This is a genomic window from Pseudomonas sp. Sample_23, from assembly GCF_004307595.1.
In the GTDB taxonomy this organism is placed as follows: domain Bacteria; phylum Pseudomonadota; class Gammaproteobacteria; order Pseudomonadales; family Pseudomonadaceae; genus Aquipseudomonas; species Aquipseudomonas atacamensis.
Genome location: NZ_RCNX01000026.1, coordinates 1 through 48,125, shown reverse-complemented (window position 1 = coordinate 48,125; position 48,125 = coordinate 1). Strand labels below are relative to the sequence as shown.

45 protein-coding genes and 1 pseudogene are annotated in these 48,125 nt (G+C 59.6%); 43 read left to right on the top strand and 3 right to left on the bottom strand.

The genetic code is table 11. The annotated features are described in order from the left end of the window. Positions 1-444: 444 nt before the first annotated feature. The 43 genes from rfbF to D8U82_RS05435 all read left to right on the top strand — a co-directional run bounded on the left by rfbF (position 445) and on the right by D8U82_RS05435 (position 42,256). Positions 445-1,218, top strand: a complete 774-nt coding sequence (rfbF, locus tag D8U82_RS05645) for a glucose-1-phosphate cytidylyltransferase (protein WP_041478997.1) — start codon at positions 445-447, stop codon at positions 1,216-1,218. Continuing rightward, the gene (gene rfbG, locus D8U82_RS05640) at positions 1,200-2,282 is read left to right on the top strand and encodes a CDP-glucose 4,6-dehydratase (protein WP_130901816.1); all 1,083 of its coding nucleotides are present in this window, start codon (positions 1,200-1,202) and stop codon (positions 2,280-2,282) included. Before rfbF ends, rfbG begins: the two co-directional genes overlap by 19 nt. Beyond that, complete coding sequence (gene rfbC / locus D8U82_RS05635) at positions 2,279-2,839, top strand: dTDP-4-dehydrorhamnose 3,5-epimerase (protein WP_016771103.1); 561 nt, start codon at positions 2,279-2,281, stop codon at positions 2,837-2,839. Before rfbG ends, rfbC begins: the two co-directional genes overlap by 4 nt. Beyond that, on the top strand, positions 2,836-4,062 hold the full coding sequence (locus D8U82_RS05630) for a class I SAM-dependent methyltransferase (RefSeq protein ID WP_130901815.1): 1,227 nt from the start codon (positions 2,836-2,838) through the stop codon (positions 4,060-4,062). Before rfbC ends, D8U82_RS05630 begins: the two co-directional genes overlap by 4 nt. Next, positions 4,059-4,910 (top strand): NAD(P)-dependent oxidoreductase, encoded by an 852-nt coding sequence (locus tag D8U82_RS05625; RefSeq protein ID WP_130901814.1) that lies wholly within the window; start codon positions 4,059-4,061, stop codon positions 4,908-4,910. The genes D8U82_RS05630 and D8U82_RS05625 overlap by 4 nt, the downstream gene beginning before the upstream one ends. Then, complete coding sequence (locus D8U82_RS05620; protein WP_130901813.1) at positions 4,907-5,977, top strand: class I SAM-dependent methyltransferase; 1,071 nt, start codon at positions 4,907-4,909, stop codon at positions 5,975-5,977. Before D8U82_RS05625 ends, D8U82_RS05620 begins: the two co-directional genes overlap by 4 nt. Positions 5,978-5,994: 17 nt before the next feature. Continuing rightward, entirely contained in the window at positions 5,995-6,732 is a 738-nt protein-coding gene (locus D8U82_RS05615) for a cephalosporin hydroxylase family protein (protein WP_038860482.1), read from the top strand. Between the two features lie 55 nt (positions 6,733-6,787). Next, positions 6,788-9,700, top strand: a complete 2,913-nt coding sequence (locus D8U82_RS05610) for a TIGR00180 family glycosyltransferase (RefSeq protein WP_130901812.1) — start codon at positions 6,788-6,790, stop codon at positions 9,698-9,700. A gap of 28 nt (positions 9,701-9,728) precedes the next feature. Beyond that, entirely contained in the window at positions 9,729-10,730 is a 1,002-nt protein-coding gene (gene pseB / locus D8U82_RS05605; protein WP_130901811.1) for a UDP-N-acetylglucosamine 4,6-dehydratase (inverting), read from the top strand. Then, entirely contained in the window at positions 10,727-11,890 is a 1,164-nt protein-coding gene (pseC, locus tag D8U82_RS05600; protein WP_130901810.1) for a UDP-4-amino-4,6-dideoxy-N-acetyl-beta-L-altrosamine transaminase, read from the top strand. The genes pseB and pseC overlap by 4 nt, the downstream gene beginning before the upstream one ends. 6 nt (positions 11,891-11,896) lie before the next feature. Continuing rightward, entirely contained in the window at positions 11,897-12,592 is a 696-nt protein-coding gene (gene pseF, locus D8U82_RS05595; RefSeq protein WP_130901809.1) for a pseudaminic acid cytidylyltransferase, read from the top strand. Beyond that, positions 12,589-14,094, top strand: a complete 1,506-nt coding sequence (gene pseG / locus D8U82_RS05590; protein ID WP_130901808.1) for a UDP-2,4-diacetamido-2,4,6-trideoxy-beta-L-altropyranose hydrolase — start codon at positions 12,589-12,591, stop codon at positions 14,092-14,094. Before pseF ends, pseG begins: the two co-directional genes overlap by 4 nt. Then, entirely contained in the window at positions 14,087-15,139 is a 1,053-nt protein-coding gene (gene pseI / locus D8U82_RS05585) for a pseudaminic acid synthase (RefSeq protein ID WP_071171429.1), read from the top strand. Before pseG ends, pseI begins: the two co-directional genes overlap by 8 nt. Positions 15,140-15,366: 227 nt before the next feature. Then, on the top strand, positions 15,367-16,293 hold the full coding sequence (locus tag D8U82_RS05580) for a ketoacyl-ACP synthase III (RefSeq protein WP_016771093.1): 927 nt from the start codon (positions 15,367-15,369) through the stop codon (positions 16,291-16,293). 87 nt (positions 16,294-16,380) lie between these two features. Further along, positions 16,381-17,670, top strand: coding sequence for a 6-hydroxymethylpterin diphosphokinase MptE-like protein (locus tag D8U82_RS05575; RefSeq protein WP_130901807.1), 1,290 nt, complete (start codon positions 16,381-16,383; stop codon positions 17,668-17,670). After that, entirely contained in the window at positions 17,667-17,933 is a 267-nt protein-coding gene (locus tag D8U82_RS05570; protein ID WP_110602056.1) for a hypothetical protein, read from the top strand. Before D8U82_RS05575 ends, D8U82_RS05570 begins: the two co-directional genes overlap by 4 nt. A 242-nt stretch (positions 17,934-18,175) precedes the next feature. Continuing rightward, the gene (locus D8U82_RS05565; RefSeq protein WP_016771090.1) at positions 18,176-19,036 is read left to right on the top strand and encodes a flagellin domain-containing protein; all 861 of its coding nucleotides are present in this window, start codon (positions 18,176-18,178) and stop codon (positions 19,034-19,036) included. 73 nt (positions 19,037-19,109) lie between these two features. Further along, positions 19,110-19,466, top strand: a complete 357-nt coding sequence (locus D8U82_RS05560; RefSeq protein WP_130901806.1) for a flagellar protein FlaG — start codon at positions 19,110-19,112, stop codon at positions 19,464-19,466. 82 nt (positions 19,467-19,548) lie between these two features. After that, a complete protein-coding gene (fliD, locus tag D8U82_RS05555) occupies positions 19,549-21,003 on the top strand; it encodes a flagellar filament capping protein FliD (protein ID WP_024012100.1) in 1,455 nt (484 codons plus the stop codon). Between the two features lie 129 nt (positions 21,004-21,132). Beyond that, positions 21,133-21,531, top strand: a complete 399-nt coding sequence (gene fliS, locus D8U82_RS05550) for a flagellar export chaperone FliS (RefSeq protein ID WP_024012101.1) — start codon at positions 21,133-21,135, stop codon at positions 21,529-21,531. Between the two features lie 11 nt (positions 21,532-21,542). Further along, on the top strand, positions 21,543-21,839 hold the full coding sequence (locus tag D8U82_RS05545; protein WP_016771085.1) for a hypothetical protein: 297 nt from the start codon (positions 21,543-21,545) through the stop codon (positions 21,837-21,839). 172 nt (positions 21,840-22,011) lie between these two features. Beyond that, entirely contained in the window at positions 22,012-23,487 is a 1,476-nt protein-coding gene (locus D8U82_RS05540; RefSeq protein WP_016771084.1) for a sigma-54 dependent transcriptional regulator, read from the top strand. A gap of 111 nt (positions 23,488-23,598) precedes the next feature. After that, positions 23,599-24,810 carry an ATP-binding protein gene (locus D8U82_RS05535; RefSeq protein WP_130889176.1) on the top strand — a complete coding sequence of 404 codons (1,212 nt, stop codon included), beginning with the start codon at positions 23,599-23,601 and terminating at the stop codon, positions 24,808-24,810. A 5-nt stretch (positions 24,811-24,815) separates the two neighbouring features. Then, positions 24,816-26,198: a sigma-54 dependent transcriptional regulator gene (locus tag D8U82_RS05530; RefSeq protein ID WP_130901805.1), complete on the top strand. Its 1,383-nt coding sequence runs from the start codon at positions 24,816-24,818 to the stop codon at positions 26,196-26,198. A gap of 128 nt (positions 26,199-26,326) precedes the next feature. Further along, positions 26,327-26,656 (top strand): flagellar hook-basal body complex protein FliE, encoded by a 330-nt coding sequence (fliE, locus tag D8U82_RS05525; protein WP_016771081.1) that lies wholly within the window; start codon positions 26,327-26,329, stop codon positions 26,654-26,656. A 14-nt stretch (positions 26,657-26,670) separates the two neighbouring features. Then, complete coding sequence (gene fliF / locus D8U82_RS05520; RefSeq protein ID WP_071171439.1) at positions 26,671-28,458, top strand: flagellar basal-body MS-ring/collar protein FliF; 1,788 nt, start codon at positions 26,671-26,673, stop codon at positions 28,456-28,458. Then, positions 28,451-29,470 (top strand): flagellar motor switch protein FliG, encoded by a 1,020-nt coding sequence (fliG, locus tag D8U82_RS05515; RefSeq protein WP_016771079.1) that lies wholly within the window; start codon positions 28,451-28,453, stop codon positions 29,468-29,470. The genes fliF and fliG overlap by 8 nt, the downstream gene beginning before the upstream one ends. A 4-nt stretch (positions 29,471-29,474) precedes the next feature. Next, positions 29,475-30,281 carry a flagellar assembly protein FliH gene (gene fliH / locus D8U82_RS05510; RefSeq protein WP_130901804.1) on the top strand — a complete coding sequence of 269 codons (807 nt, stop codon included), beginning with the start codon at positions 29,475-29,477 and terminating at the stop codon, positions 30,279-30,281. Beyond that, positions 30,271-31,629 (top strand): flagellar protein export ATPase FliI, encoded by a 1,359-nt coding sequence (gene fliI, locus D8U82_RS05505; protein ID WP_016771077.1) that lies wholly within the window; start codon positions 30,271-30,273, stop codon positions 31,627-31,629. Before fliH ends, fliI begins: the two co-directional genes overlap by 11 nt. A 6-nt stretch (positions 31,630-31,635) precedes the next feature. Next, positions 31,636-32,085, top strand: a complete 450-nt coding sequence (fliJ, locus tag D8U82_RS05500) for a flagellar export protein FliJ (RefSeq protein ID WP_016771076.1) — start codon at positions 31,636-31,638, stop codon at positions 32,083-32,085. Positions 32,086-32,275: 190 nt separating this feature from the next. Further along, on the top strand, positions 32,276-32,581 hold the full coding sequence (locus D8U82_RS05495) for an STAS domain-containing protein (RefSeq protein WP_016771075.1): 306 nt from the start codon (positions 32,276-32,278) through the stop codon (positions 32,579-32,581). Between the two features lie 5 nt (positions 32,582-32,586). Next, a complete protein-coding gene (locus tag D8U82_RS05490) occupies positions 32,587-34,290 on the top strand; it encodes a fused response regulator/phosphatase (RefSeq protein ID WP_130901803.1) in 1,704 nt (567 codons plus the stop codon). Positions 34,291-34,320: 30 nt separating this feature from the next. Further along, positions 34,321-34,668 carry an Hpt domain-containing protein gene (locus D8U82_RS05485; protein ID WP_130901802.1) on the top strand — a complete coding sequence of 116 codons (348 nt, stop codon included), beginning with the start codon at positions 34,321-34,323 and terminating at the stop codon, positions 34,666-34,668. 103 nt (positions 34,669-34,771) lie between these two features. After that, positions 34,772-36,139, top strand: a complete 1,368-nt coding sequence (locus D8U82_RS05480) for a flagellar hook-length control protein FliK (protein ID WP_130901801.1) — start codon at positions 34,772-34,774, stop codon at positions 36,137-36,139. A gap of 336 nt (positions 36,140-36,475) precedes the next feature. Further along, complete coding sequence (gene fliL, locus D8U82_RS05475) at positions 36,476-36,979, top strand: flagellar basal body-associated protein FliL (protein ID WP_016771071.1); 504 nt, start codon at positions 36,476-36,478, stop codon at positions 36,977-36,979. Positions 36,980-36,988: 9 nt separating this feature from the next. Then, positions 36,989-37,957 (top strand): flagellar motor switch protein FliM, encoded by a 969-nt coding sequence (gene fliM, locus D8U82_RS05470; protein ID WP_003222890.1) that lies wholly within the window; start codon positions 36,989-36,991, stop codon positions 37,955-37,957. 52 nt (positions 37,958-38,009) lie between these two features. Further along, on the top strand, positions 38,010-38,471 hold the full coding sequence (gene fliN / locus D8U82_RS05465; RefSeq protein ID WP_162999812.1) for a flagellar motor switch protein FliN: 462 nt from the start codon (positions 38,010-38,012) through the stop codon (positions 38,469-38,471). Beyond that, positions 38,472-38,924 carry a flagellar biosynthetic protein FliO gene (gene fliO / locus D8U82_RS05460; protein WP_041479025.1) on the top strand — a complete coding sequence of 151 codons (453 nt, stop codon included), beginning with the start codon at positions 38,472-38,474 and terminating at the stop codon, positions 38,922-38,924. It begins immediately after the preceding gene. Further along, on the top strand, positions 38,924-39,682 hold the full coding sequence (gene fliP / locus D8U82_RS05455) for a flagellar type III secretion system pore protein FliP (RefSeq protein ID WP_071171446.1): 759 nt from the start codon (positions 38,924-38,926) through the stop codon (positions 39,680-39,682). Before fliO ends, fliP begins: the two co-directional genes overlap by 1 nt. Next, a complete protein-coding gene (gene fliQ / locus D8U82_RS05450; protein ID WP_016771067.1) occupies positions 39,679-39,948 on the top strand; it encodes a flagellar biosynthesis protein FliQ in 270 nt (89 codons plus the stop codon). Before fliP ends, fliQ begins: the two co-directional genes overlap by 4 nt. 3 nt (positions 39,949-39,951) lie before the next feature. Further along, positions 39,952-40,737 (top strand): flagellar biosynthetic protein FliR, encoded by a 786-nt coding sequence (gene fliR, locus D8U82_RS05445; protein WP_016771066.1) that lies wholly within the window; start codon positions 39,952-39,954, stop codon positions 40,735-40,737. Positions 40,738-40,740: 3 nt separating this feature from the next. Beyond that, a complete protein-coding gene (flhB, locus tag D8U82_RS05440) occupies positions 40,741-41,880 on the top strand; it encodes a flagellar biosynthesis protein FlhB (protein ID WP_024012110.1) in 1,140 nt (379 codons plus the stop codon). A 139-nt stretch (positions 41,881-42,019) separates the two neighbouring features. After that, positions 42,020-42,256: a hypothetical protein gene (locus D8U82_RS05435; RefSeq protein ID WP_122611575.1), complete on the top strand. Its 237-nt coding sequence runs from the start codon at positions 42,020-42,022 to the stop codon at positions 42,254-42,256. A 430-nt stretch (positions 42,257-42,686) separates the two neighbouring features. On the opposite strand, the gene D8U82_RS05425 is transcribed toward D8U82_RS05435, so the two are convergent. The 3 genes and pseudogenes from D8U82_RS05425 to D8U82_RS05415 all read right to left on the bottom strand — a co-directional run bounded on the left by D8U82_RS05425 (position 42,687) and on the right by D8U82_RS05415 (position 47,730). After that, positions 42,687-44,975 (bottom strand): hypothetical protein, encoded by a 2,289-nt coding sequence (locus D8U82_RS05425; protein ID WP_130901799.1) that lies wholly within the window; start codon positions 44,973-44,975, stop codon positions 42,687-42,689. 238 nt (positions 44,976-45,213) lie between these two features. Beyond that, positions 45,214-45,411, bottom strand: a pseudogene (locus D8U82_RS28385) (hypothetical protein); the annotation flags it as partial. A gap of 117 nt (positions 45,412-45,528) precedes the next feature. Beyond that, positions 45,529-47,730, bottom strand: coding sequence for a hypothetical protein (locus D8U82_RS05415; RefSeq protein ID WP_125925366.1), 2,202 nt, complete (start codon positions 47,728-47,730; stop codon positions 45,529-45,531). Positions 47,731-48,125: the final 395 nt, after the last annotated feature.

Below are 48,125 nucleotides of genomic sequence, written 5' to 3'. Positions count from 1 at the left end.
TTGCTCTTGCTCTTGCTCTTGCTCTTGCTCTTGCTCTTGCTCTTGCTCTTGCTCTTGCTCTTGCTGTTCTGTGGGAGCGAGCCTGCTCGCGAAGGCGGTCTGACAGCCGACCCATTTCTTGCTGGATGCACGCGATCCAACTGTAGGAACTGGCGAAGGCTTGGGCCGTGATCGGACGATCTTTTGCTTTGGCTCTTGATCTCTTGCCCCTCCACGCCCTCAGCCCGTCCGTCATTCTGTTACCACTTCCACCGACGCCTCTATCAGCCATTTCCGAAAACCCGAGTCTGAGCTGGCGCGTTTCCTGCAAGTGCCCCGCAAATCGCCATAAAACGAGCGCTCGCGGTGTTTCCTCCTGCGCCCGTAGCGGCAGAAGGTTTAGCCAGAAGGCCTGCAACGCTCAAAAAGCAGTGCGCAGCCCGGTGACGTACGAGAGGGGAGACGATGAAGGCAGTAATTTTGGCGGGTGGCCTCGGCACGCGCATCAGTGAAGAGTCGCACCTCAAGCCCAAGCCGATGATCGAGATCGGCGGCAAGCCAATTCTCTGGCACATCATGAAGCAGTATTCCGCCCACGGGATCCACGACTTCGTCATTTGCCTGGGCTACAAGGGCTACGCGATCAAGGACTTCTTCGCCAACTACTTCCTGCATACATCCGACGTCACTTTCGACATGCGCAACAACCGCATGGACGTCCATCAGAATTACAGCGAGCCGTGGAGTGTGACCCTCATCGACACCGGCGAGGAAACCATGACCGGTGGCCGCCTGTTGCGTGCCGCGCGTTATCTCAAGGATGAAGAGGCGTTCTGCTTCACCTATGGCGATGGCGTTTCCGACATCAATATTGCTGAGCTGGTCGACTATCACAAGGCTCACGGCCGCCTGGCGACCGTCACTGCGGTGCAGCCGCCAGGTCGGTACGGCGCGCTTGAACGCCAAGGTGACCAGGTGCTGGGTTTCACTGAAAAACCCCGTGGTGACGGTGGCTGGATCAATGGCGGTTTCTTCGTGCTGTCGCCAAAAGTGCTGCCCTACATCAGCGATGACAGCACCACTTGGGAAGCCGAGCCGTTGGCCCGTCTGGCTCAGGACGAACAACTGAAGGCCTTCGAGCATGAAGGCTTCTGGCATCCGATGGACACCCTGCGTGACAAGAACCATCTCGAAGCGCTGTGGCAGAGCGGGGAGGCCCCATGGAAGCAATGGGCCTGAGTGCGGATTTCTGGCGTGGCAAACGCGTTCTCGTCACCGGACACACTGGATTCAAAGGCAGTTGGCTGACCCTGTGGCTGCAAAGCCTTGGTGCGCAGGTCAGCGGTTTTTCTCTGGATCCGTCGACCGAGCCGAGCCTGTTCGAACTGGCGCGCGTGCGCGAAGGCATCAATGATCAACGCGGCGATCTGCGTGACCTCGGTGCCTTGCTGGAAATCATCGCCGAGACCGAGCCGGAAATCGTCCTGCATCTGGCGGCCCAGCCTCTGGTGCGCGAGGGCTATCGCGATCCGCTTGGCACCTATTCCAGCAACGTCATGGGTACGCTGAATCTGCTCGAAGCGATTCGTCAGGTCGGCGGCGTGCGGGCCTGCGTGCTGGTGACCACTGACAAGGTCTACGCCAACAAGGAATGGCTGTGGCCATACCGCGAAGACGAAGCCCTTGGTGGACACGATCCTTACAGCAGCAGCAAGGCCTGCTGCGAATTGCTCGCGCAGTCGTACGCGGCGTCGTTCTTCCCGGCGGACAAACATGCCGAACACGGTCTGGCCTTGGCTACCGCACGCGCTGGCAATGTACTGGGCGGTGGTGATTTTGCGCCGGAGCGACTGATTCCCGACGTATTGAAAGCATGGACCGCCGACGAGCCAGTGACCCTGCGTTACCCGCAAGCCGTGCGTCCGTGGCAGCACGCGCTGGAACCGCTGGCCGGATATCTGCAACTGGCTGCTGCTCTCTACGAGTACGGCCCGGAATACGCCGGTGCGTGGAACTTCGGTCCCGGTGAGGCTGACATGTGCAGCGTCGGTGAAGTGGTTGAACTGCTCGCCAACCGTTGGCCGCAGGCCCGTGGTTTGCGCATCGAGCCGAGTGAATTGCACGAAGCCGGTCTGCTGCGTCTGGACAGCAGTCGTGCGCGGCAGGTGCTCGGCTGGCAGCCGCGCTGGTCGTTGCAGGCGTGCCTGGCGCAGACCCTCGATTGGCACTTGGCGTGGCAGAACGGCGATGATATGCGCGCCGTAACTCTGGGCCAATTGAATCTGTACCGAGGCGCGCTGTGAGCGAGTTTTCCCTGCAAGCGTTGCCATTGGCCGGCCTGTTCAGCGTTCAGCATAAACGTTTCGAAGACCAGCGCGGGCACTTCGCCCGGTTGTTCTGCGAGGGCAGCCTGAGTGCGTTCGGCAATGAATTTCATATCCGCCAGATCAACCATTCCTGCACCCGCGAGAAGGGCAGTGTGCGTGGCCTGCATTATCAGAATGCCAACGCCCCGGAAGCCAAACTGATCACGTGCCTGCGCGGTGAGGTCTGGGATGTGGCGGTGGATCTGCGCCCGGACTCGGAGACGTTTTTGCACTGGCACGCCGAGCACTTGAAGGCGGGCGATGGCCGCAGCCTGTTGATTCCGGGCGGTTTCGCTCATGGCTTTCAGACGCTCACCGACGACGCCGAATTGCTCTATCTGCACAGCGCCGATTACGCACCGGAGCACGAGGGCGGCTTGTCGGTGAACGATCCTCGGCTGGCGATTGCCTGGCCGTTGCCTGTCAATAATTTGTCAGCGCGCGATTCCAGCCATCCCGCGCTTGATCAACACTTTGCTGGAGTGCGTCTATGAATTGCCGTGGGTGCGCTGCACCGCTGAGTCTGCCGTTGATCGACCTCGGCACTTCGCCGCCGTCCAACGCCTACGTGCATGCCGATCGCCTGGAGCAGGCCGAGCAATGGGTCCCGCTGAAAGTCGCCGTGTGCGAGCAATGCTGGCTGGTGCAGACCGAGGATTACACCAGTGCCGACAGCCTGTTTGATGCCGAGTACGCCTACTTCAGTTCGTTCTCCAGTACTTGGCTGAATCACGCCGAGCGCTATGTCGCCGAGATGAGCGAGCGCTTCGGGCTGAGTGCCGACAGCCGTGTGGTCGAGGTCGCCGCCAATGACGGGTACCTGCTGCAATACGTCGCCGCGCGCGGCATCCCGTGCCTGGGCGTCGAGCCGACCCGCAGCACCGCACAGGCTGCACGGGAAAAAGGCCTGGAGATTCGTGAGCTGTTCTTCGGCCGCGACACCGCCACGCAATTGCGCAGCGAAGGCTGGAGCGCCGACCTGATGGCGGCCAACAACGTGCTCGCGCATGTGCCGGACATCAATGATTTCCTCGCCGGCTTCGCGACGTTGCTCAAGCCGACCGGCGTCGCCACCTTCGAGTTTCCGCAACTGCTGACGCTGATGGCCGGCGCGCAGTTCGACACGCTGTATCACGAACATTATTCCTACCTGTCGCTGACCGCCGTGCAGACCCTGTGCGAGCGCAACGGCCTGGAAGTGTTCGACGTCAGCCAGTTGAGCACTCACGGCGGCTCGCTGCGCGTATTCGTTCAGCGCAAGGACGGCCAGCGCCGCACTGTTCTCCCGGCAGTTCAGCAACAACTGCAGGCCGAACTCGATGCCGGGGTGAAAACCGCCGAGTACTACGCGACCCTCGCGCCTGCTGCCGAACGCATCAAACATGACCTGCTGCGCTTCCTGTTGCAGGCCAAGGCCGACGGTAAACGTGTGGTCGGATACGGCGCGGCAGCCAAGGGCAATACCTTGCTCAATTACGCCGGGGTCAAGCCGGACTTGCTCGCTTGGGTCGCGGATGCCAACCCGCACAAACAGGGCAAGTTCTTGCCGGGCAGTCGCATCCCGATTGTTGCGCCAGCGCAGATCGACATTGAGAAACCGGACTACGTGCTGGTGCTGCCGTGGAACCTGCTGCACGAAGTCAGTCAGCAACTGGCGCAGGTGCGTCAGTGGGACGGGCGCTTCGTCATCGCCGTGCCTGAGTTGAAAGTGCTGTGAAAGTTCTGGTCACTGGCGCCACAGGCTTTGTCGGTCGGCATCTGGTTGCTGCATTGCTTGCGCGCGGCTGCGAAGTCCGTGCGGTGGCGCGCAACGCAGAACCGGCGCAGGGCATGCCATGGATCAACCACGTCGAATTCGTCGCGGCAGACATTCACGCTGCCGAACTGAATGTCGTCGCGCTGACCGAAGGCATCGACGCGCTGGCGCATCTGGCCTGGCCGGGGTTGCCGAACTATCGGGCGCTGTTTCATTTCGAGCACAACCTGATGGCCGATTACCGCTTTATCAAAAGCGCGGTAGAGGCGGGCGTGTCGCAGGTGCTGGTGGCCGGCACTTGCTTCGAATACGGCATGCAGAGCGGTCCGCTCAGCGAGTCAACCGAGCCACGGCCGAGCAATCCCTACGGTCTGGCCAAACATACGCTGCACCTGTTTCTGCAGAGTTTGCAGCAGGAGCAACCGTTCACCCTGCAATGGGCGCGCTTGTTCTATTTGCACGGCGAAGGGCAGAACCCCAACAGCCTGTTGGCTGCGCTGGACCGGGCAATCGATGCTGGCGAGGCGTCGTTCAACATGTCGGCCGGTGAGCAGTTGCGCGATTTCCTCGCGATTGAAACCGCCGCAAGTCATCTCGCCGCGATCCTCCATCAGCGCGATTTCGACGGCGTGATCAACTGCGCCAGCGGCCATCCGGTGTCGGTGCGTGCGCTGGTCGAACAGCGCTTGCATGAGCGTGGCGCAACACTGGCTCTGAACCTCGGCCATTACCCGTATCCGACCCACGAACCGCTGGCGTTCTGGGCCGTCACCGAGCGCTTGCAACAGTTATTGGGAGAGTCGCCATGAGGCACGAGTTGTACCGGGCCACCGGCCTGCCGGTATTGCAGAACCGCACTTTCGCCGATGCCGAATCGGCGCGGGCCTCGGCCAGCGCCGACATGCTGCTGGTTCAGGACGAGCGCAGCGGTCTGGTTTTCAACGCCGCGTTCGATGCCGACAAGCTCAGTTATGACGCCGACTATCAGAACGAGCAGGCGCACTCCGGTCAGTTCCAGAAGCATTTAAGTGACGTCGAAGGCATCATCGCCAAGCACTTCAAGGGCCAGGAACTGATCGAAGTCGGCTGCGGCAAGGGCTACTTTCTCGAGTTGCTCAAAGGCCTCGGCTATTCGATCACCGGTATCGACCCGGCTTATGAAGGCGACAATCCCGAGGTGATCAAGGCGCCGTTCACGCGCGGCCTCGGCCTGGCGGCAGACGCCATTGTGCTGCGTCATGTGCTGGAGCACATCGAAGACCCGGTGAGCTTTCTGGCCGTGATCGCCGAAGCCAATCAGGGCGGGCAGATCTACATCGAAGTGCCATGCCTGGACTGGATCCTTGAGCACAAGGCCTGGTTCGACCTGTTCTACGAACACGTCAATTATTTCCGTCTCGATGACCTGCGCCGGATGTTCGGCACGGTGCACGAGGCCGGGCATCTGTTCGGCGGCCAATATCTGTACATCGTCGCTGATCTGTCGACGTTGCGCCTGATACCCGAACAACCGGTGCCGCGCCTGACTCTGCCTGAAGATTTCAGCGCCAGTCTCGACCGCGCTGTGCAGATCATCCGCTCGGCGCCTGCGCAGGGTTCGGCGATCTGGGGTGCCTCGTCCAAAGGCGTGATCTATTCGCTGTACCTGCAACGCGCCGGCGTTGCGGTCGATCGCGTAGTCGATATCAACCCGGCCAAGCAGGGGCGTTATCTGCCGCTGAGCGGCGCGCGCGTGTCCTCGCCGCAAGAGGCTATGGATGCGCTGCCGGAAGGCGCGCACCTGTTTGTGATGAATTCCAATTACCTCGAAGAGATCAAGCGGATGACCGGTGGACGCTACGTCTATCACGCCGTCGACAGCGCTTCGTTTCAGTGACCCTTGAGATGACCAACATGACCGACAACAGCATCAACCAAGCCTTCGAAGCCGAGTGCCGCGAGCAGATCGCCCAGCAAGGTGACGACCCCAAACTGACCGGCCTGGCCCGCGATTTCTTCAACGAATCGGCCAAGCACAAATACAGCTACCACTTCTCGTGGATGGGCCGCCCGATCATCCAGCTGCCGCAAGACATGATGGCCATGCAGGAGATCATCTGGCAGGTCAAGCCGGACCTGGTTATCGAGTGCGGCATTGCCCACGGCGGTTCGATCATCTACTACGCCTCGCTGCTCGAGCTGCAAGGTCACGGCGAAGTGCTGGGTATCGACCTCGATATTCGCCCGCACAACCGTGAAGCCATCGAAAGCCATCCGATGGCCAAGCGCATCAAAATGATCGAAGGTTCGAGCATTGACCCGGCCATTGCCGCTCAGGTGCAGGCCGCCGCCAAAGGCAAGAAAGTCATTCTGGTCCTCGACTCCAACCACACCCACGATCACGTGCTCGAAGAGCTGCGCCTCTACGCGCCGCTGGTGTCGGTCGACAGCTATTGCGTGGTCATGGACACCGTGGTTGAAGACATGCCGGCCGATTTCTTCCCGGATCGTCCATGGGGCCCGGGCGACAACCCGAAAACCGCCGTGTGGAAGTACCTGGAAGAGAACCAGGACTTCGAAATCGACCAGCAATTGCAGAACAAACTGCTGATCACCGTGGCGCCGGACGGCTACCTGCGTCGCGTTCGTTAATTCGCAACATTTACCCAGAGTTGTTTCGGCGAGTCGCCGGTTGTGGAGAGAAGTTATGCAAGGCAAGTACAGTTCTGAACTGACGCTACCGCTTGATGAGCTGTTGACGGTGGTGCTGATTACCCACAACCGACCGGCGTTCCTGCGTCGGGCTGTGAAGTATTACAGCGACTTGCCCTGCAAGATCATGGTGCTCGACTCCTCGCCGGAACGTCCGGAAGGCGATTTTTCCGCCGTCGATTACCATCATGTGCCGCAATTCGCGTACTGGGGGATGCAGGCCAAACTGGCCTATGGTGTCGAGCAACTGACCACGCCGTACATGGTGCTGGCGGCCGATGACGACTTCATCCTGCATGATTCATTGGCCGAATCCGTGGGTTTCCTGCAGGACAATCCGGATTACGGCATGTGCCACGGCTATTGCCTGATGTACCTGACGCTGGCCGGTGGCGTCAGCTACTACCGCCGCGACAAAAAAGTCCAGGAAGACTACTGCTCCGAACAGGCTCAGGAGCGGGTCATCGATTACATGAGCCAGTACATCCCGCCGTTCTATGCGGTGACCCGTACTGATCTGATGAAGACCTGGCACTCGGCATTGCCACCCGGCACCAGCTTCCAGTGGCAGGAAATCGGCCATGTCTATTTCCTGCTGGCCAGTGCCAAAGCACGGATTCTGCCGATCCCTTATGTGGTTCGGGAGATCAACTACGGTGCCTCCGAGCACAGCACGGAGGTGTATCACTCGCTGACCTACGTCGATGCCAAATCGGTCGCCGAGCGTGAAGCCTTTGCCGAGTTCCTTGCCGCGCTGCCAACCCAGATCAAAGGGCTGGACGCCGAGCAGGGCAAAGCGCTTGCCCTGCAAAGCTTCGAGGCAATGGTCGACAGCCTGCAATCGAATCGAGCGCTGACCGCGGAACTGATCATCCAGTCCACCTGGAATCAGGAGCTCAAGTACCCGGATCGCCGTTTCGGGCCTTTGCAGTACGTGGAGATGCCGTTTTACAACGAGGCGTTTTTCGACCGCCTGGCGCAGTTCGAATTCATGCTGCACGCCATGCCGGCGGGGCGCATCCAACTTGAAGGCCTGGAGGGCGTCTGGACCCGTCAGGCGCACTTGCTGCAAGCACGCAACAACGACACCCCGGAAAGCGTTCTCGATCGTTTGTGGCAGGCTCACGATCTCAATGCGTTCAATCGCACCGTGATCAAGCGGCTGGCGGCTCAGCTGACTTCGATGGGCCAAGCCGAAGAGGCGCAAGCGATGCAGGCCTGGATCGAGCGCCTCGAAGCGTTGACCGTCGATGACCATCATGCGGTCATGGACAAGATGCAGTCCGGTCGCCTGCTCAACTGGCTGGCCGCACGTGCGCCCGGCGCTCACCTCGAGGCAATCGGCCAACATCTGGCGGTGAATGGCGGTGGGCCGCAGTTCGGCATTTTTCTGCTGGATCTGGACGACGACATCGACAAGCTTCAGGTGTCTCTCGACAGCTTGCTGGAAGGGCAGTGCAAGGCCTTCCGCATTGTCGTGTTCACCACCGGCGAAGCGCCCGCCGCGACCACGGCACAGAACACCCTGCATTTTGTCCGAGTGACCGCGGGTAATCTGATCGACAAGCTCAATCAAAGCGCTCGTCAATCACCGTGTGACTGGCTGCTGTTGGCTGAAGCCGGTGATGAGTTCACTGCCAGCGGATTGTTGCGCGCCAGCCTGGAGTTGATGAACGCCGGCGATTGCCGCGCGGTATCCACCGACGAAATCCAGCGTCAGGAAAACGGTGCCCTGACCGACGTGTTCCGGCCGGGCTTCAACCTTGATCTACTGCTGAGCCTGCCAACGCTGATGGCGCGGCACTGGCTGGTACGGCGCGATGCGCTGGTTGAAATCGGCGGCTATCGCGCTGATTTCAATCAGGCACTGGAGCTCGATGTGCTGCTGCGTCTTATCGAAGAACATGGGCTCAACAGCCTGGCTCACCTCGACGAGCCGCTATTGGTCAGCCAGGCACCAGAGCTGGTCGAGAATGCTGACGAGCGCCTGGCGCTGCTGCGCCATCTGGGCAATCGCGGCTACAAGGCCAAAGTGACGTCAGCGGTTCCAGGGGTTTACCAGATCGACTATCACCACAGTGATCGGCCTCTGGTATCGATCGTTATTCCGGCGGGCAGCGATCTGGCGGTGCTGCAACGTTGCCTCGAAGGTGTGCTGCTGCGTACCCGTTACCATCACTATGAAGTGCTGATCGCCACCGCTGCGGATCAGACGGCTGAGATCAATGACTGGCTCGGCACTTACAAGCACTCCAGAGTGCAGGTGCTGCGCACTGACCGGACATTGAGCGAAGCAGGATTGTTCAACGCGGGCAGTCGTCAGGCGCGGGGCGAGTACCTGGTGCTGCTCGCCGCCGATGCGGAAGTGGTCAATCCGAACTGGCTCGACTCTTTGCTCAACCATGCTCTGCGTCCAGAGGTTGGCGTGGTCGGGCCGAAACTGATCGACCGTGATCGCAAGATCAGCCAGGCGGGATTGATCCTGGGCCTGAACGGCGGGGTCGATTCGCCCTTCGTTGGTGAAGAGCACGATGCCGACGGTTACCTGCATCGCTTGGCGGTGGAACAAAACTACTCGGCGGTATCAAGCGTGTGCCTGATGGTCCGCAAAGAGCTGTACGAGGCGCTCGGCGGTCTGGACGAAAGCACATTTGCCGAAGGCTTCAGCGATGTCGATCTGTGCCTGAGCGCCGGGCAGGCCGGTTATCTGACGGTATGGACTCCGGCGGTGCAAGTCATCCATCAGGGCGGTATGCCTGACGCCCCGCAAGCGCTGCTGGCCCTGCGCGAAAAATGGCCGGCGGCATTCGTTCAGGATCAGGCCTACAACGCGAACCTGAGCCTGAAGGGCAAAGGCTTCGTGCTCGATGACAATGCTTCACTGGACTGGGCACAGTTGCTCGCTTAAGCCTGGCGACAGGGACGGAATTGACAAAATGTTCAACGGTAAATCGATCTTCATCTCCGGCGGCACCGGCTCGTTCGGACGCAATTTCATCCGTCGCTTGCTGGAGCAATACCAGCCCAAGCGCGTAGTGGTGTTCTCCCGCGACGAGCTGAAACAGTACGAGATGCAGCAGACGTTCAACGCGCCGTGCATGCGTTATTTCATCGGTGACGTGCGTGACGCCGAGCGCTTGCGTCAGGCCATGCGCGGCATCGATTACGTCGTGCATGCCGCCGCGTTGAAGCAGGTGCCGGCGGCGGAGTACAACCCGACCGAATGCATTCGCACCAACGTCAACGGCGCGGAAAACATCATCGCTGCGGCGATCGATAACGGCGTAAAGAAAGTCGTCGCGCTGTCCACCGACAAGGCGGCCAGCCCGATCAATCTGTACGGCGCGACCAAGTTGCTTTCGGACAAATTGTTCGTCGCAGCCAACAATATTGCCGGCGAGCAGCAGACCCGTTTCGCCGTGGTGCGCTACGGCAACGTCGCCGGTTCGCGCGGCTCTGTAGTGCCGTTTTTCAGCAAGCTGATTGCTGACGGCGCGCAAGAATTGCCGATCACCGACGAGCGCATGACGCGGTTCTGGATCACTCTCGACCACGGCGTGCAGTTCGTCCTCGATAGCTTCGCTCGCATGCACGGCGGCGAAGTGTTCGTGCCGAAGATCCCGTCGATCCGCATCGTCGATCTGGCGCGCGGCATGGCCGAGCATCTGCCACACAAGAACGTCGGCATTCGTCCCGGCGAGAAGCTGCATGAGCTGATGGTGCCGCTGGACGATGCGCGCATGACCCTTGAGTTTGAAGACCATTACACGATTCAGCCGTCGATTCGTTTTACTAGCGTCGACGTCGATTTCGCGGTCGATAAACTCGGTGAACGTGGCCGTGTCGTGGGCGAGGATTTCGAGTATCGCTCGGACACCAACCCGCATTTCCTTTCGGTAGGGCAGATCGCCGATCTGCACGCGAAGCTGTCGGTATGATTCCTTACGGTCGGCAGAGCCTCGATCAGGCGGACATCGATGCGGTGGTCGAGGTGCTGCAATCGGACTGGCTGACCCAGGGGCCGACCATCGAACGCTTCGAACAGGCCATGGCCGCGCGTTGCCAGGCCGATTTTTCCGTGGCGGTGTGCAATGCCACGGCGGCGCTGCACATTGCTTGTCTGGCCGCTGACCTGGGGCCGGGCGATCGCTTGTGGACCTCGCCGAATACGTTTCTGGCTTCGGCCAATTGCGGGCGTTATTGCGGCGCTGATGTTGATTTCGTCGACATCGATCCGCTGACCTGGAACCTCGATGCCTTTGCCCTTGAAGCGAAGCTCGAACAGGCCGAGCGCGACGGCACGTTGCCCAAAGTCCTCGTCGCCGTCGCGTTCTCCGGGCAGAGCTGCGATATGCGCAAGATCGCCGATCTGGCGGTGCGCTACAACTTCACAGTGATCGAAGACGCCTCGCACGCGGTGGGCGCGAGCTACGCCGGGCGCCCGGTCGGTTGCGGCGAATTTGCGGCAATGACGGTGTTCAGTTTTCACCCGGTGAAAATCATCACCAGCGCCGAAGGCGGCATGGTCCTGACCAATCGCCCGGTGCTGGCCGAACGTCTGCGACGCCTGCGCAGCCACGGCATGACCCGCGATCCCGAGCACATGACCGAGCCGAGCCACGGGGCGTGGTATTACCAGCAGATCGAGCTGGGTTTCAATTACCGGATCACCGATCTGCAAGCGGCGCTGGGCCTGTCGCAACTGGGCAAACTGGATGAGTTTGTCGCGCGTCGCCGCGAATTGGCCGCGCGTTACGATCAACTCCTCGCCTACCTGCCGCTGACCTTGCCGAGCGCGCAACCGGAGGCCGAATCGGCGTGGCACCTTTACGTGGTGCGCGTGCAGGTCGAGCGCTGCAACCTCAGTCATCGCCAGGTGTTCGAAGGTTTGCGCGCAGCCGGTATCGGCGTGAATCTGCACTACATTCCCGTGCATCTGCAGCCGTACTATCGCGAGCTGGGTTTTGCCGAGGGCGATTTCCCCGAGGCCGAGCGCTATTACGCCGAGGCGATCAGCTTGCCGCTGTTCCCTTTGCTCAGCGAGGCACAACAGGATCAGGTGGTCGAGCAACTGCGTCGGCTGCTGCTTGAGGAGTAAGGCACCGTGAGCTGCGTCGCGATCATCCCCGCCCGTGGTGGCAGCAAGCGCATCCCGCGCAAGAATCTCAAACCGTTCGACGGCGTGCCGATGATCGTTCGCTCGATTCGCACGGCGCTGGAGTCAGGGCTGTTCGGCGCCGTGGTGGTCAGCACTGACGATGAGGAAATTGCCGACGTCGCGCGGGCAAATGGCGCCGAGGTGCCGTTCATGCGACCGGCCGATCTGGCCGATGATTTCACCGGCACCGCTGCGGTGATCGTGCATGCCTTGCAGCGATTGCCGGTGTTCGATTACGCCTGCTGCGTGTATGCGACAGCGCCGTTGTTACAGGCGCGTTATCTGCGTCAGGGTCTGGATTTGCTCAAGCAGCATCCGCACAAGTCGTTTGCCTTTTCGGTGTGCGGCTTCGGCTTCCCGGTGCAGCGCGCACTGACCCTCGACGAGGAGGGCGCGCTGACGTCTTTGTACCCCGAATTTCGCACGACCCGTTCGCAGGATCTGCCCGAAGCATTTCAGGATGCCGGGCAGTTTTACTGGGGCCGCAGCGAAGCGTGGTTGCGCGGCGAGACGCTGTTCTCGCCAGCGAGTCTGCCGGTGATCCTGCCGCGTCATCTGGTCCAGGACATCGACACCCCCGAGGACTGGAAACGCGCCGAATACCTGTACGCCGCGCTCAAGGCCGGCGGAGAACTGCAATGAGAGTGCTGATCCGCGCCGACGCCTCGCCAACCATTGGCAGCGGCCACATTGCCCGCTGCCTGACCTTGGCGCGGGTGCTGCGCGGGCAGGGCAGTCATGTCGCATTCGCCTGTCGGCGTTTGCCCGGGCATCGACTCGAAGCCTTGAATGCCGAAGGCTTCGAGACCTTCGCGCTGCCCGAGCGCTATCGCGATGAAGACCCGCTGCAGGCTATCGAATCGATGTTGCCGTGGCAGTTCGATATTGATGCACTGGGCGTGCTGCTGGACGGGCAGGCACCGTTCGACTGGATCATCGCCGACCATTACGGCCTCGATCATCACTGGCAAACCGCTGCCCGGCGCTGGGCGCACCGAATCGCCGCCGTGGATGATCTGGCCACGCGGCGCTATAGCGTCGATCTGCTGCTCAATCAGAACCTCTCTGGCTTGAGTGAAAACTACGCGCCGCTGCTGCCCCCAGGCTGTCGCACCTTGCTCGGCCCGCGCTACGCCATGTTGCGCGAAGAATTCAACTGCGATGCCATCGAGATCAAACCGAAGGCGCGCCGGGTGCTGGTGAATTTCGGCGGTTTCGACGCGGCGAGGCAGACTCACCACGCGATGCTGGCGCTGGCTGATTTCACTGAGTTGCAGGTGGATTTCGTCGCTGGCGCCGACAACCCGGCGTGGACGCAGATGCAGGCGTTGGCCGAGACGCGACCGAACTGGCGCCTGCACAGTTTCGTCAGCGATTTCCATCAGCGCATGACTGAAGCGGATCTGTTTATCGGCGCCGGCGGCGGCACCAGTTGGGAGCGCGCGGCGCTGGGTTTGCCGACCATCTGCATCGCCGTGGCGAACAATCAGCAGGCCAACGGCGAAGTCATGGCCGCTGCCGGTGCGCATGTGTTCATGGGGGCTCGCGAGCAGGTCAGCGTCGAGCAGTTGCGTGATGCGGTCGGCTTCGTCGTGAACAATCATTTTCTACGCCGCAGCCTCGCCGAGCGCTCGCGGCAACTGGTCGACGGGCGCGGTGCCGCACGCGTCGCGGCGGCGCTGGCCGGCGCGGTGCTGAAACTGCGCCCGGCGACGCTGGACGATGCGCAGTTGCTGTTCGATGGGCGCAATGCTGAAGCGGTACGGCGCTGGTCGCTGGAAACCGGTGTGATCGATTGGACTCAGCATCTGAACTGGCTGACAGCGACCCTGCGCAATCCGCAACGGTTGCTGTTGATCGCCGAGGCGGACGACGGCCCGGTCGGGGTGCTGCGTTACGACTTGCGCGGGTTCGAAGCCGAAGTGTCGATCTATCTGCTGGAAGGGCGTTTCGGCCTCGGTTGGGGCAGGGCAGTGCTCAGCCGTGGCGAAGCGTTTGTCGCTGCGCACTGGCCACAATTGACACGCATCACTGCGCGGGTCATGCCGGCCAATCAGTCTTCATTGAAAGTCTTCCGCGACGCCGGGTTCATCCAGGAAACCTGTGCGTTCAGCCGTGTTTTGAAGGATCACCCGCATGTCTAGTTTCAAGATTGGCCAGCACACCATCGGTGCCGATGCGCCGCCGTTCATCATTGCCGAAATGAGCGGCAACCATAACCAGTCTCTCGACGTCGCTCTGCAAATCGTCGAGGCGGCGGCCAAGGCCGGGGCGCATGCCTTGAAGCTGCAAACCTACACCGCCGAAACCATGACCCTGGATTTGGCTGAAGGCGAATTCTTCATCAAGGATCCGGGCAGTCTGTGGGCCGGCACGTCGCTCTACGATCTCTACGAAAAAGCCCACACACCGTGGGAGTGGCACGCGCCGATTTTTGCTCGGGCCAAGGAGTTGGGGATGCTCGCGTTCTCGACGCCGTTCGATGACAGCGCGGTGGATTTTCTCGAAAGCCTTGAAGTGCCGGCGTACAAGATCGCCAGTTTCGAAAACACCGATCTGCCGCTGATCCGCCGTGTGGCGGCTACGGGCAAACCGCTGATCATCTCCACCGGCATGGCGAGTATTGCTGAGCTGGATGAAACCGTGCGTGCCGCACGCGAGGCCGGGTGCAAGGATCTGGTGTTGCTCAAGTGCACCAGCACCTATCCGGCCACGCCTCTCAACAGCAACGTGCGCACGATCCCGCATCTGCGCGAGCTGTTTGGTTGCGAGGTGGGGCTGTCAGATCATTCGATGGGCGTTGGCGTGTCGGTGGCAGCGGTGGCATTGGGGGCGACGGTGGTGGAGAAGCATTTCACCCTCGACCGTTCCGCCGGTGGCGTGGACGCGAGTTTCTCCCTGGAGCCTGCGGAGCTGGCCAGTCTGGTCGTCGAAACCGAGCGTGCCTGGCAGGCGATGGGGCGTGTTCAGTACGGTCCGACCGAGGCCGAGCGCAAGTCGCTGGTCTATCGCCGCTCGCTGTATGTCACCGCTGACATGGCCGCCGGTGAAGCCTTTACTGGCGACAATCTGCGCGCCATTCGTCCCGGTCTCGGTCTGCCGCCCAAGCACACCGAAGCCGTCCTCGGACGCCGTGCGCGCACCGCGATCAAGCGCGGTACGCCGCTGGATTGGTCGCTGGTCGAATAGGCCAATCTGCCATCGATTCGGCAAAATAGCGTGACCTGCGAGTCATAACGCGCATCTTCACTGTATTGTATTGACCGGGGAGATGGCGCCTGGCCCGTTTTGCGGTTCCAGTGATAGCCCTTTGCGCTTCCCGTGGCTGCCCGTCGTGGCGGCCGTTTTCTGTTTGTCGGCGCCCCTCGAATCCTTGCGAGCGGTGGTTTTGGGCTGTTTTTTATTGGGAAGCCGTAATGATTGGCATAAAAAGCATTGCGAGCTACGTTCCTGTAGCCGGCGTGGACAATTACGCACAAGGTGCAAAATTCGAAAAGGATGAAGAGTTCATCCTTGGCAAGATCGGTTCGGCGTTCCTGCCGCGCAAAGACGCTGAGCAGGAAACTTCCGACCTGTGCGTGGAAGCGGCCAATGCGCTGTTCGCCAGCAATCCTGAACTGAAGCGTGAATCGATCGACGCGTTGATTGTCGTCACTCAGAACGGTGATGAAGAAGGCCTGCCGCACACCGCAGCAATCGTCCAGGACAAACTCGGCCTGCCGACCAATGTCGCAGCGTTCGATATCTCTTTGGGCTGCTCCGGTTACGTCTACGGCATCTACGCGATCAAGGGCTTCATGGAAGCCGCCGGCCTGAAGAACGGCCTGCTGATCACTGCTGACCCGTACTCGAAAATCGTTGACCCTGAAGACCGCAACACCACCATGCTGTTCGGCGATGCCGCCACCGCCACCTGGATGGGCGAAAACCCGACCTGGGCGCTGGGCAAGGCCAAGTTCGGCACCGACGGTTCCGGCGCACCGCATTTGAAAGTCAGCAACGGCGTGTTCTTCATGAATGGTCGTCAGGTCTTCAACTTCGCTCTGCTGAAAGTCCCGGCGCACTTGCACGAGCTGCTCGACGATTCCAATCTCAAGGCCGATGACATCGACGCATTCTGCATTCACCAGGGCAGCGCGGCGATCGTCGACGCCGTGGCGCGACGCTTCGAAGGCGAACCGGAGAAGTTCATCAAGGACATGGTCGAGACCGGCAACACCGTGTCGTCGAGCATTCCGCTGCTGTTGGAAAAACACGTCCTCGACTCTGACTGGCAGCGCGTTGCGCTGAGCGGTTTTGGTGTCGGTCTGTCGTGGGGCTCGGCGATCATCTATCGTCCGTAAGCCCGAGCAAAAAGCACTGATACAAAAATAGCGTTCAAGGTTAACCTTGCACGCTATTTTTTTGCCCGAGAAGGAGCGCGAGGCGCCATGAGCGAGTTTTTCCAAGCCAATGCCGAAGTATTGCAACGGCGCTGGCCGGCGCTGTTCGAGCGACTGATGGCTGAAGACAGCGCGTCCGTACAGGCCGAACTCGTGCAAGGACTGGGCTCGACGCTGAGCGTCGATGGCATTCAGCTCACCAGTCGCCATGATCGTCTGCATGAGGCGCAGATCCAGGCGGCGAGCCTGCCGGAAAAACCGCAACTTCACGTTTATGGCACTGGCCTGGGCGATTTGCCCGGTGTGCTGCTTGAGCGCGCAGGGCTGGAGCGTCTGTACGTGCACATTCTCAACGGCGCGCTGTTCGCACTGGTACTGCAACTGCTCGATCAGCGCCAGTGGCTGCAGGATCCCCGGGTTGAACTGTTTTACGCGAGTGATCACCCGGACTTTTTTACCCCGTTCTTTGCCCTGCCGGCGGAGATGTTATTGGCCGATGACTTCAACGCGAAGATCCGCGACCGGCTGATCAATGAAGTGCACCTGACATTCAATAACCGCGATTTCGATCCGCAGTCGCCAGAAATCCAGCAACGCGTGCAGGAATGTCTGCCGGTGTTGCTTGGCGATGACGATGTCGCGCAGCTGTTCGGCAGTTGCGCTGGACGTGAAATCTACGTAATCGCCACCGGACCGACGCTGGAGCAGCATTTCGAACGTCTGGCGGCGATTCGTCAGCGTGCCGAGCGGCCGTTGTTCATCTGTGTTGATACCGCTTATCGGCCGCTACGTGAGCACGGCATCGTGCCTGATCTGGTGGTGAGCATCGATCAGCGCATCGGCTTTCGGCATCTGCCCTTCGAGACGTCTGACGGCATTACCCTGGTGTACCTGCCGATGAGCGACCCGCAGGTATTGAAGGCATGGAAGGGCAAGCGCTATGGCGGCTATTCGGCCAGCCCGATCTATGCCGAGCTGAAAGAACAGTATCCACGCGGCGAGCTGCACGTCGGCGGCAGCGTGATTCATCCGGCGGTGGATCTCGCGGTAAAAATGGGCGCGAGGCGTATCACGCTATTTGGCGCTGACTTCGCTTTCCCGATGAACAAGACTCACGCCGGTTGGAATGACGGCGATCTCGGACCACCGGTGAATCAGGCGCGGCACTGGGTGCGCGATGGCCACGGTCAGCGCGTCAGCACTCAGCTGAATTTTCGCGGTTATCTGTGTGTGCTTGAGCGTTATATCGCTGCGCATCCGCAGGTCGAATTTCTCAACAGCAGCCGCGCCGGTGCATTGATTGCCGGGACCGCTTTCAATCCGGAGTTCGTGCAATGAGGGCGCTGAGTCAGTGTCAGGATCAGTGTCGTCAGTGTGCGGCGTTGTTTCGCCTTGGGCGTGACGTTGAGGCGGCGTTGACGATGGTCGATGTATTCGAACAGGCTCAACTATGCCTGGCGTCTGCCTCGGAGAAGGTGCAGCAGGACTGGGCACAGGTGCTCACGCAAATGCTCGACTGTCAGGAGCGCCAGGACTGGTTGGGCCTGGCTGACTATATGGAATACGAACTGGTCGAATTGCTGGAAAGTGCCAGGCGCTGAACCGCTGCGCAGCGCTGGCCCGCGGCTTTGCGTTACAGGCGGTTTTATGACGTCATTTTTTCGCGCTGGATGTGCTGCTAAGTCTTTGTTTTCTCGGGGGTGGCGTGGTGATGGCAAAATTTTTTCAAAAAGCCCTCAAGCAACCTGCAAACCCGACGATAACTATTACGAAGGTTCTCTAGGCCATACCCGGCGGTTGCCAGGGCCGGAAGCCGCAGTACCCAACCAACGAGGAATTCGTCATGGCTTTAACAGTAAACACCAACACCACATCGTTGAACGTTCAGAAAAACCTGAACCGCGCTTCCGACGCTCTGTCCACTTCGATGCAGCGCCTGTCTTCCGGCCTGAAAATCAACAGCGCCAAAGACGACGCCGCTGGCCTGCAGATCTCCAACCGTATGTCCTCGCAGATCCGCGGTAACACCCAGGCCATCCAGAACGCCAACGACGGTATCTCCGTTGCCCAGACCGCTGAAGGCGCTCTGCAAGCTTCGACCGACATCCTGCAGCGTATGCGTGAACTGGCTGTTAAAGCTCGTAACGGTACCAACGGCACTGCTGACCAGACCGCTACCAACGCTGAATTCGCTCAGATGTCTGACGAAATCACCCGTATCTCGGCTGCTACCAACCTGAACGGCAAAAACCTGCTGGACGGTTCGGCTGGTACTGTGACCCTGCAAGTTGGCGCAAACACCGGTTCGGCTAACCACATCGACCTGGTACTGAGCTCCAAGTTCGACGCCGTCAGCCTGTCGGTAGGTAGCGGTACTGTAGTTCTGACCGGTACTTCGGGTACTGGTGCTGGTTCTGCTTCGCAGAACATCGACAACGCGATCACTGCAATCGACGCCGCTATCGCTGCAATCGGTGCAACCCGTGCCAGCCTGGGTGCTTCGCAAAACCGTCTGACCAGCACCATCTCCAACCTGCAGAACATCACTGAAAACACCACCGCTGCTCAGGGTCGTGTACAGGACACCGACTTCGCCGCAGAAACTGCTAACCTGACCAAGCAGCAGACTCTGCAGCAAGCTTCGACCTCCGTACTGGCTCAAGCCAACCAACTGCCTTCCGCTGTACTGAAGCTGCTTCAGTAATTTCGGAATGAGTTTAAGCGGGGGAGTGCGCTTGTCGTGCTCTCTCGCTTTTTTACGTTAAGAGGTGATGGGCATGGACATGAGCGTAAAGCTTAACTTGTCTTATCCGGCTCCCAAGCCAGTGCCACCGGTTGCTGACAAACCGTCAGAGCTGCCTAAAGTCCAAAAGACTGAAGCACCGGTCGCTGCCAAGGATCAGGATGCGGACGGCGCCAAGTTGAAACTGGCGGTGCAAGAGATAGAAAAGTTCGTCCAGTCGATCAAGCGTAATCTGGAGTTCTCGATCGACGAGCATTCCGGCAAGGTCATCGTCAAGGTGATCGCGAGCGAGACGGGTGAAGTCGTTCGACAGATTCCTTCCGCCGAAGCCCTTAAGCTCGCAGACAGCCTGGCCAATGCAAGCCACGTGTTGTTCGACGCCAAAGTCTGATAGCTGGCATGAATAGTGTTTGCCCATTCTCAGGACGCGTGTAACGGTCAAAAGAATGGCAACAATCTGAAGGGAGATGCACATGGCAAGTCCAATTCTACCGGGTTCCGGACTGGGTTCCGGCCTGGACATCGGCGCGATCGTGACCGCGCTGGTCAACGCCGACAAGTCTGCCAAGCAGACGCAGATCGATACTGCTACCAAGACCAATAGCCTGAAGATCTCCGGTGTCGGTTCGTTGAAGAGTGCGCTGACCGCATTCCAGACGGCGATGACCAACCTGAGCAGCAAGACCAACCCTGCGTTTGCCGGCTTTGCGGCGACGTCGGGCAATACCGATATTCTCAGTGCCACCTCCGATAGCACCGCGGTTGCGGGCAAATACAATGTGGTGGTGAACAAGCTGGCCACGGGCTCGAAAATCGCCAGTGCTTCCTTTGCCGGCGGCGCCGCCAGTGCCATTCCGAGTGGTACCCTGAAAATCAGTCAGAATGGCACTGATTACAACGTCGACATCCCCGCCAATGCCACCTTGCAGACCACCCGTGACGCCATCAACAAGGCTCAGGGCGCCAACGGCATTTCCGCCAACATCGTCACCGACAGCTCCGGTTCCTCGCGCCTCGTTATCAGCTCAAGCAAGACCGGCGCAGGTTCCGATCTGACCGTTAGCGGTATTGCCGGTCTGGAAATCGATGGTACCCAGCTGATGGGTACCAGCCCGGCCGCCGGTGCTTCGGGCGCGGTCAACGGCGTTGCGCAAAATGCCGAGCTGACCATCGACGGTCTGACGGTAACCAGCAAGAGCAACACGGTAAGCGGCGCGATCAGTGGCCTGACCTTGAATCTGACCACGGCAACGCCGCTCAATGGCACGCCGACCGTCATCAGCGTCGATGCCAATACCAAGGGGCTGCAGACTTCGATTCAGACGTTTGTCGACGCTTACAATGCGCTGAAGAATACCGTTGACACGCTGTCCAAGGCGACGCCGGACGCAGACGGCAAACTGACTGTGCAGGCAGCCTTCACCGGTGACTCGCTGCCACGTTCGTTGATTGCCGATATCCGTGAGCAGTTGACGGCAGTGGGCGCTGGCGGACCGCTGGCGGTGTTGTCGCAGTTGGGTGTGATGACCGACCGCAACACCGGTAACCTGACGTTTGATACCGCTGCGTTCAACAAAACCATGGATCAGCCGGGCATGACTGGCCAGGTTCAGCAACTGTTCACCGGGACCGACGATACCAACGGTCTGTTGGCGCGCATGAAGGCGGCGGTTGATCCGTACCTCAAAGCTCCAGCGGGTAGCAAGGTTACCAGCGGTTTGCTCGATCAGCGTCTGACCATTCTGAACAACAACACACGCAATCTAACCAACCAGCAGCTGGCGCTGGATTTGCGTGTCGCCAACCTGACCAAGACGTTGACCGCCAAGTACAACGCCATGGACTTGCTGGTAGGGCAGATGAAGGCAACGGCGAGCAACATCACGTCGTTCTTCAGCTCGCTGAACGCTCAGCAGTCCGCGAAGTAACAGTCAGTAACGACAAAAACCCGGCTACGCTTTATCGGCGTGCGCCGGGTTTTTGTCTTTTGATCTAAAGTTTTCGGACCGGTTGGCGATACACTGGTTATACGAGTCAACGTGGCAATGAGGTAGAACATGAACCCGATGTTAGCCCTTCGGCAGTACCAGAAAGTCGGCGCCCATGCGCAGACGTCCGAAGCGAGCCCGCACCGCCTGGTGCAAATGTTGATGGAAGGTGGCCTTGCCCGTATTGCTCAGGCCAAGGGCGCCATTGAGCGCAAGGACATCCCCGCCAAATGCACGGCGATCAGCAAGGCCATCGGCATTGTCAGTGGCCTGCGTGAAGGCCTCGATCTTGAAAACAACGCCGAGGCGCTGGCCGATCTGGATGGCCTGTACATCTACATGATGAAGCGCCTCGCCGAGGCCAACATCAGCAGTGATCCGCGTGTCCTCGATGAAGTGGCCGGTCTGCTGACAACGGTAAAAGAAGGCTGGGACGCCATCGCGCCTGTGCCGGCTCCGCAGTTCTGAAGGAGATCACCATGAGTCTTGTATTGCAGCGAATAGCCGATACCCGTGAAGCGTTGGTCGGAGCATTGGCCGAGCGAAACTGGGAAGCCATTGGTGAGTTGGATCTGGCTTGCCGTTCCTGCATGGAAGACGTCATGGCGGAAGCTTCGCTGGACGAAGTAGCACTGCGCGACAACCTTGAGGAGCTGCTATTCGTCTACAAAGAGCTTCTCGAGGTAGCAATGGGCGAGCGGCAGGCGATAGCCAACGAGATGTCGCAGATCACCCAAGCGCAAAAGGCTGCAAAGGTTTACCATCTGTTTGGTTGATTAACCGTCAGTTGAAACAGAGATGTGCGCCATAAATTTGACTGTGCACGGTTTTTTGACTTAACTAGTGGCTATTATCAGGTTTAGGGCGTCTACAGGCACATGGTGTCCTGCAAGCGTCTCGCTTGCCTTATTTTTCGGGCATTGAGTTGACTAGGGAAGTTGCTATTGCATGTGGCGTGAAACCAAAATTCTGCTGATCGATGACGATAGCGTCCGCCGCCGCGACCTGGCGGTGATTCTGAATTTTCTTGGCGAAGAAAATTTACCCTGCGGCAGCCATGACTGGCAGCAGGCTGTCGGCTCTTTGTCGTCTAGTCGTGAGGTCATTTGCGTACTGATCGGGACGGTTAATGCTCCTGGCGCGCTTTTGGGCTTGCTAAAGACACTCGCAACCTGGGATGAGTTCCTTCCGGTTTTGTTAATGGGCGATAATTCTTCCGTTGACCTGCCTGAAGACCAGCGTCGCCGCGTGCTGTCGACCCTGGAAATGCCGCCCAGCTACAGCAAATTGCTCGATTCGCTGCACCGCGCCCAGGTCTATCGCGAAATGTACGACCAGGCCCGCGAACGCGGCCGTCATCGCGAACCCAATCTTTTCCGCAGTCTTGTCGGCACCAGCCGTGCGATTCAGCACGTGCGGCAGATGATGCAGCAAGTGGCCGATACCGACGCCAGCGTGCTGATCCTCGGCGAGTCCGGCACCGGCAAGGAAGTGGTCGCGCGCAACCTGCATTACCACTCCAAGCGCCGCGACGCGCCGTTCGTGCCGGTCAACTGCGGGGCGATCCCTGCAGAGCTGCTCGAAAGCGAACTGTTCGGCCACGAGAAGGGCGCTTTCACTGGCGCGATCACCAGCCGTGCCGGGCGCTTTGAGCTGGCCAACGGCGGTACGCTGTTCCTCGACGAAATCGGCGACATGCCGCTGCCGATGCAGGTCAAGCTGCTGCGCGTATTGCAAGAGCGCACCTTCGAACGCGTGGGCAGCAACAAGACCCAGAGCGTCGACGTGCGCATCATTGCCGCAACGCACAAGAATCTCGAAAGCATGATCGAGATCGGCTCGTTCCGCGAAGACCTCTACTATCGCCTGAACGTGTTCCCGATCGAGATGGCGCCACTGCGTGAGCGCGTCGAAGACATCCCGCTGCTGATGAACGAACTGATCTCGCGCATGGAGCACGAGAAGCGCGGTTCGATCCGTTTCAACTCGGCGGCGATCATGTCGCTGTGCCGTCACGGCTGGCCGGGCAACGTCCGCGAGCTGGCCAACCTGGTCGAGCGCATGGCGATCATGCACCCGTACGGGGTGATCGGCGTGGTCGAGTTGCCGAAGAAATTCCGCTACGTCGACGACGAAGACGAGCAGATGGTCGACAGCCTGCGCAGCGATCTGGAAGAGCGCGTGGCGATCAACGGCCATACGCCGGATTTCAGCGCCAGTGCACTGCTGCCGCCGGAAGGCCTCGATCTCAAGGACTACCTCGGTGGTCTGGAGCAAGGCCTGATTCAGCAAGCGCTGGACGATGCCAATGGCATCGTGGCACGGGCCGCTGAACGTCTGCGCATCCGTCGCACCACCCTGGTCGAGAAGATGCGCAAGTACGGCATGAGCCGGGCTGGAGGAGATGAACAGGCGGATGATTGACGCCTGTTTTTCAAGCGCTTCATTTTATAAGCGGTTTTTTTTAGGCACGGGTATTGCTATAGCCCTCGCAACGTTCCGTTTCACTGACGGTCAGCCAAGCGAGAGAGCCCAATGCCCCAAGCCGCCCAGATCTCTTCTGCCTCCAATATCGTGGGGCAACCCTCGTCCGTAGAGCAGGCAAGTCGTCAGGGGCTTGAGCAGGCCTTCCAGCTGTTCAGCCAGATGTCGAGCCAGCTGACCGACTCCTACAGCCTGCTCGAAGCGCGGGTCACCGAACTCAAGGGTGAGCTGGCCGTGGTCAGCGCCCAACGCATGCAGGAACTGGCGGAAAAAGAACGCCTGGCCAATCGCCTGCAAAACCTTCTCGACCTGCTGCCCGGCGGCGTCATCGTCATCGACGGCCACGGTCTGGTACGCGAAGCCAATCCGGCCGCCATCGATCTGCTCGGCTCGCCACTCGAAGGCGAACTCTGGCGCCATGTGATCGCACGCTGCTTCGCTCCCCGTGAAGACGACGGTCACGAAATCTCCTTGAAAAACGGTCGACGTCTGTCGATTTCCACCCGCTCGCTGGATGCCGAGCCGGGGCAGTTGGTGCTGCTCAACGACTTGACCGAAACCCGGCATCTTCAGGATCAACTGGCACGGCATGAGCGTTTGTCGTCGCTGGGGCGCATGGTTGCGTCTCTGGCCCACCAGATTCGCACGCCGCTGTCCGCCGCTTTGCTTTACGCCAGCCATTTGACCGAACAGCAATTGCCGGTGGAAACCCAGCAACGCTTTGCCGGGCGCCTGAAAGAGCGTCTGCACGAACTGGAACATCAAGTGCGCGACATGCTGGTGTTCGCTCGCGGTGAATTACCGCTGACCGACCGCATTTCGCCCAATGCCTTGATGCAATCGCTGCAGGCAGCGGCGCTGACCCATGTGCAGGATCTGCCGATCCGCTGGCAGTGCGACAGCCATGCCGGTGAGCTGCTGTGCAACCGCGACACACTGGTCGGCGCGCTGCTGAATCTGATTGAAAACGCCATTCAGGCCAGCGCCGGCGAAGCGCGGCTGAAAGTGCATTGCTACACCAGAGGCAACACCCTGCGCTTGTGTGTCAGTGACAGCGGCAGCGGCATTGAGCCGACAGTTTTGGCGCGCCTCGGCGAGCCTTTTTTTACTACCAAAGTCACCGGCACAGGCCTCGGCCTGACCGTGGTCAAAGCGGTGGCCCGTGCGCATCAGGGAGAATTGACCCTGCGCTCGCGAGTCGGGCGCGGCACCTGCGCGCAGGTCAGCCTGCCACTTTTTTCCGCTGCACAGGGAGTTGAATAAACGTCATGGGCATCAAGGTGTTGCTGGTCGAGGATGACCGTTCGTTGCGCGAAGCGCTGGCCGATACGCTGCTCCTCGCCGGCCACGACTATCACGCCGTCGGCAGCGCCGAAGAAGCGCTGACGGCGGTCGCGCAGCAAGCCTTCAGCCTGGTGGTCAGTGACGTCAACATGCCGGGCATGGACGGTCACCAATTGCTCGCGTTGCTGCGCGCGCGCCAGCCGCAATTGCCGGTGCTGCTGATGACCGCCCACGGCGCTGTCGAGCGTGCGGTCGATGCGATGCGCCAAGGGGCGGCGGATTATCTGGTCAAGCCGTTCGAGCCCAAAGCGCTGCTCGATCTGGTGGCGCGCCATGCCTTGGGCAGCATTGACGCGGGCGAAGCGGACGGTCCGGTCGCCGTTGAACCGGCCAGTGCGCAGTTGCTTGAGCTGGCGGCACGGGTCGCGCGCAGTGACTCGACTGTGTTGATCTCCGGCGAGTCCGGCACCGGTAAAGAGGTGCTGGCACGCTATATCCACCAGCAATCGCGGCGGGCCAGCCAGCCGTTTATCGCAATCAACTGCGCGGCGATCCCCGACAACATGCTCGAAGCGACATTGTTCGGTCATGAGAAAGGTTCGTTCACCGGCGCCATCGCTTCGCAGGCCGGCAAGTTCGAGCAGGCGGACGGCGGCACCATTCTGCTCGACGAAATTTCCGAAATGCCCCTGGGCCTGCAAGCCAAGTTGCTGCGCGTTCTGCAAGAGCGTGAAGTGGAGCGAGTGGGCGCGCGCAAGCCGATCAGTCTGGATATTCGCGTGGTCGCCACGACCAACCGTGATCTGGCCGGCGAAGTGGCGGCGGGGCGTTTTCGCGAAGACCTGTTTTACCGCTTGTCGGTTTTCCCTCTGGCCTGGCGTCCACTTCGCGAACGCACTGCCGATATCCTGCCGCTGGCGGAAAAGTTGTTGGCCAAACACGTCAATAAAATGAAGCACGCAGCAGCGAAGCTGTCCCCCCAAGCGCAGGACTGCCTGACCGCGTATCCGTGGCCAGGCAATGTACGTGAACTGGACAACGCCATTCAGCGCGCGCTGATCCTGCAGCAGGGCGGTTTGATTCAGCCGCAGGATTTTTGCCTGAGCGGTGCGGTGACATTTGCGCCGTTGCCGGTTCCGGCACCGGTGATCCGCGAGGTGGAAATCGAGGCAGACTCCTCCGGCGCCCTGGGCGATGACCTGCGCCGCCGGGAGTTTCAGATGATCATCGACACCCTGCGCGCCGAGCGTGGCCGCCGCAAGGAAGCTGCCGAAAAGCTCGGCATCAGCCCGCGCACTTTGCGCTACAAGCTCGCGCAAATGCGCGACGCCGGGATGGACGTCGAAGGCTATCTGTTCGCCACCTGATCGATGCTGCAAAACATTCCAGATGCTTTTCTCAGAAGGGTGCCCACTAGCTGGCACCCTTGTTGCTAATACCTGTGTACCCGCCGAGTGAGTGTCAAAAAATTGCGGGCCGCCCAAGAGAGTAGACCATGAGCCAAGGTATTGAATTTAATCGGTTGATGATGGACATGCAGGCCATGAAAGTGGATGCCATGTCTGCGCGTAAATCGACTGCCGCTGTCCCTGAAATCGCGGGCAGCAGCTTTTCCGACATGCTCGGTCAGGCGATCAATAAAGTCAGCGATACCCAGCAGGCGTCGACTCAACTGGCCAACGCGTTCGAGATCGGCAAGAGCGGTGTCGACCTGACTGACGTCATGATTGCGTCGCAAAAAGCCAGCGTGTCGTTCCAGGCTCTGACCCAGGTGCGCAACAAGCTGGTCCAGGCTTACCAAGACATCATGCAGATGCCGGTTTAAGGGCGAAATAAGTCATGGCAGAAGCAGTCGCTGATAACGTTCCGGCCAAGGCCACCCCGATCGACGGCAAACCGCCGCTGTTCGGCCTGTCCTTTCTGGAAAACCTTTCCCAGATGACCGTGCTGCGTCAGGTCGGCCTGTTGGTCGGTCTGGCTGCGAGCGTGGCGATTGGCTTTGCCGTGGTGCTGTGGTCGCAGCAGCCGGATTACCGTCCACTGTATGGCAGTCTTGCCGGCATGGACGCCAAGCAGGTCATGGAAACCCTGGCCGCCGCTGACATCCCTTACAACGTAGAACCCAATTCCGGCGCCTTGCTGGTCAAGGCCGACGACCTGTCCCGTGCGCGGATGAAACTCGCTGCTGCTGGTGTCACTCCCAGCGACGGCAACATCGGTTTCGAAATCCTCGACAAGGAACAGGGTCTGGGCACCAGCCAGTTCATGGAAGCGACCCGTTATCGTCGCGGCCTCGAAGGCGAACTGGCGCGGACCATTTCCAGCCTGAACAACGTCAAGGGTGCACGCGTGCACCTGGCGATTCCGAAGAGTTCGGTGTTCGTCCGTGACGAGCGCAAGCCGAGCGCTTCGGTACTGGTCGAGCTGTACAGCGGGCGTTCGCTGGAGCCGGGTCAGGTGGTGGCGATCATCAACCTGGTGGCGACTTCCGTGCCCGAGTTGAGCAAATCGCAGATCACCGTCGTCGATCAGAAGGGCAACCTGCTCTCCGATCAGGCGGAGAACTCGGAAATGACCATGGCCGGCAAGCAGTTCGATTACAGCCGCCGCATGGAAAGCATGCTCACCCAGCGCGTGCACAACATTCTGCAACCGGTACTGGGCAACGATCGCTACAAGGCTGAAGTTTCGGCCGACGTCGATTTCAGTGCCGTCGAATCGACTGCCGAGCAATTCAACCCGGACCAACCGGCGTTGCGCAGCGAGCAGTCGGTCAACGAACAACGTACCGCCAGCAATGGTCCGCAAGGTGTGCCGGGTGCCCTGAGCAACCAGCCACCGGCGCCTGCCTCGGCGCCGCAGACCACCGGTGGCACCGCCGCACCGGCCGGGATGATCCAGCCGGGTCAGCCACTGGTTGACGCCAACGGTCAGCAGATCATGGACCCGGCCACCGGCCAGCCAATGCTCGCGCCGTACCCGGCGGACAAGCGTCAACAATCGACCAAGAACTTCGAGCTCGACCGTTCGATCAGCCACACCAAGCAGCAGCAGGGCCGTCTCAATCGCCTGTCGGTGTCGGTGGTGGTCGACGATCAGGTCAAGATCAACCCGGCCAACGGTGAAACCAGCCGTGCGCCGTGGAGCGCCGACGAATTGGCGCGCTTCACTCGTCTGGTGCAGGACGCCGTCGGTTTCGACGCCAGCCGTGGCGACAGCGTCAGCGTGATCAACATGCCGTTCTCCGCCGAGCGTGGCGAAGTGATTGCCGATATTCCGTTCTACTCCCAGCCATGGTTCTGGGACATCGTCAAACAAGTGCTGGGTGTGCTGTTCATCCTCGTACTGGTGTTTGGTGTGCTGCGTCCGGTGCTCAACAACATCACCGGCGGTGGCAAAGGCAAGGAGCTGGCCGGTCTGGGCAGCGACGTGGAACTCGGTGGCATGGGCGGCCTGGACGGCGAACTGGCCAACGACCGCGTGAGCCTCGGTGGTCCGCAGAGCATTCTGTTGCCGAGCCCGAGCGAGGGTTATGACGCGCAACTGAATGCAATCAAGAGTCTGGTAGCTGAAGACCCGGGTCGCGTGGCTCAGGTCGTGAAAGAGTGGATTAACGCAGATGAGTGATAACCGAGCCGCCACCGTCAAACTGACCAAGGTCGACAAAGCCGCGATTCTGCTGCTGTCCCTGGGTTCGACCGATGCTGCGCAAGTGCTGCGCCACATGGGACCCAAAGAGGTTCAGCGCGTCGGCGTGGCCATGGCGCAGATGGGCAACGTCCATCGCGAACAGGTCGAGCAGGTGATGAGCGAGTTCGTCGACATCGTCGGCGATCAGACCAGCCTTGGCGTCGGATCCGACGACTACGTACGCAAGATGCTCACCCAGGCCTTGGGCGAAGACAAGGCCAACGGCCTGATCGACCGCATCCTGCTCGGTGGCAACACCAGCGGCCTCGACAGCCTGAAATGGATGGAGCCGCGCGCAGTCGCTGACGTGATCCGTTACGAACACCCGCAGATCCAGGCAATCGTGGTCGCGTATCTCGACCCGGATCAGGCCGGTGAAGTGCTCGGCAACTTCGACCATAAAGTGCGTCTGGACATCATCCTGCGCGTCTCGTCGTTGAACACCGTGCAACCGGCCGCCTTGAAAGAACTCAACCAGATTCTCGAGAAACAGTTCTCCGGCAACTCGAACGCCTCGCGCACCACCCTGGGTGGCATCAAGCGTGCGGCCGACATCATGAACTTCCTCGACAGCTCGATCGAAGGCCAGCTCATGGACTCGATCCGCGAAGTCGACGAAGACCTGTCCGGTCAGATCGAAGACCTCATGTTCGTGTTCAACAACCTTGCCGACGTCGACGACCGTGGCATCCAGGCGCTGTTGCGCGAAGTGTCTTCGGACGTGCTGGTACTGGCCCTCAAGGGTTCGGACGAAGGCGTCAAGGAAAAGATCTTCAAGAACATGTCCAAGCGTGCTGCCGAACTGTTGCGCGACGACCTCGAGGCGAAAGGCCCGGTGCGCGTCAGCGACGTCGAAACCGCACAGAAGGAAATCCTCACCATTGCCCGTCGTATGGCCGAAGCCGGCGAGATCGTGCTCGGTGGCAAGGGCGGCGAGGAAATGATCTAAGCCCATGGATAAGCCTGACGAGTCTGTGACGGATCTGATCCGCGCCCGCGATGTTCATGGTTTCGAATCCTGGGCGCTGCCCAGCTTCGACCCGCCGAAACCGGAACCCGAGCCGGAACCGGAGCCCGAACCGCCGGAAATGGAAGAAGTGCCGCTGGAAGAAGTCCAGCCACTGACCCTGGAGGAACTCGAAAGCATCCGTCAGGAGGCTTACAACGAGGGCTTCGCCATCGGCGAAAAAGAAGGTTTTCACAGCACCACGCTGAAGGTGCGTCAGGAAGCCGAAACGGCGCTGGCGGCGAAAATCGCCAGCCTTGAGCTGTTGATGGCCAACCTGTTCGAACCGATCGCCGAGCAAGACACCCAGATTGAAAAGTCGCTGGTTGACCTCGTGCAACACATCACCAAGCAGGTGATCAAGCGCGAACTGGCCATCGATTCGACGCAGATCGAACACGTCATGCGCGATGCCCTCAAGCTATTGCCGCTGGGCGTGGAAAACGTGCGCCTGTACGTCAATCCGCAGGATTTCGCCCAGGTCAAAGCCCTGCGCGAACGCCACGAAGAAACCTGGCGCATCGTCGAAGACGAGTCGCTGTTGCCGGGCGGCTGCCGGGTTGAAACCGAGCACAGCCGCATCGACGCCAGTGTCGAATCGCGCGTGACCCAAGTGATGGCCAAGCTGTTCGACCAGTTGCACGAGCAGGCCTTGCATCCGGCAGCGCCTGACTTGAGCCTGGAAATCCCCGAAGACACCCCAGTGGCTGTCGACTCTGACGAGCCGCACGCGGACGCCAGCGATGCGCCTTGAACGCACCAGCTTCGCCAAGCGCCTGAGCACCTACGCCGAGGCCACCGAGATTGCCGGCGCGCCGATCCTTGAAGGTCGGCTGCTGCGCATGGTTGGCCTGACCCTCGAAGCCGAAGGCCTGCGCGCCGCCATGGGCACCCGCTGCATGGTGATCAATGACGACAGTTACCACCCGTCCCAGGTGGAAGCGGAAGTCATGGGTTTTTCCGGCAGCAAAGTCTTTCTGATGCCAGTCGGCAGCGTCGCCGGCATCGCCCCGGGCGCCCGCGTGGTGCCGCTGGCCGATACCGGCCGTTTGCCGATGGGCATGAGCATGCTTGGCCGTGTCCTCGACGGCGCCGGCCGCGCGCTGGACGGCAAGGGCGGCATGAAGGCCGAAGACTGGGTGCCGATGGACGGCCCGACAATCAACCCGCTCAACCGTGATCCGATCAGCGTACCGCTGGACGTCGGCATCCGTTGCATCAACGGTTTGCTGACGGTCGGCCGTGGCCAGCGTCTGGGTCTGTTCGCCGGTACCGGTGTCGGTAAATCGGTGCTGTTGGGCATGATGACCCGCTTCACCGAGGCCGACATCATCGTCGTCGGCCTGATCGGTGAGCGTGGTCGCGAAGTTAAAGAATTCATCGAACACATTCTCGGTGAAGAAGGCCTCAAACGTTCGGTAGTGGTCGCCTCGCCAGCGGACGACGCACCGCTGATGCGTATGCGCGCGGCAATGTATTGCACGCGCATCGCCGAGTATTTCCGCGACAAGGGCAAGAACGTTCTGCTGCTGATGGACTCGCTGACCCGTTTCGCCCAGGCCCAGCGGGAAATCGCTCTGGCCATCGGTGAGCCGCCAGCAACCAAGGGTTATCCGCCCTCGGTGTTCGCCAAACTGCCGAAACTGGTGGAGCGCGCCGGTAACGCGGAGAAGGGCGGTGGCTCGATCACGGCGTTCTACACCGTACTGTCCGAAGGCGATGACCAGCAGGACCCGATTGCCGACTCGGCGCGTGGCGTGCTAGACGGCCACATCGTGCTGTCACGACGCCTGGCCGAGGAAGGCCACTATCCGGCGATCGACATCGAAGCCTCGATCAGCCGGGTAATGCCAGCAGTGGTTTCGCCGGATCACATGCAGCGCGCGCAGTATTTCAAGCAGCTTTGGTCGCGCTATCAGCAGAGCCGTGATTTGATCAGCGTCGGTGCCTATGTGGCCGGTGGCGATCGCGAGACCGATCTGGCGATTTCCCTGCAACCGCAGTTGGTCAGGTATCAGCGCCAGGGCCTCAACGACAAAATCAATCTGGGTGAAAGCCAGGCCTATCTGGAAACCCTGTTCGCCCCTGCGGCGGGCGGGTAACCGGCCATGGCCGTCAGCCGCGCCGCGCGCCTGGCACCGGTGGTGGACATGGCCGAAAAGGCCGAGAAAGCCGCCGTGCAGCGCCTCGCCTACTTTCAGGGCCAGGTCAAAGTTGCCGAAAGCAAACTGGCCGACCTCAATGCCTTTCGTCTGGATTACTCGCAGCAGTGGATCGTGCGCGGCAGCACCGGCGTGACCGGGCAATGGCTGCTGGGTTTTCAGGGTTTCCTGGCGCAACTCGATACTGCCGTCGACCAGCAACGGCAGAGCCTGGTCTGGCATCAGAACAAGCTCGACAAGGCGCGTGAGGAATGGCAGCAGGCGTTTGCCCGCGTCGAGGGTTTGCGCAAACTGGTGCAGCGCTATCGTGATGAAGCGCAACGCCTGGAAGACAAGCGCGAGCAGAAGCTGCTGGATGAACTGTCGCAGCGCTTGCCACGGCGTGATGCCTTCTAAACCACACCGCCAAACCCTGTGGGAGCGAGCCTGCTCGCGACAGCGCCGTGTCAGTCAAGCCTGTAGTCAACTGCCAGAATGCCTTCGCGAGCAGGCTCGCTCCCACACTTGTTCAACCGTTGCGCCTTGCCCCAACCCTATCCAGGTGCTACACCTTGTACAGGTTCGTCAATGACAAGGAAGCCAGTCAATGTCAGTCGTTACAGAAGTCTCTCCAGACCAGAAAAAGCTCACCATCGCCGTCAAAGGCCGGTTCGATTTCGGTCGCCATCAGGAATTTCGCGAGTCGTACGAGCGGCTCCCACACAAACCCGAATCCATCGTGGTCGACCTCAAAGAGGCCACTTATCTCGACAGCTCAGCGCTGGGCATGCTGCTTCTGCTGCGTGATCACGCCGGCGGCGACGAGTCGGATATCCGTGTCGTCAACAGCAGCTCCGATGTGAAGAAAATCCTCGCGATTTCCAACTTCGACAAACTCTTCGACATCAGTTGACGCCCATGCAGGCGCAAGAGCCGCTGACCATTCTTATCGCCGAAGACAGCGCCGCCGACCGGCTGCTGCTGTCGACCATTGTCCGCCGTCAGGGCCATCAGGTGCTGACGGCGGCCAATGGTGCCGAAGCGGTCGAAACGTTCAAAGAGCAGCAGCCCGATCTGGTGTTGATGGACGCGCTGATGCCGGTGATGGACGGCTTCGAAGCGGCGCGGCAGATCAAGGCACTGGCGGGTGAAGCATTGGTGCCGATCATCTTCCTCACCTCGCTGACCGAGAGTGAAGCGCTGGCTCGGTGTCTGGAGGCTGGCGGCGACGATTTTCTGGCGAAGCCGTACAACCAGGTGATACTTGCCGCCAAAATCAAGGCGATGGATCGCTTGCGTCGCCTTCAGGCAACGGTCCTGCAACAGCGCGATCTGATCGCCAGACATCACGACTATCTGCTCAACGAACAACGCGTGGCAAAAGCGGTGTTCGACAAGGTCGCGCATTCCGGTTGCCTGAGCGCGCCGAACATCCGATACCTGCAATCGCCTTACGCGCTGTTCAATGGCGATCTGTTGCTGGCGGCGTACACGCCGGCCGGTGACATGCACGTCATGCTCGGCGATTTCACCGGGCATGGCTTGCCGGCAGCGGTGGGGGCGATGCCGCTGGCCGAAGTGTTTTATGGGATGACCGCCAAGGGTTATGGCCTGGCCGAAATCCTGCGCGAGATGAACGCCAAGCTCAAGCGCATCCTGCCGGTGGACATGTTCTGCTGTGCCACCTTGCTCAGTCTGAGTTTCCAGAGCCGTTCGGTGGAAGTTTGGAACGGCGGCATGCCCGACGGTTACTTGCACCGCATGGCCAGTGGCGAGCGCGTGCCGTTGCCGGCGCGGCATTTGCCCCTGGGGATTCTCAGCGCGCAAGCCTTCGATGACCGTACGGATGTGTATCCGATGGCCGTCGATGATCGGGTGTTTCTGTTATCGGACGGGGTAATCGATACCTGCGATGCCAATGACCAGTTGTTCGGCGTCGAACGCTTGCAGCAGGTGTTTGCGGCGAACCGCGAGCCGGATCGGTTGTTCGAGGATATCGAACAGGCACTGCGCGATTTTCGCGGGCAGGCCCGTGATGATGTGAGCATGGTCGAGGTCAGTCTGCTTGAGTCGGCGCAGACCCACGGCGCGGCGCCGGTGTATTCCGACAGCGGCCAGTCGTGCCCGCTGGACTGGTCGGCCAGTTTCGAGTTTCGCGGCGCCACGCTCAGGCGTTTCAATCCGTTGCCGTTCCTCTTGCAGTTGCTGCTTGAGGTACATGGGCTGCGCGCGCAAAGCGGAGCGCTGTACAGTGTGCTCGCCGAGTTGTATTCCAATGGCCTGGAGCATGGCGTGCTTGGGCTGGACTCCAGCCTCAAACGCGATGCGGCAGGTTTCGCCCGCTACTATGAAATGCGCGCGGCGCGGCTGGAGGCGCTGCAAGACGGTTTCGTGCGCGTGCATCTGCAGGTCCAGCCGCAAGGCGAGGGCGGGCGGCTGGTCATTCGCGTCGAGGACAGCGGCAAGGGCTTTGATGTGGCGCGGGTCATGGAGCGGCCCGTGGATAACGCCCGCTTGTCGGGACGCGGCATCGGGCTGGTCCGGCAACTGGGGCGCAACGCCAGTTGGTCGGACCAGGGTCGTAGTGCCAGCGTGGAGTTTTTCTGGGAGATTGAGGCATAATCCGCCCATTCTTGATCAAGGAGTGAGCAAGTGACAGACACACATGTAGATCGCGAAGTCCTCGATACTTTGCGCGAGGTGATGGAGGACGGCTATACGGAATTGCTGGAGACTTTTCTGGCAGATTCGCAAAGCCGCCTGCACGAGTTGCAGGACAGCACCAGCGCTAAAGCGCTATCCGATGTAGCCCATAGCTTCAAGGGCAGCGCGAGCAACATGGGCGCGGTTCGACTGGCCGAGTTGTGCCAGGACCTTGAGTCGAATGCCAAGGACAAAAGTCCGGAAGCGCTCGCTCAACTGGTGGCCGATATCCATTCCGAATTCGCCGAAGTACGCCCGGTGTACGAAAGCGAAAAGCACCACGCCCACATCCACTGAAGCTGCCGTCCGGCGCTTTTCGCAAGTCAGGCCAAACTGGCCCGGCACTTGCAGTCATCTTGCTCAACTGTACCTACGATCCCAGTGCAGCGGAGACCGTGTCATGCCTGCGACCCCCAACATTCTTCTTCACACCGCCGCTCAGGCCAAGGCACAAGCCGCCTCTGCCAAATCGTCGGCAATGGCCGCAGACGCCGGGGACAACGCCTCCAGCTTCGCCAGAGTGTTCGCCGATCAGGCGCCGGCCAAGCCTGCCGTGAGTGCTGACAATTCAGTCAAGCCGGCACGCGACAAGGTCGCGGACAGCAGCGGCAAAAAGGATATTGGCAAAGACCAGTCTGCCGCGCCCGAGCCAGCAGTTGCCGAAAGCGGCAAAGCGTTGCCTGCCGACAAAGCGGCGACGAGCGACGACGCGACTGCCACTGCCGATGACACCACTGAAACGGTACAAACCCCTTTGGCCGATGCCGCGCCTGTAGATCCGGCGCTTGATCCGGCCTTGGCGCAAGTCGTTCAGCCGTTGGTGGCAGCGCCTGTGGTGCAGGCCCCGGCAGTCGCCACGCCAGCCCAGCCGGAAACCGAAACGCCTGCATTGGCGGTCGTGTCGGGCATGGTCAAAGATCCGGCGGCCACCGACAGCGAATTTGATCCGACAGCCGACCCGCTCGACTCGATGCCGGCCGTGCGCATGGCGATGGAGCAGGGCGGGCATATTTCCGCCGCCAGCCAGGCGCAACCGAAAGCTTCGCCTGCTCAGGCTCAGGCCGATGGCGAGTTGACCGCCGCGCAGAACTTCGCCGCCGGCATGGCCAGCATGCTCGACGTGCAGGCCGACAAGGACAGCACCAGTCAAGGCGGCGAACAAGCTTTCAGCGGGTTGATCGACGATGGTCTGAAGGATCTGAAATCGGCTACCAGCGACACCCGCGTCGACGACTTCGCCAACCGTCTGGCGGCACTGACCCAGGCCGCTACGCCGAAAACCGCGAATGCGCTGCCAGTGAATCAGCCGATCGCCATGCACCAGAGCGGCTGGACCGAAGAAGTGGTCAACCGCGTCATGTACCTGTCCAGCGTCAACCTGAAGGCCGCCGACATTCAGTTGCAGCCGGCGGAGCTGGGGCGCCTGGATATCCGCGTGAACATGGTTCCGGATCAGCAGACCCAGGTCACCTTCATGAGCGCGCACCCGAGCGTGCGTGAAGCGCTCGACAGCCAGATGCACCGCCTGCGCGACATGTTCAACCAGCAGGGCATGGGCCAGGTCGACGTCAACGTCGCCGACCAGAACCGTGGCTGGCAGGGGCAGCAAGGCCAGGAGCAGGCGCAGCAGGGGCAGAGTGGCCGGACCAGCGCTGCCGGCGGACGCCTGGATTCGGCGGATGAGGAATTGGCACCGGCTACTGTCGCTGAAGTGGCGGCGCAGACTGCTAGCGTAATTGGCAGCAGCGCGGTCGACTATTACGCCTGAGCAAATCAAGAGCCCCTCACCCTAGCCCTCTCCCAGAGGGAGAGGGGACCGATTGGGGAATCTTGAAGAACTACGCCGACCTGAACGAGCATCGCTGAATCCGTTCGACATTCGGCGACCTGTTGATTCCCGTCCTGAACTTGCAATCACCTCGGTTGTGCAGGTCGATGTCCAGCCCCATTACACCTCACCCCAGCCCTCTCCCGGAGGGAGAGGGCTGGGGTGAGGGTGCTTTTGACTTTAGCGTCGTTCTCGACCTCCGACACTTCTGGCATAACACTTGCTCTTGCCTTGCCGTGCGACTGTGAAACCCCCGATTAGTGACGGATTATTGGCATGGCGAAGAGCGAAGCTGCAGCAGTAAAAGACCCCGCAACCAAAGGCAAACTCAAGCTGATCATCGTGATCGTGCTGGCGTTGCTGGTGGCCATTGGTGCATCCGTCGGGGCGACCTGGTTCTTCATGCACGGCGCGCAGAGCAAGCCTGCCGAGGCCGCTGAAGCAGCGCCGGTCGGCAAGCAGGCGGCGATTTTCGAGCCGATGGCGCCGGCCTTCGTTGCCAACTACAACCAGAACGGCCGTCAGCGCTACATGCAGGTGAGCATCACCATGCTGGCGCGTAATCAGGCCGATCTGGACGCGCTCAAAGTGCACATGCCGGTTATCCGCAACAACCTGGTGATGCTCTTCTCCGGTCAGGATTTCGCCACACTGGCGACCCCGGTCGGCCAGGAGATGTTGCGCCAGAAGGCCACCGCCAGCGTCCAGGAAGTGGCGCAGAAAGAACTGGGCAAAGTGGTCATCGAACAGTTGCTTTTCACTAATTTCGTACTGCAGTAGGAACACGACATGGCCGTGCAGGATCTGCTGTCCCAGGATGAAATCGATGCGCTGCTGCATGGCGTCGATGATGGTCTGGTACAGACCGATAATGCTGCCGAACCCGGCAGTGTCAAAAGCTACGACCTGACCAGCCAGGATCGCATCGTCCGTGGACGCATGCCGACGCTGGAAATGATCAACGAGCGCTTTGCCCGCTACACCCGCATCAGCATGTTCAACATGCTGCGCCGCTCGGCGGACGTGGCTGTCGGTGGCGTGCAGGTGATGAAGTTCGGCGAATACGTGCACTCGCTGTACGTGCCGACCAGCCTCAACCTGGTCAAGATCAAACCGCTGCGCGGCACCGCGCTGTTCATCCTCGACGCCAAACTGGTGTTCAAGCTGGTGGACAACTTTTTCGGTGGTGACGGCCGTCACGCCAAGATCGAAGGGCGTGAGTTCACCCCGACCGAACTGCGCGTAGTGCGCATGGTGCTCGAGCAGGCTTTCGTCGATCTGAAGGAAGCCTGGCAGGCGATCATGGAAGTCAATTTCGAGTACATCAACTCGGAAGTGAATCCGGCCATGGCCAACATCGTCGGTCCGAGCGAAGCGATTGTGGTTTCCACCTTCCACATCGAACTCGATGGCGGTGGCGGCGATCTGCACGTGACCATGCCGTACTCGATGATCGAGCCGGTGCGCGAGATGCTCGACGCCGGTTTCCAGTCCGACCTCGACGATCAGGACGAGCGCTGGGTCAACGCCCTGCGCCAGGACGTGCTCGATGTCGACGTGCCGATCGGTGCCACCGTGGCCCGCCGCCAGTTGAAGCTGCGCGACATCCTGCACATGCAACCGGGCGATGTGATCCCGGTCGAGATGCCGGAAGACATGATCATGCGCGCCAACGGCGTGCCGGCCTTCAAGGTCAAGATGGGCTCGCACAAAGGCAACCTCGCGTTGCAGGTGATCGAGCCGATCGAGCGTCGCTGAGACGGCGCTTTTCACCCCCGTATTTAACCGAATTGTTGCCCGCCGAGGACACATGATGAACGACGATATGAACGCCCAAGACGACCAGGCACTGGCCGATGAATGGGCTGCGGCCCTGGAAGAAACCGGTGATGCCGGCCAGGCTGACATCGATGCGCTGCTGGCTGCCGACGCAGGCACTTCCAGCTCCAACCGTCTGCCGATGGAAGAGTTCGGCAGTGTGCCGAAGAACAATGATCCGGTGACCCTCGACGGTCCGAACCTGGACGTGATCCTCGACATTCCGGTGTCGATCTCGATGGAAGTCGGCAGCACCGACATCAACATCCGCAACCTGCTGCAACTCAACCAGGGTTCGGTGATCGAGCTCGATCGTCTGGCCGGTGAGCCGCTCGACGTGCTGGTCAATGGCACCTTGATCGCCCACGGCGAAGTAGTGGTGGTCAACGAGAAGTTCGGCATCCGCCTGACCGACGTGATCAGCCCAAGCGAACGCATCAAGAAGCTGCGCTGAGTGAAAAGGTTTCTCTGGGTGCTGCTGGCATGGCCCTTGAGCGTGCTGGCTGCCGAGCCGAGCGCAACCAATGCCGCGCCTGCCGCCACCGCGCCAATGGTCAACAGCGGCGTGGCCGGTCAGTTGACGCAACTGGTGTTCGGTTTGCTGCTGGTGCTGGGCTTGATCTTCTTCCTCGCCTGGCTGTTGCGCCGCGTGCAACAGGCGGGGCCGGCGGGCAAGGGCCAGGTGATCGAGTTGATCGGTTCACGCGCGCTCGGCCCGCGTGACCGCTTGATGCTGGTGCAGGTCGGCAACGAGCAGATTCTGCTCGGCCTCAGCCCCGGCACCATCACCGCGCTGCATGTGCTCAAAGAGCCGGTCGAAGTCCCCACCGCCAGTGAAAAAGCGACGCCGGAATTTGCTCAGCATCTGCTGAAGATTCTTGGCAAGGACCAAAAGGATACGAAGTAATGGGTGCGCTCCGCATCGTCTTGACGCTGCTCCTGTTGCTGGCCGCGCCGCTGGCGTTCGCCGCCGATCCGTTGTCGATCCCGGCGATCACGCTGGGCACCAATGCCGACGGCGCGCAGGAATATTCGGTCAGTCTGCAGATCCTGCTGATCATGACCGCGCTGAGTTTTATTCCGGCAGCGGTCATCCTGATGACCAGTTTCACGCGGATCATCATTGTCTTCTCGATCCTGCGTCAGGCCCTCGGCCTGCAACAGACGCCGTCGAACCAGATCCTCACCGGCATGGCGCTGTTCCTGACGCTGTTCATCATGGCGCCGGTCTTCGACCGGGTGAACAACGACGCGCTGCAACCGTATCTGGCGGAAACCCTCACCGCCCAGCAAGCGGTGGAAAAGGCTCAGGTGCCGATCAAGGACTTCATGCTCGCGCAGACCCGCACCAGCGATCTGGAGCTGTTCATGCGCCTGTCCAAGCGCACCGACATCGCCAGCCCGGATCAGGCGCCGTTGACCATTCTGGTACCGGCGTTCGTGACCTCCGAGCTTAAAACCGCCTTCCAGATCGGCTTCATGATCTTCATTCCGTTCCTGATCATCGACCTCGTTGTCGCGAGCGTGCTGATGGCCATGGGTATGATGATGCTCTCGCCGCTGATCATTTCGCTGCCGTTCAAGATCATGCTGTTCGTGCTGGTCGATGGCTGGGCGCTGATCATCGGTACACTGGCCAGCAGTTTTGGAGGTGTTTCGCCATGACGCCGGAAGTCGCGGTCGATATCTTTCGTGAAGCCCTGTGGCTGACCACCATGATGGTCGCCATCCTGGTGGTGCCGAGCCTTCTGGTCGGCCTACTGGTGTCGATGTTCCAGGCTGCCACGCAGATCAACGAACAGACCCTGAGCTTCCTGCCGCGTCTGCTGGTGATGCTGGTGACCCTGATCATCGGCGGTCCGTGGATCGTGCAGACGTTCATGGAATACATCATCCAGCTGTACAAAAACATTCCGATGGTCATCGGCTAAGCCATGCAGTCGCTGCTTCAGCTGACCGACACCCAGATCAGCACCTGGGTGGCGTCGTTCATGTTGCCGCTGTTTCGCGTGGCGTCGATGCTGATGGTCATGCCGGTGTTCGGCACCACCCTGATTCCGCGGCGCGTGCGCCTGTATTTCGCCGTGGCGATCACCGTGGTCATCACCCCGGCGCTGCCGCCGATGCCCGCCGTCAGCCCGCTGGATCTCAGCGGCCTGCTGCTGATCGGCGAGCAGATTCTGGTTGGCGCCGTACTGGGCTTTTCCCTGCAACTGTTCTTCCAGGCCTTTGCCGTGGCTGGACAGATCGTCGCGATCCAGATGGGCATGGGCTTCGCCTCGATGATCGACCCTACCAACGGTGTTTCGGTGGCGGTGATCGGGCAGTTCTTCACCATGCTGGTGACGTTGCTGTTCCTGTCGATGAACGGCCATCTGGTGGTGTTCGAAGTCCTCACTGAAAGCTTCACCACGCTGCCGGTCGGCGGCGGTCTGATGGTTGCGCATTACTGGGAACTGGCCGGCAAACTCGGCTGGGTACTCGGCGCCGCATTGCTGCTGGTGTTGCCGGCCGTCACCGCACTGTTGGTGGTCAACATCGCGTTCGGCGTGATGACCCGCGCCGCGCCGCAACTGAACATCTTCTCGATCGGTTTTCCGCTGACCCTGGTGCTCGGCCTGTTCATCGTCTGGGTCGGCCTGGCGGACATTCTCAACCAGTATCAACCGCTGGCCAGCGAGGCCTTGCAGTTGCTACGCGAACTCGCACGGGCGCGCTGAGTCATGGCAGAGAGCGAAAGCGGTCAGGACAAAACGGAAGACCCCACGGAGAAACGCAAAAAGGACTCCCGTGAGAAGGGTGAAATCGCCCGTTCCAAAGAGCTCAACACCCTGGCCGTGATGATGGCCGGCGCCTCTGCGCTGCTGATTTTCGGCGGCATGCTTGCGCAAGAAATGATGGACGTGATGCGCCTGAACTTCACCCTGTCCCGCGAAGTGGTCATGGATCAGGGCGCCATGGGCCGTTTTCTGTTGGAGTCAGGGTTGATCGCCTTGCTGGCGATTCAGCCGGTGATGATCACCCTGTTGCTCGCCGCCATCATCGGGCCGATCTCCCTCGGTGGCTGGCTGTTCGCCGCAAAGTCGCTGGCGCCCAAATTCAGCCGGATGAACCCGGCCGCCGGCCTCAAACGGATGTTCTCGTTCAAGGCTGTGGTCGAACTGCTCAAAGCCCTGGCGAAGTTTCTGATTACTCTGGGCGTGGCGCTGTTGGTGTTGTCCGCCGACGTCGACGATTTGCTGCGCATAGCCCACGAACCACTGGACATGGCGATCATTCACAGCGTCCTGCTGGTGGGCTGGAGCACGCTGTGGCTGGCCTGCGGTCTGATCATCATCGCCGCCGTCGACGTGCCGGTGCAGATCTGGGAGAGCATGAAGAAGCTCAAGATGACCAAGCAGGAAGTGCGCGACGAACACAAGGACCAGGAAGGCCGCCCCGAGGTCAAGCAACGCATTCGCCAGACCCAGCGCGAAATGTCCCAGCGGCGCATGATGGCAGCGATTCCCGAAGCCGATGTGGTCATCACCAACCCGACCCACTACGCGGTCGCGCTCAAATACGACTCGGAGAAGGGCGGCGCGCCGGTGCTGCTGGCCAAGGGCAGCGACTTCATCGCCCTGAAAATCCGCGAAATCGCAGTGGCCAACAACGTCATGCTGCTTGAATCGCCGGCGCTGGCGCGCTCGATCTATTACTCAACTGAGCTCGAGCAGGAAATTCCTGGCGGGCTGTATCTGGCAGTGGCGCAGGTGCTGGCCTACGTCTACCAGATCCGCCAACACCAGGCGGGCAAGGGCAAACGGCCGGATCCGTTGAAGGATGATTTGCCGATTCCGCCGGATTTGCGTCGGGATTCTTGACGTTGCCTTGCAGCCATTGGTCTGAGATAGCCTTTCACTGTCAACTCTGACAGGTGCAGTCGCCGTGATTTTGCAGTTTGATGCAAGGTGGCACCGCGAACTTGGCGCGGTCAGGCTAGCGAGTGCAAGGAGCACGATGATGAAAGGTATTTTCAGCAGCTACGATGAAAAAACCGGCAAAGGCACCATCACGCCGAAGCCCTCGGGACGATGCCTGTCCTTTGCCGAAGCCACGGGTTTTTTTCTGACGGCCAAAGAGTACCGGTTCAGCATTCCAGTGCCTGATGCCCTGCATGCGAAGGTCAAAGTGGGCGGCGAAGTCGAGTTCGAATTGCCCAGGACCAAAAATGGAAAAGTGAAAATCCTTCGGTATTGAGCAACCGTTCGCAAAACGCCGAAACGAAAAAACGCCGCTCCGATTCAACGGGGCGGCGTTTTTTCTGATCGTTCCCACGCTCTGCGTGGGAACGCAGCCCGGGACGCTCCGCGTCCCTTCCGAAGCTGGACGCGGAGCGTCCGTTGAGGCGTTTTCACGCAGAGCGTGGGAACGATCATCAACGACGATTCATATGGAATTAGCTGTCCATTCGCGAGCAATCTCACTCCCACATTTGGAGTGCATTTCTCTGGGAGCCAGCCTGCACGCAAAAGGGCCATTCCTGTCAGTCGAAATTCACGCTCCAAGCTCTCTCTTTCCATCTTTAACCAAAGTTGAACGTAATAATCCGTCCCCTTTTCCTGGCAGAAAAGGTGACGGACATTTATTCTTGGCATAATGAAAAAAATGCGTACTTTTCTTTCTGTAGTCATGTAGTGAAAGAAAAATTATCAAAAATGACATAGTCATGGGCGGCGGTGCGCAGTTCAATTTTTGCGATGCCACTAGCAATCAATTGTATAAGTTTAGGCTCGACATTGTTTGGCGGGGCTGTTTGTATGTCTAGGATCTCGTCATTTATATTATATAGGACAACGCTGAAGCTCCAATCGGCCACGATATACCAAAAAGAGACCTTAGTGTATGGTGTTTTGAATTTTAGAGAAACTTTTGTAGGTTGGCCGAGGCTGCCATAATGCAAAGATAGTGCGTTGCCTTCTATTTTCCCAGGGAAATGCATTCCAGCGGGAATGGGGCCAATTATGCACGGAAGAGATCCTTCCACATATTCGATTAGCATGCTGGGTATATCATAACTATCGCCGCGTAAAAGTGTTTTACCCGCTACCAAATCAAAATTCTCAGACAGGATTGCAGCTATGACGCAATATGACTTTATTGGAAAGCGCACTGCTGTGTTCGCATTGGCTACTCCATCAAAGTTTACAGATACATAAATATAAACTTTCGAATTATGAGCCAATTTTTCTAGGAATGTACGCGAGAGGAGCCCATCCTGATTGCCAGTATTGGGCACCGATACGCCTTGATGAATGTGCTCCGTGAGAACGGTTCCGCTTGCATCTGTTCCTTCACAGCGTATCCAGAGTTTCTGCCCCGCCGCCATCAAGGGCCAGCTTTGGATCAGCACCCGTGTATCCCCGATAAAGCTGGTCAGATCCAGTATGGAATCATCTATAGCCGCCATGATGATCGGTGTGGGTAGGCGCTGATCCTCATCGGCAATCTTCAATACGCTTACCTTTAGCGAATCTGATTTTCCAGCCTGCCCCCCATCGCGATTCAAATTCCACCGCAGCTCAATCACTTTCCCATGCCGTGCCGCCAGAAATGCCGGACTCAACAACGTATTCACCCGTTTGTTGGCATTGAATTCCACCAATGGAAATTGCGGCGAGCCCGCTGGTGCATTGACCTCCACCAGTCGTGCACGGTCTCCTTTTAAAGCGCCGAGATACTCGATGCGTACCGTCACCCCGTTCGGATAGGCCAGTACATCAATCGGGTCAACGGCCGGTGCCACCAGAAACGGGGGCAACAACACAATGGTGCTGCCGCCGATTACATCGGCCGTGGTGGTCTTGGAGGTCGCAATAGTGATGCCGCCGCGTACCAGTTCATATTTCGCCCGCACCACACTACCGGCGATCACTTTGGCATTGGGCACCATCAGTTTGTAGGTGAACGGAATGCGCCCGACATCGGCCTCAACGATGTGCGTCACGACCGGGGCTGCTGGTTTGGTGGCGGTGTAGGTCACGCGGATTTTGTCGTTGGGCTGCCATGTCGGCGCGAAGGCGTGCACCAGGGCGGTGAGATCTTTACTGCCAAGTTTGGCCAGATCGATGGTGCTTGGGTCATCGCTCGGATCGTCCGGGTCTTCGGCGAGATCGGGGGCGACCAGTCGGGTTTCCTTCAGGTGCACATCGACCTCGACCGTGCCCGAGTAAGGCGAGTCGGTGTCTGGCCCGTTACCGAGTTGATCGGTGACCGTGTAGGAAAAGATGAACTTCGGGCTGTCGCCCGCTTGCTGAAACACCTCTTCCCCGACCATTACGCAAATCGTTGTCCGCTCGGCAGACGGGGTGGCAGGCGCTTCACCGGGGGCGACAATGCGCACGACATCCTTGCCGTTGCAGTTCAAGCGGATCACGTCATGCGCCCGGCAGTAGGGGTAGGCGAAACACACTTGCACGCCTTCCTTCGCGCGCTCGGCATCAATGCCGTCGTAGCGCACGTCGTCCGGCAGGATCAAATGCAATTCGGAATGTGCGCGGTCGCCGGGCGTCTGATCCTGCATGCCGGGGCGGATGTCGTTATACAACAGGGTCAGCTCGGGTGTTGACGTGCCCTCGTTCTGGCTACCGCGGGTGATGGTGAAAACAAGCGTGTTGAGGCGATTCTTTAGTAATAAACCTTTGGGCAGATACAGGGTATGGATGTCATTTTCCTCGCCCGGCCCGATGGTTTTTATGGCGTCGGTACGGGCGTTGTTCAGCCACAGGCGAATCACGTCACCTTCTTTCACTGTCCCGGCCAGCGGAGGGTCGACCTTGATGGTCAGGCCCATGGGTTTGAGGTCGTATACGTGTATGGGCACACCATAATCTGCGCCGATCACCGGCCTGGTAGCTTCAGGAGCCCGGGGTGGATTCAACGCCAGGACATTGTTGTGGGGTGTCTGGTTTATGGTCATGGGTGAAACTCCTGCGCGGGGGAAAGGGCAGGAATCATCAGAGCGTTTAATTAGATATTGCGCACCTGTCAAACCTGACAGGTGTTAGCGGTATTCAGATGAATGGTCATTGCGGTTCGGTGCCCATGCTCTGTGCGTAGAAGTGCCTAACGGCGCTCCGCGTTGGGCTCGGGATGGGCCGCAGCGCGTTCCGGGCTGCATTCCCACGCCGGAGCGTGGGAACGATCATTGCGCCGACCTACTGCGGCGACTCCAGATTATCCAGCACCCGATTCACCGCCAATTCCCCGAGCATGATCAGTTGCGCAATCCCCATCAGGGTACGGCGTTGCGATGGCTAAATTCCTGGGCGATGGTTTTGGCCGAGGCGAGGGTTTCGCAGGCGTTGGCCAGGAGGTCTTCGTTTGGTGTCGGCGGTGACGGCGTATATGGCGCGGGGGCTCAATCTTTGATTAAATAAATTTGGTTAAATCAAGCCGTCCCCTTTGTGTTTTTTTCTTGCGAGTTCCGGAGCTTGGATTAACCTTTTTTATTGATTCAGGTGCGGGGCGGTTTATCGTACACATCTAAAGTTGTCGATGGCGATCACGTCATTATTTGTGATTATTTCCACTCGAGCAACATCAGTTCCTCTAAATTCGATAAGTTGCGCGGGGTCTCTTACTGTGGGAGTCAGAAGTTGATATCCTAGGAAAGATCCTTTTGAATCATAATAGTTTGCCCTGTTTGTTACGTTTCCCCAGGCTTGATAAAAGCTGATATATGTAAATGCATGTTTAAAGTTAAAGTGTATTTGGCAGGCTCCCAGTGATGTAAAAACTACTTGCCTCTCAATATTTTGTAATGGGGGGTCACCGCTGCCACTTGCCGGCGATATAAATATGGGGTGCGACGAAGATATATTGGTGATAGTGGCATACTGCGTTTCGAGTGACTGCCCGGTGTACAGTGCTCGAGACGGCTCATTATCAAAGTTTATGATTATCTCGTTTGGAATTATAATGAGAGTGAGGGCTAACGTCGGAAGTATTATGGTCGGAATGCCGTTGCTTGAGGCAAATTCTACCCATGCTTTAATTTGAATCTCTTCGTTGTCCTTAAGTTTATTGAGCTCGCTTCTTGATAGGCTCTCTATAAAACCGTGTTCGATATTTTCCGCAGTGATTTGATGGTTGGTCAGAAGCTCGATTGTATGGGGGGTGCCAGAGTTGTCGATTCCAATGCACTGTAGATTAATAATCTGATCCGTCGAAATGCCGGTCCAGTAATCTAATGTCACTTCCGCATCGCCCGTGAAGCTGTTTAAGTTTAATGTTTTATTATCCTGTGCCTGGGTCACGTTCGGCGTTGGCAAACGGGGATCTGCATCAGCGATAATCCTGACATCAAAGCCGGCTATTGGTGATGCTCCGGCCGGCTGTCCAGCGCGAATCAAATCCCACCGAAACTCAATCGCCTTGCCATGCCAAGCCGCCAGAAACGCAGCGCTCAATAAAATCTCTGCAATCCCACCAACAAAATCCACCACCGGAAACGGTGGTGCACCGGCCGGCGCGTTCACTTGGACGAACTGAGCCTTATCGTCTTTCTCTGCTGCGAAGCCTGTTATCTGAAGCTTCACTCCATCCGGATTAGCCAAAACGTCAATCGGCACAGTGGGCGGGGTCAAGGTTGGGGGTGGCAGGACAAGTTGCAGGCCAATGACGGTATACACCTGATACGGAAACTGCGTGGCGCTAGCGAAGTCATTGCTCTTGTCCTCCGATACCCAGAATTCCAGTTTCAACAGCGATCCTTCTTTCAATTCTTTCAGAAAAGCTATGAGCAGCGCTTTATCCCAGAACCCCTGACTGACCCATGTCGCATTCACCTTGTGGGTGTCACCATTCCAGAATTGCAGGACGTGCGCCGAGCCGTCGGGTTTCTGGCCAGTGACCTTCAGCCACACCTGCTGTCCGACCTGGATTCCCGTCCAGTTGCGTGCTCGTATCGTGGCGTCCTGGCCCCTCAGTGCGGCCACGTCGAGCATGCCGTCCACGGCCTCAGCGATTATCGGCGAGTTGTACACCTTCCGATTGGCGGTGATAGTGATCGGGGTCTTCGCCGACTCATTGTTGTTGGTCAATTGATCGCGCACCGTGGCGAAGACCGAATGGGTGCCGTCGCCAATCAACTGCAATTCGGCAGCCGTCAGGGTGTGGTTGATCGGGCTTGTGGGGTTGGGAAATGTGATGCTCCAGGTGCCTATGGTGAGCGTGACCGTGTCGTGAGGCCGTGGGTAACCGACGGTGATCGTGATGACTGCCGTCTGCCCCGGTACGACGCTGGGTGGATGGCTGACGGTGACGGAAGGCGCCGGGTTGTTGTAGAGCAACTTGAGTGTGGGTGAGTCTGCGTCGTTGCTGCCGACTCGGGTCACTCTGTAGCGGACATCGTTGACACCGTTTGTGAACCAGATCGCCGGCACGCGCAAAAGAATGCGTTCCTGCTCCTCACCGGGATAGATGGTTTTGCTGATACCGGTGCTGACTCCGTTGACAAAAATAGTCACGACGTCGTAAGCCGCCATGACCCAATTCCGCAAGCCGGTTATGGGGTCGATGACAAGTTCTACCCCAGACGGAGTGAATGCCGAGAGAGGAAGGCCACCATCGGCAGTACCTGGAGGCAACACCGGTGTTATCCATTGCGGGGGGTACACGGGATACAAGGCCAGGGCAGCGTTGGCTTCGGTTGAATCGACTTGAACGCTCATTCTGTTCTCCAGGAACAATGGCTGGAAGGTTCATCACAACGCAGAACGAGGTGTCCGTCACCTGTCAGATCTGACAGGTGGGGACGGTTTTCCGACCAATGGTATCGCTGAAGGGGGTGGGCGCTGCTGCGCCGCCGAGAGGCCTAGCTCGCGCAAGCTGCACTCGACAGGATCTTCAGCCGCTGCAAGATTTGCATCCAAGAAGATCAAAACGTGGGAGCGAGCTTGCTCGCGAAAAGGCCGGCTCTCTCACCCGAATCACTCAGCCGAACCGCATCATCCAGGCAACTCCAGATTATCCAGCACCCGATTCACCGCCAATTCCCCGAGCATGATCAGTTGCGCAATCCCCATCAGCGTCCGGCGTTGCGATGGCTTTACCAGCCCGGCGAATT

Excerpts from the sequence above, each read along its gene's own strand:
- fliH (WP_130901804.1), top strand. The coding sequence starts at position 29,475 with ATGGATAAGCCTGACGAGTCTGTGACGGATCTGATCCGCGCCCGCGAT.
- D8U82_RS05495 (WP_016771075.1), top strand. The coding sequence starts at position 32,276 with ATGTCAGTCGTTACAGAAGTCTCTCCAGACCAGAAAAAGCTCACCATC.
- fliR (WP_016771066.1), top strand. The coding sequence starts at position 39,952 with ATGCAGTCGCTGCTTCAGCTGACCGACACCCAGATCAGCACCTGGGTG.
- D8U82_RS05425 (WP_130901799.1), bottom strand. The coding sequence starts at position 44,975 with ATGACCATAAACCAGACACCCCACAACAATGTCCTGGCGTTGAATCCA.
- D8U82_RS05540 (WP_016771084.1), top strand. The coding sequence starts at position 22,012 with ATGTGGCGTGAAACCAAAATTCTGCTGATCGATGACGATAGCGTCCGC.
- D8U82_RS05580 (WP_016771093.1), top strand. The coding sequence starts at position 15,367 with ATGATTGGCATAAAAAGCATTGCGAGCTACGTTCCTGTAGCCGGCGTG.
- flhB (WP_024012110.1), top strand. The coding sequence starts at position 40,741 with ATGGCAGAGAGCGAAAGCGGTCAGGACAAAACGGAAGACCCCACGGAG.
- D8U82_RS05560 (WP_130901806.1), top strand. The coding sequence starts at position 19,110 with ATGGACATGAGCGTAAAGCTTAACTTGTCTTATCCGGCTCCCAAGCCA.
- rfbG (WP_130901816.1), top strand. The coding sequence starts at position 1,200 with ATGGAAGCAATGGGCCTGAGTGCGGATTTCTGGCGTGGCAAACGCGTT.
- fliE (WP_016771081.1), top strand. The coding sequence starts at position 26,327 with ATGAGCCAAGGTATTGAATTTAATCGGTTGATGATGGACATGCAGGCC.
- rfbF (WP_041478997.1), top strand. The coding sequence starts at position 445 with ATGAAGGCAGTAATTTTGGCGGGTGGCCTCGGCACGCGCATCAGTGAA.
- D8U82_RS05435 (WP_122611575.1), top strand. The coding sequence starts at position 42,020 with ATGAAAGGTATTTTCAGCAGCTACGATGAAAAAACCGGCAAAGGCACC.
- fliN (WP_162999812.1), top strand. The coding sequence starts at position 38,010 with ATGATGAACGACGATATGAACGCCCAAGACGACCAGGCACTGGCCGAT.
- fliJ (WP_016771076.1), top strand. The coding sequence starts at position 31,636 with ATGGCCGTCAGCCGCGCCGCGCGCCTGGCACCGGTGGTGGACATGGCC.
- fliD (WP_024012100.1), top strand. The coding sequence starts at position 19,549 with ATGGCAAGTCCAATTCTACCGGGTTCCGGACTGGGTTCCGGCCTGGAC.
- D8U82_RS05620 (WP_130901813.1), top strand. The coding sequence starts at position 4,907 with ATGAGGCACGAGTTGTACCGGGCCACCGGCCTGCCGGTATTGCAGAAC.
- D8U82_RS05575 (WP_130901807.1), top strand. The coding sequence starts at position 16,381 with ATGAGCGAGTTTTTCCAAGCCAATGCCGAAGTATTGCAACGGCGCTGG.
- fliQ (WP_016771067.1), top strand. The coding sequence starts at position 39,679 with ATGACGCCGGAAGTCGCGGTCGATATCTTTCGTGAAGCCCTGTGGCTG.
- fliI (WP_016771077.1), top strand. The coding sequence starts at position 30,271 with ATGCGCCTTGAACGCACCAGCTTCGCCAAGCGCCTGAGCACCTACGCC.
- D8U82_RS05565 (WP_016771090.1), top strand. The coding sequence starts at position 18,176 with ATGGCTTTAACAGTAAACACCAACACCACATCGTTGAACGTTCAGAAA.
- D8U82_RS05615 (WP_038860482.1), top strand. The coding sequence starts at position 5,995 with ATGACCGACAACAGCATCAACCAAGCCTTCGAAGCCGAGTGCCGCGAG.
- pseC (WP_130901810.1), top strand. The coding sequence starts at position 10,727 with ATGATTCCTTACGGTCGGCAGAGCCTCGATCAGGCGGACATCGATGCG.
- D8U82_RS05545 (WP_016771085.1), top strand. The coding sequence starts at position 21,543 with ATGAGTCTTGTATTGCAGCGAATAGCCGATACCCGTGAAGCGTTGGTC.
- fliS (WP_024012101.1), top strand. The coding sequence starts at position 21,133 with ATGAACCCGATGTTAGCCCTTCGGCAGTACCAGAAAGTCGGCGCCCAT.
- pseB (WP_130901811.1), top strand. The coding sequence starts at position 9,729 with ATGTTCAACGGTAAATCGATCTTCATCTCCGGCGGCACCGGCTCGTTC.
- pseI (WP_071171429.1), top strand. The coding sequence starts at position 14,087 with ATGTCTAGTTTCAAGATTGGCCAGCACACCATCGGTGCCGATGCGCCG.
- fliG (WP_016771079.1), top strand. The coding sequence starts at position 28,451 with ATGAGTGATAACCGAGCCGCCACCGTCAAACTGACCAAGGTCGACAAA.
- pseG (WP_130901808.1), top strand. The coding sequence starts at position 12,589 with ATGAGAGTGCTGATCCGCGCCGACGCCTCGCCAACCATTGGCAGCGGC.
- fliF (WP_071171439.1), top strand. The coding sequence starts at position 26,671 with ATGGCAGAAGCAGTCGCTGATAACGTTCCGGCCAAGGCCACCCCGATC.
- fliM (WP_003222890.1), top strand. The coding sequence starts at position 36,989 with ATGGCCGTGCAGGATCTGCTGTCCCAGGATGAAATCGATGCGCTGCTG.
- fliL (WP_016771071.1), top strand. The coding sequence starts at position 36,476 with ATGGCGAAGAGCGAAGCTGCAGCAGTAAAAGACCCCGCAACCAAAGGC.
- D8U82_RS05530 (WP_130901805.1), top strand. The coding sequence starts at position 24,816 with ATGGGCATCAAGGTGTTGCTGGTCGAGGATGACCGTTCGTTGCGCGAA.
- fliP (WP_071171446.1), top strand. The coding sequence starts at position 38,924 with ATGGGTGCGCTCCGCATCGTCTTGACGCTGCTCCTGTTGCTGGCCGCG.
- D8U82_RS05610 (WP_130901812.1), top strand. The coding sequence starts at position 6,788 with ATGCAAGGCAAGTACAGTTCTGAACTGACGCTACCGCTTGATGAGCTG.
- D8U82_RS05630 (WP_130901815.1), top strand. The coding sequence starts at position 2,836 with ATGAATTGCCGTGGGTGCGCTGCACCGCTGAGTCTGCCGTTGATCGAC.
- D8U82_RS05570 (WP_110602056.1), top strand. The coding sequence starts at position 17,667 with ATGAGGGCGCTGAGTCAGTGTCAGGATCAGTGTCGTCAGTGTGCGGCG.
- D8U82_RS05480 (WP_130901801.1), top strand. The coding sequence starts at position 34,772 with ATGCCTGCGACCCCCAACATTCTTCTTCACACCGCCGCTCAGGCCAAG.
- D8U82_RS05415 (WP_125925366.1), bottom strand. The coding sequence starts at position 47,730 with ATGAGCGTTCAAGTCGATTCAACCGAAGCCAACGCTGCCCTGGCCTTG.
- D8U82_RS05490 (WP_130901803.1), top strand. The coding sequence starts at position 32,587 with ATGCAGGCGCAAGAGCCGCTGACCATTCTTATCGCCGAAGACAGCGCC.
- D8U82_RS05535 (WP_130889176.1), top strand. The coding sequence starts at position 23,599 with ATGCCCCAAGCCGCCCAGATCTCTTCTGCCTCCAATATCGTGGGGCAA.